This is a genomic window from Streptomyces sp. NPDC059743, from assembly GCF_042732975.1.
In the GTDB taxonomy this organism is placed as follows: domain Bacteria; phylum Actinomycetota; class Actinomycetes; order Streptomycetales; family Streptomycetaceae; genus Streptomyces.
In genome coordinates this window covers 1-56980 of record NZ_JBHWGS010000017.1, presented here as the reverse complement: position 1 = coordinate 56980, position 56980 = coordinate 1, and the positions used below count along the sequence as shown (strand labels likewise).

Annotated in this window: 51 protein-coding genes and 1 pseudogene (1 of these 52 cut by a window edge); 19 read left to right on the top strand and 33 right to left on the bottom strand. The window is 69.9% G+C overall.

Going from position 1 to position 56980, the window contains the following annotated elements:
• The 9 genes from ACFV6H_RS28060 to ACFV6H_RS28020 form a co-directional block, all read right to left on the bottom strand.
• Positions 1-667, bottom strand: the 5' portion of a protein-coding gene (locus ACFV6H_RS28060; RefSeq protein ID WP_385547387.1) for an SDR family oxidoreductase. 1313 nt of this gene lie to the left of the window's left edge; only the first 667 of its 1980 coding nucleotides appear in the window; the start codon lies at positions 665-667; its stop codon lies off the left edge, out of view.
• Between the two features lie 3 nt (positions 668-670).
• Positions 671-1618, bottom strand: a complete 948-nt coding sequence (locus tag ACFV6H_RS28055; protein ID WP_385547384.1) for an aromatase/cyclase — start codon at positions 1616-1618, stop codon at positions 671-673.
• Between the two features lie 40 nt (positions 1619-1658).
• Positions 1659-2444: a 3-oxoacyl-ACP reductase FabG gene (gene fabG, locus ACFV6H_RS28050; protein ID WP_385547382.1), complete on the bottom strand. Its 786-nt coding sequence runs from the start codon at positions 2442-2444 to the stop codon at positions 1659-1661.
• An 87-nt stretch (positions 2445-2531) separates the two neighbouring features.
• Complete coding sequence (locus tag ACFV6H_RS28045; RefSeq protein ID WP_385547379.1) at positions 2532-2789, bottom strand: acyl carrier protein; 258 nt, start codon at positions 2787-2789, stop codon at positions 2532-2534.
• A 17-nt stretch (positions 2790-2806) separates the two neighbouring features.
• Entirely contained in the window at positions 2807-4027 is a 1221-nt protein-coding gene (locus ACFV6H_RS28040; protein WP_385547376.1) for a ketosynthase chain-length factor, read from the bottom strand.
• Positions 4024-5301: a beta-ketoacyl-[acyl-carrier-protein] synthase family protein gene (locus ACFV6H_RS28035; protein WP_385547373.1), complete on the bottom strand. Its 1278-nt coding sequence runs from the start codon at positions 5299-5301 to the stop codon at positions 4024-4026. The genes ACFV6H_RS28040 and ACFV6H_RS28035 overlap by 4 nt, the downstream gene beginning before the upstream one ends.
• On the bottom strand, positions 5298-5624 hold the full coding sequence (locus ACFV6H_RS28030) for a TcmI family type II polyketide cyclase (protein ID WP_385547370.1): 327 nt from the start codon (positions 5622-5624) through the stop codon (positions 5298-5300). Before ACFV6H_RS28030 ends, ACFV6H_RS28035 begins: the two co-directional genes overlap by 4 nt.
• A gap of 68 nt (positions 5625-5692) precedes the next feature.
• Positions 5693-7159, bottom strand: coding sequence for an FAD-dependent monooxygenase (locus ACFV6H_RS28025; RefSeq protein WP_385547367.1), 1467 nt, complete (start codon positions 7157-7159; stop codon positions 5693-5695).
• A 319-nt stretch (positions 7160-7478) separates the two neighbouring features.
• Positions 7479-8318: a helix-turn-helix transcriptional regulator gene (locus tag ACFV6H_RS28020; protein ID WP_385547364.1), complete on the bottom strand. Its 840-nt coding sequence runs from the start codon at positions 8316-8318 to the stop codon at positions 7479-7481.
• Positions 8319-8422: 104 nt separating this feature from the next.
• Here ACFV6H_RS28020 and ACFV6H_RS28015 point away from each other — a divergent pair, with 104 nt between their 5' ends.
• Both ACFV6H_RS28015 and ACFV6H_RS28010 read left to right on the top strand, forming a co-directional pair.
• Complete coding sequence (locus tag ACFV6H_RS28015; RefSeq protein WP_385547361.1) at positions 8423-9130, top strand: SDR family oxidoreductase; 708 nt, start codon at positions 8423-8425, stop codon at positions 9128-9130.
• 568 nt (positions 9131-9698) lie between these two features.
• On the top strand, positions 9699-10508 hold the full coding sequence (locus ACFV6H_RS28010; protein ID WP_385547358.1) for a response regulator transcription factor: 810 nt from the start codon (positions 9699-9701) through the stop codon (positions 10506-10508).
• A 131-nt stretch (positions 10509-10639) separates the two neighbouring features.
• On the opposite strand, the gene ACFV6H_RS28005 is transcribed toward ACFV6H_RS28010, so the two are convergent.
• Positions 10640-11278, bottom strand: a complete 639-nt coding sequence (locus ACFV6H_RS28005) for a winged helix-turn-helix transcriptional regulator (RefSeq protein ID WP_385547355.1) — start codon at positions 11276-11278, stop codon at positions 10640-10642.
• A gap of 77 nt (positions 11279-11355) precedes the next feature.
• Between ACFV6H_RS28005 and ACFV6H_RS28000 the strand changes: the two genes are divergently transcribed.
• Genes ACFV6H_RS28000 through ACFV6H_RS27985 form a run of 4 tightly spaced genes read left to right on the top strand, consistent with a single transcriptional unit; the run spans position 11356 to position 13762 of the window.
• Positions 11356-12084 carry an MFS transporter gene (locus tag ACFV6H_RS28000; protein ID WP_385547352.1) on the top strand — a complete coding sequence of 243 codons (729 nt, stop codon included), beginning with the start codon at positions 11356-11358 and terminating at the stop codon, positions 12082-12084.
• Positions 11988-12926: an MFS transporter gene (locus ACFV6H_RS27995; protein WP_385547720.1), complete on the top strand. Its 939-nt coding sequence runs from the start codon at positions 11988-11990 to the stop codon at positions 12924-12926. Before ACFV6H_RS28000 ends, ACFV6H_RS27995 begins: the two co-directional genes overlap by 97 nt.
• Before the next feature lie 24 nt (positions 12927-12950).
• Positions 12951-13238 carry a 2-dehydropantoate 2-reductase N-terminal domain-containing protein gene (locus tag ACFV6H_RS27990; protein ID WP_385547349.1) on the top strand — a complete coding sequence of 96 codons (288 nt, stop codon included), beginning with the start codon at positions 12951-12953 and terminating at the stop codon, positions 13236-13238.
• A complete protein-coding gene (locus ACFV6H_RS27985) occupies positions 13235-13762 on the top strand; it encodes a GNAT family N-acetyltransferase (RefSeq protein WP_385547346.1) in 528 nt (175 codons plus the stop codon). Before ACFV6H_RS27990 ends, ACFV6H_RS27985 begins: the two co-directional genes overlap by 4 nt.
• Before the next feature lie 331 nt (positions 13763-14093).
• Here the strand turns inward: ACFV6H_RS27985 and ACFV6H_RS27980 are convergent, their stop codons facing one another.
• The 4 genes from ACFV6H_RS27980 to ACFV6H_RS27965 are packed head-to-tail and all read right to left on the bottom strand — an operon-like array spanning position 14094 to position 17989.
• Entirely contained in the window at positions 14094-14525 is a 432-nt protein-coding gene (locus ACFV6H_RS27980) for a hypothetical protein (protein ID WP_385547343.1), read from the bottom strand.
• Complete coding sequence (locus ACFV6H_RS27975; RefSeq protein ID WP_385547340.1) at positions 14522-15472, bottom strand: carbohydrate ABC transporter permease; 951 nt, start codon at positions 15470-15472, stop codon at positions 14522-14524. The genes ACFV6H_RS27980 and ACFV6H_RS27975 overlap by 4 nt, the downstream gene beginning before the upstream one ends.
• Before the next feature lie 22 nt (positions 15473-15494).
• Positions 15495-16805 carry an ABC transporter substrate-binding protein gene (locus ACFV6H_RS27970; RefSeq protein ID WP_385547337.1) on the bottom strand — a complete coding sequence of 437 codons (1311 nt, stop codon included), beginning with the start codon at positions 16803-16805 and terminating at the stop codon, positions 15495-15497.
• A gap of 8 nt (positions 16806-16813) precedes the next feature.
• On the bottom strand, positions 16814-17989 hold the full coding sequence (locus tag ACFV6H_RS27965) for an ROK family transcriptional regulator (protein ID WP_093589043.1): 1176 nt from the start codon (positions 17987-17989) through the stop codon (positions 16814-16816).
• A 178-nt stretch (positions 17990-18167) separates the two neighbouring features.
• Between ACFV6H_RS27965 and ACFV6H_RS27960 the strand changes: the two genes are divergently transcribed.
• Entirely contained in the window at positions 18168-20303 is a 2136-nt protein-coding gene (locus ACFV6H_RS27960) for an alpha-galactosidase (protein ID WP_385547333.1), read from the top strand.
• Between the two features lie 48 nt (positions 20304-20351).
• On the opposite strand, the gene ACFV6H_RS27955 is transcribed toward ACFV6H_RS27960, so the two are convergent.
• The 5 genes and pseudogenes from ACFV6H_RS27955 to ACFV6H_RS27935 form a co-directional block, all read right to left on the bottom strand.
• A complete protein-coding gene (locus ACFV6H_RS27955; protein ID WP_093589039.1) occupies positions 20352-20729 on the bottom strand; it encodes a toxin Doc in 378 nt (125 codons plus the stop codon).
• Positions 20729-20971, bottom strand: a complete 243-nt coding sequence (locus ACFV6H_RS27950; protein ID WP_385547330.1) for a hypothetical protein — start codon at positions 20969-20971, stop codon at positions 20729-20731. Before ACFV6H_RS27950 ends, ACFV6H_RS27955 begins: the two co-directional genes overlap by 1 nt.
• 13 nt (positions 20972-20984) lie before the next feature.
• The gene (locus tag ACFV6H_RS27945; protein ID WP_385547327.1) at positions 20985-22067 is read right to left on the bottom strand and encodes an MFS transporter; all 1083 of its coding nucleotides are present in this window, start codon (positions 22065-22067) and stop codon (positions 20985-20987) included.
• A gap of 165 nt (positions 22068-22232) precedes the next feature.
• Positions 22233-22448, bottom strand: a pseudogene (locus ACFV6H_RS27940) (MFS transporter); the annotation flags it as partial.
• Between the two features lie 131 nt (positions 22449-22579).
• On the bottom strand, positions 22580-22759 hold the full coding sequence (locus tag ACFV6H_RS27935; protein ID WP_385547324.1) for a hypothetical protein: 180 nt from the start codon (positions 22757-22759) through the stop codon (positions 22580-22582).
• A gap of 124 nt (positions 22760-22883) precedes the next feature.
• Here ACFV6H_RS27935 and ACFV6H_RS27930 point away from each other — a divergent pair, with 124 nt between their 5' ends.
• Positions 22884-24245: a M20/M25/M40 family metallo-hydrolase gene (locus ACFV6H_RS27930; protein WP_385547717.1), complete on the top strand. Its 1362-nt coding sequence runs from the start codon at positions 22884-22886 to the stop codon at positions 24243-24245.
• Here the strand turns inward: ACFV6H_RS27930 and ACFV6H_RS27925 are convergent.
• Positions 24181-25512 carry an amidohydrolase gene (locus ACFV6H_RS27925; protein WP_385547321.1) on the bottom strand — a complete coding sequence of 444 codons (1332 nt, stop codon included), beginning with the start codon at positions 25510-25512 and terminating at the stop codon, positions 24181-24183. The genes ACFV6H_RS27930 and ACFV6H_RS27925 overlap by 65 nt on opposite strands.
• A 158-nt stretch (positions 25513-25670) precedes the next feature.
• Here ACFV6H_RS27925 and ACFV6H_RS27920 point away from each other — a divergent pair, with 158 nt between their 5' ends.
• On the top strand, positions 25671-25847 hold the full coding sequence (locus ACFV6H_RS27920) for a thiazolylpeptide-type bacteriocin (RefSeq protein ID WP_046505532.1): 177 nt from the start codon (positions 25671-25673) through the stop codon (positions 25845-25847).
• Between the two features lie 158 nt (positions 25848-26005).
• On the opposite strand, the gene ACFV6H_RS27915 is transcribed toward ACFV6H_RS27920, so the two are convergent.
• From ACFV6H_RS27915 to ACFV6H_RS27855, 13 genes are all read right to left on the bottom strand, one after another.
• The gene (locus ACFV6H_RS27915; RefSeq protein WP_385547317.1) at positions 26006-27994 is read right to left on the bottom strand and encodes a TOMM precursor leader peptide-binding protein; all 1989 of its coding nucleotides are present in this window, start codon (positions 27992-27994) and stop codon (positions 26006-26008) included.
• The gene (locus tag ACFV6H_RS27910) at positions 27991-28746 is read right to left on the bottom strand and encodes an ABC transporter permease (RefSeq protein ID WP_093589033.1); all 756 of its coding nucleotides are present in this window, start codon (positions 28744-28746) and stop codon (positions 27991-27993) included. The genes ACFV6H_RS27915 and ACFV6H_RS27910 overlap by 4 nt, the downstream gene beginning before the upstream one ends.
• A complete protein-coding gene (locus tag ACFV6H_RS27905) occupies positions 28743-29774 on the bottom strand; it encodes an ABC transporter ATP-binding protein (protein WP_385547714.1) in 1032 nt (343 codons plus the stop codon). The genes ACFV6H_RS27910 and ACFV6H_RS27905 overlap by 4 nt, the downstream gene beginning before the upstream one ends.
• A 47-nt stretch (positions 29775-29821) precedes the next feature.
• Complete coding sequence (locus tag ACFV6H_RS27900) at positions 29822-30970, bottom strand: peptidase M50 (RefSeq protein WP_385547313.1); 1149 nt, start codon at positions 30968-30970, stop codon at positions 29822-29824.
• Positions 30967-32061, bottom strand: a complete 1095-nt coding sequence (locus ACFV6H_RS27895; RefSeq protein WP_385547310.1) for a lantibiotic dehydratase C-terminal domain-containing protein — start codon at positions 32059-32061, stop codon at positions 30967-30969. Before ACFV6H_RS27895 ends, ACFV6H_RS27900 begins: the two co-directional genes overlap by 4 nt.
• Positions 32049-34835 carry a lantibiotic dehydratase gene (locus ACFV6H_RS27890; protein WP_385547711.1) on the bottom strand — a complete coding sequence of 929 codons (2787 nt, stop codon included), beginning with the start codon at positions 34833-34835 and terminating at the stop codon, positions 32049-32051. The genes ACFV6H_RS27895 and ACFV6H_RS27890 overlap by 13 nt, the downstream gene beginning before the upstream one ends.
• Positions 34836-34990: 155 nt before the next feature.
• Positions 34991-36676 (bottom strand): SagB family peptide dehydrogenase, encoded by a 1686-nt coding sequence (locus tag ACFV6H_RS27885; protein WP_385547307.1) that lies wholly within the window; start codon positions 36674-36676, stop codon positions 34991-34993.
• 36 nt (positions 36677-36712) lie between these two features.
• Positions 36713-38812: a TOMM precursor leader peptide-binding protein gene (locus ACFV6H_RS27880; protein ID WP_385547304.1), complete on the bottom strand. Its 2100-nt coding sequence runs from the start codon at positions 38810-38812 to the stop codon at positions 36713-36715.
• On the bottom strand, positions 38802-41087 hold the full coding sequence (locus ACFV6H_RS27875) for a TOMM precursor leader peptide-binding protein (RefSeq protein WP_385547301.1): 2286 nt from the start codon (positions 41085-41087) through the stop codon (positions 38802-38804). Before ACFV6H_RS27875 ends, ACFV6H_RS27880 begins: the two co-directional genes overlap by 11 nt.
• A 68-nt stretch (positions 41088-41155) precedes the next feature.
• On the bottom strand, positions 41156-42979 hold the full coding sequence (locus ACFV6H_RS27870) for a BTAD domain-containing putative transcriptional regulator (RefSeq protein ID WP_385547299.1): 1824 nt from the start codon (positions 42977-42979) through the stop codon (positions 41156-41158).
• A 595-nt stretch (positions 42980-43574) separates the two neighbouring features.
• Positions 43575-44369 (bottom strand): DeoR/GlpR family DNA-binding transcription regulator, encoded by a 795-nt coding sequence (locus ACFV6H_RS27865; RefSeq protein WP_385547296.1) that lies wholly within the window; start codon positions 44367-44369, stop codon positions 43575-43577.
• Positions 44370-44404: 35 nt separating this feature from the next.
• Positions 44405-45454, bottom strand: a complete 1050-nt coding sequence (pdxA, locus tag ACFV6H_RS27860) for a 4-hydroxythreonine-4-phosphate dehydrogenase PdxA (RefSeq protein WP_385547294.1) — start codon at positions 45452-45454, stop codon at positions 44405-44407.
• Complete coding sequence (locus ACFV6H_RS27855; RefSeq protein WP_385547291.1) at positions 45451-46848, bottom strand: four-carbon acid sugar kinase family protein; 1398 nt, start codon at positions 46846-46848, stop codon at positions 45451-45453. Before ACFV6H_RS27855 ends, pdxA begins: the two co-directional genes overlap by 4 nt.
• Positions 46849-47141: 293 nt before the next feature.
• Here ACFV6H_RS27855 and ACFV6H_RS27850 point away from each other — a divergent pair, with 293 nt between their 5' ends.
• From ACFV6H_RS27850 to ACFV6H_RS27805, 10 genes are all read left to right on the top strand, one after another.
• Entirely contained in the window at positions 47142-48740 is a 1599-nt protein-coding gene (locus ACFV6H_RS27850) for an ABC transporter substrate-binding protein (protein ID WP_385547288.1), read from the top strand.
• A gap of 3 nt (positions 48741-48743) precedes the next feature.
• Positions 48744-49673, top strand: coding sequence for an ABC transporter permease (locus ACFV6H_RS27845; RefSeq protein ID WP_384984872.1), 930 nt, complete (start codon positions 48744-48746; stop codon positions 49671-49673).
• Positions 49674-49676: 3 nt separating this feature from the next.
• On the top strand, positions 49677-50648 hold the full coding sequence (locus ACFV6H_RS27840; protein WP_384984875.1) for an ABC transporter permease: 972 nt from the start codon (positions 49677-49679) through the stop codon (positions 50646-50648).
• Between the two features lie 3 nt (positions 50649-50651).
• Positions 50652-51506: an ABC transporter ATP-binding protein gene (locus ACFV6H_RS27835; protein WP_384984878.1), complete on the top strand. Its 855-nt coding sequence runs from the start codon at positions 50652-50654 to the stop codon at positions 51504-51506.
• A gap of 59 nt (positions 51507-51565) precedes the next feature.
• Entirely contained in the window at positions 51566-52402 is an 837-nt protein-coding gene (locus tag ACFV6H_RS27830; RefSeq protein WP_385547283.1) for an ATP-binding cassette domain-containing protein, read from the top strand.
• A complete protein-coding gene (locus ACFV6H_RS27825; RefSeq protein ID WP_385547280.1) occupies positions 52399-53379 on the top strand; it encodes an aldo/keto reductase in 981 nt (326 codons plus the stop codon). Before ACFV6H_RS27830 ends, ACFV6H_RS27825 begins: the two co-directional genes overlap by 4 nt.
• Before the next feature lie 102 nt (positions 53380-53481).
• The gene (locus ACFV6H_RS27820) at positions 53482-54279 is read left to right on the top strand and encodes an HpcH/HpaI aldolase/citrate lyase family protein (protein ID WP_385547277.1); all 798 of its coding nucleotides are present in this window, start codon (positions 53482-53484) and stop codon (positions 54277-54279) included.
• Positions 54276-55511 (top strand): exo-alpha-sialidase, encoded by a 1236-nt coding sequence (locus ACFV6H_RS27815; protein ID WP_385547274.1) that lies wholly within the window; start codon positions 54276-54278, stop codon positions 55509-55511. Before ACFV6H_RS27820 ends, ACFV6H_RS27815 begins: the two co-directional genes overlap by 4 nt.
• Before the next feature lie 119 nt (positions 55512-55630).
• Positions 55631-56086 carry a lamin tail domain-containing protein gene (locus tag ACFV6H_RS27810; RefSeq protein ID WP_384984892.1) on the top strand — a complete coding sequence of 152 codons (456 nt, stop codon included), beginning with the start codon at positions 55631-55633 and terminating at the stop codon, positions 56084-56086.
• An 83-nt stretch (positions 56087-56169) separates the two neighbouring features.
• Positions 56170-56859 (top strand): NADPH-dependent F420 reductase, encoded by a 690-nt coding sequence (locus ACFV6H_RS27805; RefSeq protein WP_385547271.1) that lies wholly within the window; start codon positions 56170-56172, stop codon positions 56857-56859.
• Positions 56860-56980: the final 121 nt, after the last annotated feature.

Genomic DNA, 56980 nt, shown 5'->3' with positions numbered 1-56980 from the left:
CGTTGACGTGCACCATGACGCGGGTGTTCCCGTCGGCCCAGCGGAACGCGGTGGCGAGCCCGTTCGGCAGTCGCTCGAACCGCCGGTCAGGTATGTCGATACCCGCCACGTCCGCCCGGAGCATCTCCAGGGTGGCGTCCTCGCCGGCGAAGTCGAAGCCCGCGAGCTGCCGTACGGTGCTCAGTTCGCCGTCACAGCCCACCAGGTGCAGGGCGGTGTGGCGGTACGGTTTGCCGCCGAACGGCATCACGGTGACCTCCACCCGCTCCGCCCCTTCGGCGAGTCCCGTCACCACGTGCCCACGCCGTATCTCCGCCCCCAGCTCCACGGCCCGGGCGTACAGGACGGCTTCGATCCGGGCCTGCAGACACTTCCACTGGCCGGCGTACGGATGTCCCGGTTCGGCGGCGGCCAGGTCGAGCGGCAGACCGCCGAAATGGCCGGGGCCGCCGCTCGGCAGCGTGCCCAGTCGGTCGAGCACCCCCCGGTCGGCCAGGATCTCCATGGTCCGGGCGTGCAGGGTGGATGCCCGTGACTCGGTTGTCGGTTCGGCGAGTTGTTCCAGGACGGTCACGCGGGCGCCGCCGGAGCACAGCTCACCGGCGAGCAGCAGTCCGACGGGTCCCGCGCCGACGACGATGACGTCCGTGTCGAGTACGCCCGCCATGGTTCAGCTCCGCGCTTCCGCGTACTCCTTGGCATACGTGAGCGTGGCCCTGCTGTTGGTGCCCAGTGCCTGGCGGATGAATGCCCGGGCCTCGGCCAGGCCAGCGTCGGGACCGAGGATCTCGGTGATGTTCTCGGTCCTGATGACCACGGTGTGCTGAGAGGTCGCGGTAGTGACGCCGTCGGCGTCCTCCGCCAGATCCCAGCGGCCCGTGTGCAGCTCCATCAGGGCGGGCAGCGTGGTCTGCTTGTACGCGATCCTGTGGTGCGGGAAGCACACGCGTACGGACTCCGTGGTGTGCGAGGAGCCGTCCTTGGTGAGCGTGTCCATCCGCAGGACCTGGAGACCCGCGGTGTCCTCGGTCAGCTGGACCTGTGTCACATGCGGCAGCCGCTCGGACCAGAGCTGCGCCTCGTTGAGGAAGTCGTAGACGTCCTTCGACGAGCCGTCGATCCGGACGGTGTCCTCGAAGGAGAGCGTCCGCTCGTCCGCCTCGGCCGCGAGCTCGACGTTCGCCCGCAGTGAGGGGAGTTCGGCCCGGCTGTTGGTGTCGACGGCCTTCTCGATCCAGGCCAGTGCCTCCGGGTCGTCGTCGACGGACCGGAAGCTGTGCAGCAACCGTACGCGGGTTTCCTTCGCACCGAGCGGTTCGAGGAGCCACGTACCGCTCATCTCGGCGACCGGCGGGGTGAAGACCTCCTGCCGGAAGAAGATGCACAAGCCCTCGGGATCGAGCTCACGCACCGAACTCCAGCTCTTCACCTCGTCGTTGGCGGTGGCGAAGATACGGATGCGCTCGTTGTGCTCGTTCCGCTCCAGATACTCCACATAGACCGACGGAGGGAACAACCGGGGCCAGTTCTCGACCTCGGCGAGGAGGCGGTACACGTCCTGGGCGGCTGCCTGCACGGTGATCTCGTGCTCCACCTCACGGGGTGCCTGCGGGGTCATGCTCATCTCCTTGACTCGCTTCAGCGGAACCTTCGGGGGGTCAGAAGTTGCCGAGACCGCCGCAGACGTTGAGTGCCTGGGAGGTGATGGAGGCGGCGGTGTCGGAGGCGAGATAGCCGACCAGGCCGGCGACCTCCTCGGGAGTGGAGTAGCGGCCCAGCGGAATCTTCGACTGGAACCGGTCGAGGATCTGCTCCTCGGTGGTGTCGTAGGCGTCCGCGTACCCCTGGCGCACACGCTGCGCCATCGGGGTCTCCACGTACCCCGGGCAGACGGCGTTGACGGTGATGCCGGTCGGTGCCAGTTCGTTGCCGAGTGCCTTGGTGAAGCCGACGACGCCGTGCTTCGACGCGGAGTACGGGGCTCCGAGGACCACCCCCTGCTTGCCCGCGGTCGAGGCGATGTTGATGATGCGTCCGCGCTTCTTGTCCCGCATGCCGCCCGTGGTGAGCACCTCCCTGGTCAGCATGAAGACACTGGTCAGGTTGGTGCTGATCACGTCGAGCCACAGCTCGTCGGTGATGTCCGCCGTCACTCCGCCACCGCTGCGTCCCGCGTTGTTGACCAGGACGTCGATGGTCCCGAAGCGGGCGACGGCGGCGCGGACGACGTTTCCGATGTCCTCGGCGGAGCGCACGTCGGCAGCGGTCCCGTCGACCTGGAGTCCCTCGGCCTGGAGCTCCTTGACCGTGCGGGCCACGGAATCCTCGGTGCGAGCGCAGAGAAAGACCTGATGACCCTGTTGCGCCAGGAGCCTGCTGGCGGCCAGGCCGATGCCACTGGTTCCGCCGGTCACGAGGGCGACCTTGCGGCCGTCTTGCGTCATGTCGATTCTCCCTGGGGGTGAGGTGGCGCCTGTGGCGAGCGTGAACGTGCGGAGCAGTGGGACACCGGCGTGGCGCGGAGGCGCATGTCAGCCCGCGCGGGCGGCCGAGAGGTGGGCGTCGACCACCGCGGTCAGCGCGCCGGGCGTGCGGCAGGAGGCCACCTGCTCCTCATCGAGAGTGATGCCGTACTCGCGCTCGATCCGTGCGTAGGTCTCCAGCATCGCGAGGGAGTCGTAGCCCAGCAGCTCGAACTCGGCGTCGGGGGTGATGTCCTCGGCGTCACCCGCTCCTTCACGCAGGATCCGGGCAAGGTCGTCGATGGTGAACGGGCCTGACGTGGTCATGCGTGTCTCCTCGTGGTTTACGGCTGTACGGCGCGGACGACCATGGCGGAGTTGAAGCCTCCGTAACCGCGCGCGATGACCAGCGCGGTCCGGAGTTCGGCTTCGCGCGGTTCGTCTGTGACCAGATCGATGTCGTATCGCTCGGAGAGCGTGGTGAATACGGTCGGCGGGATCACCCCGTCCCGGATGCTCAGCAGTGCGGCGGCCACGTCCAGCGGCGCGGCGCCGGAGTACAGCCGGCCCGTCATCGTCTTGGGAGCGGTGACCGGGACACCGCGCGGCCCGAAGACCTTGGTGATGACCTCGGCCTCGATCCGGTCGAGTTCGGGCACCGCGGCGGCGTCCGCGAAGACGACGTCGATGTCGTCGGAGGCCATCCCCGCGTCGGCGAGGGCGCGTTCGACGGCCTTGCGCAGACCGGACTCGCGCCGGGAATCCGGATGCGGGTCGATGGTGCTGCCATGGCCAGCGATCTCGCCGTAGACCCGCCTCGCCCCACGGCCGTGGGCGTGGGCGGCGTCCTCCAGGACAAGAAGCGCCCCGCCCTCACCGGAGACGTGTCCGCCGGCCGCGGAATCGAAGGGAAGGTAGGCGCGTCCGGGGTCGTCCTCGGTGGTGAGCCGGTCGCTGGCGAGCTGGGCGACCCATCCCCACGGACAGATGGAGGCGTCTATCGCGCCCGAGAGCACCAACTGGGTGCCCTTGCGGATCTGACGGCGGGCCTGGGCGAGGGCGTCGAGCCCGCCCGCCTGGTCGGCGACGAGGACGCTGCTGGGGCCGCGCATGCCGTTGCGGATGGAGATCTGGCCACTGTTGACCGCGTAGAACCAGGCGAAGGACTGATACGCGCTGACGTACTGACTGCCCTTGCTCCACAACGCCCGCAGTTCGTTCTGTCCGAACTCGAAGCCGCCGGAGGAGCTGGCCGTGATCACACCCATGTCGTAGTCGGGCAGCTCGCCGGGTACCACACCCGCGTTCTCCAGGGCCCAGTCGGCGGCCACCAGAGCGATCCGAGTCATGCGGTCGGTCTGCGGCAGCAGCCGGGACGGCAGATGGTCCTCGACGACAAACCCGTCGATCTCGCCGGCCAGCCGCGCCGGATAGGAGGCGGGGTCGAAACGGGACACGGTGGCGATGCCGCTGCGGCCCGCCAGCGTGGCCGACCAGTACTCGTCCAGCCCCAGCCCGTTGGGCGCGGCGACGCCCAGTCCGGTCACCCAGGTGGTCCGGCTCACCGGATCCTCCTTCCGGCGTCGGCGAGCACCACCGCGCTCTGGAATCCGCCGAACCCACTGCCCACCGACAGGACCGCGTCCGTCTGCCACTCGCGCGCGGTGAGGGGGGTGTAGTCCAGGTCGCATTCGGGATCCGGGTGGTGCAGATTGGCCGTGGGCGGCACCACGTTGTTCTGCATGGCCAGTACGGAGGCGGCGATCTCGATGGAGCCGATGGCTCCGAGCGAGTGCCCGACCATCGACTTGATGGAGCTCACCGGTGTCCGGTAGGCGTGGTCGCCCAGGCTGCGTTTGAAGGCCTCCGTCTCGTGACGGTCGTTCTGCTTGGTGCCGGAGCCGTGGGCGTTGATGTAGTCGATGTCCTGCGGGTTGAGCCGTGCCTCGTCCAGCGCGACCCGGATCGCCTCCGCCATCTCGCGGCCGTCGGGCCGCAGTCCGGTCATGTGGAAGGCGTTGGACCGGGTCGCGTAGCCGGCCACCTCGGCGTAGATGTGCGCGCCGCGGGCGCGGGCCCGCTCCAGCTCCTCCAGTACGAAGACCGCGGAGCCCTCCCCGAGGACAAACCCGCTGCGACTCGCGTCGAAGGGCCGTGAGGCGGTCTCCGCCTCGTCGTTGCGCGGGGTGGTCGCCTTGATCGCGTCGAAGCACGCCACTGTGATCGGCGAGATCGGGGCATCCGTGGCACCCGCGATCATCACGTCCACGGAACCTTCCCTGATCACCTCGGCCGCGTGGCCGATGGCGTCCAGGCCCGAGGTGCAGCCCGTGGAGACGACGGTGCTCGGTCCCTCCGCGCCCACGGCCCACGCGACCTCGGTCGCGAAGGAGCTGGGGACCAGATAGTTGTAGAGATGGGGTACGGCGTACTCGTGGTCGACCAGCTCCAGCCGGCCGCCGTCGCTGACCGTGCGGTACTCCTGATCCAGGCCCATCGTCGCGCCGACCGCGCTGCCGATGGTCACCCCCATGCGGTCCGGGTCGCCACCGCCGAACTCCAGGCCGCTGTCGGCGACGGCCTCGCGCGCCGTGACCACCGCGAACTGAGCCGCGCGGTCCATGCGCCGGATCTCCTGAGGGCCGAGCCCCTGGAATTCGGCGTCGAAGTCCGCCTCGGCCGCTATCTGCGAACGGAACGGCGACGGGTCGAAGAACGAGATACGGCGGGTGGCGGTCCGCCCGTCGGCGAGGAGCTGCCAGAAGTTCTTCACGCCGATGCCGCCAGGAGCGGTGACCCCGACGCCGGTGATCACGACCCGGCGCGCGCCCCCGCTCACCGGGCGCTCCACTGGTAGAAGCGCTGGGCCATCGCGTCGGCGGGCGAGCGCCAGGTGGCCGGGTCGTACGCCTCGATGAACGGCTTGAGGTCCTCGCTGATGCCGATGAACCGGGGGTCGTTCCTGGCCTCGGCGATCCGCTCCCCGCCGTCCTCGGAGTCGAAGTCCTGGAGGTGGAAGTAGAGCCCCCTGTACGAGAAGAGCTGCCGGCGCCTCGTGCCCATCAGGTGAGGCATGTCCGTCCGGTCGAACTCGGTGAAACGGCGTCCCACTTCGGCTGCCGAGTCGAGGTCCATCCGGGCCACGATCAACGTGCTGTGCATCGTTTCCTCTCTCAGGTGCTCGGTGGGCGGAAGGCGGCGCCGGCTCGCGGCGCCGTGGTGCGTCGAGTTCATCGCGCGCGCCCGAACCAGCGGTTCAGAGCCATGGGCAGATCGTGATGACTGTCGGGGGCGGCCCACGCGACGTGGCCATCGGGGCGCAGCAGTATCGCTCCGGTGCCCTCGACCGGGCTGCCGGCTGGCACGGGCGCCGCACGGGCGGTCACGATGTCGATCCGGTCTTCCCAGGCCTGCGCCCGGCGACGGAGATGCGCGTTGTCCTCCAGGTCCAGCAGGACACCGCGGCCGGTGCGCAACAGCGCGGTGCTGGTGGTGGCTCGGACGCCGGTCAGCCGCAGGTGCGGCATGCGCATGCCCAACAGGGGGTGGCTGCCGCCGCCGACGTCGTAGCGGATGTCCAGCCCACCGGCCTTGGCCGCGAGATGGCGGGCGACATCCTCGTACCGCACCAGTTCCGACAGCAGGCCCCGCAGCGGCCGGACCTCCTCACCTCCGAGGATGAGGAGGCTCTGCGCCCGGGTGTTGAGCAACAACTGCCGGCCCACGTGATGCCGCTCGCTGTGGTAGGTGTCCAGCAAAGGGACCGGCGCGGTGCCGCGCAGGACCGCGGCAAGCTTCCACCCGAGGTTCACCGAGTCCTGGATGCTGGTGTTCATGCCCTGACCGCCGGCCGGCAGATGGACGTGGGCCGAGTCGCCCGCCAGGATGATCCGGCCCCGGCGGTACTCGGTCACCTGGCGGGCGGCGTCGCCGAACGCGCTGACCCAGACGGGCTCCGCACGGGATATGTCGATGCCGGTGAGCCGCTTCCAGGCATCCGCCACTTCGGTGAAGGGCGGCGGTTCGGTACGGCGCTGCGGAGGAGCCCCGTGTTCGCCGACGATGATGCGGTGAACACCTCCGCCGAGGTTCGCGGTCATCACCATGCCGCCGGAGACCCGCTCGGCGACCGTGCGCGGGTCCAGTTCCACCCCGCGGATGTCGGCGAGGAACAGTTCGGTGGTGGCCTCGGTGCCGGGAAAGTCGAACCCGGCGTCCTTGCGCACGCCGCTGCGGCCACCGTCGCAACCGACCAGGTAGCGCGCGCGCAGCACCCGCTCGCCCGACGTGGAGCGGACGCGGACCTCGACGCTGTCGCCGAGGTCCTCGAGGGAGAGGAACTCCCAGCCGCGCCGGATGTCCGCGCCCAGCTCGCGCGCCCAGCCCTCCAGGACCGTCTCGGTCACGGACTGCGGCACGGTTCTCGCGGCCCGGTGGGTGGCGCCGAGCACGCTCAGGTCCAGCGGGATACCGCCGAAGTGTCCGTGGTCGCTCGTCTCGATCTCTCCGAACCTGGGCAGCAGGCCACGCTGGTCGAAGACCTCCATGGTGCGCGTGGTGAATCCGATGCCCCGTGATTCCCCGGTGCGCCGAGGGAGGCGGTCGAGAACGATGACATCAATCCCTGCCAGCCTCAGTTCGCCGGCAAGCATGAGTCCCGAAGGGCCCGCTCCTACGACAATGACCGAAGCATCCATACAACTCTCCCGAAAGGCGGTACAGTTAATGAATTTCACGGCGTCACGCCGGTGAGGAAGTTACCGAAAGACAATGAATATCCTCGTCGCTGCGCCACGCCTTCTCAAGCAAACAATTCAAGGACCTGCGCAAGGAAGTGTCAGGGGACCGTCAACTCCACAAGGGGAAGCCAGCATCCCTCCACGCCTTCACCCGTGGTGGCCGCGGGAGAGGTCGGCGGGTTCGTGGGCACCGTCGACAGCGACCACGCACGCGTGCGCGCCGGCGGCCGCGTGGACGCCGGCGTAATAACGCGAGGTCAGACGCGCGAGGAACGGATCAGCAGATCGCCGCGGACCGCAGGCGTTTCAGCTTGGCCGCGGTGTCACCGTCGGGTGTGGCGGTGTGAGTGACGATGCGAATGTCGCTGTCCGGCACCATCAGGACATGGCAATCCATCAACAGCGCCCCCACGACCGGATGATGGAAGGTCTTTCTGTTCATGGTGTGCACGGCGACGACGTACGAATCCCAGAGGTCCGCGAAGCGCGTGCTGGCAGCGCACAGATCGGCGACCAGGGAATGCAGTTCGGTGTCGTCGGGATAACGAATACTCGCGGCCCGCAGATCGGAAACCATCGCGGCTTCCAGGTTCGCCCGCTGATCATCTGTCTGGGTGACCATGCCGGCGTTGTCGGTGAAATGGAGCCAGGCGACATTCCGGTCGCGTCCGCGCAGTGACGACGGGTCCCCGCTCAGCGCGGCCCAGGTCCGGTTCCACGCGACGAGGGTCCACGACACGTCGTAGGCACCGGCGGCCACGCCGTCCATCTGGTCGAGGAGGGCCTTCATGCTCGACGTCAGCGCGGATCCGCGCCGTTCCATGGGAGCGGGATGTCCCGCGAGGAGGAAGAGATGCTCGCGCTCCGCGTCCGACAGCTGGAGCGCACGAGCCAGCCCGAAGAGGATGGGAGCGGAGGGCGAGACGGATCTCCCCTGTTCGAGGCGGGTGATGTAGTCCACCGACACGCCCGCGAGCAGGGCGAGTTCCTCGCGGCGCAGGCCGACCGCCCGCCGGCGTTCGCTCGCGTGGCGGGGGGCGGCCAGGCCCGCGTCCGCCGGCGCCAGGCGGTCACGCCAGCTTCGTAGAGCGACCCCCAAGCTGCCCGAACCCTTCATCTCAGCAGTATGGGCGGAATCTGTCATGCGCGCATCCAGGTATTGCCGTTCCTAGGAAGCGGGGGATACTACCTGAGCCGCCCGTGACCCGTGAGGCTGGCCTCATGAAGACCGCACTGATCACAGGCGCGAACAAGGGACTTGGCAGAGAGACGGCCAGACGCCTGATCACGGCTGGACACACGGTCTACATCGGTGCCCGGGACGAGCGGCGCTGCGAGGAGGCGGCGACAAGCCTGGGAGGCCGGCCCGTGCTGATCGACGTCACGGACGACGATTCGGTGTGGGCCGCGGCGGAACGCATCCGCGAGGAGGTCGGCCACCTCGACGTTCTGGTCAACAACGCTGGCGTGCTGGGACCGGGCAACGACGCCCGTGGGACCACGGCCGCGGACCTCCGCATCGCGTACGAGACCAATGTGTTCGGGGTCGTGCGTGTCACCCGTGCCTTCCTGCCTCTGCTGGAGGAGAGTGCCGCTCCGGTCGTCGTCAATGTGAGCAGCGGCCTGGGCTCGTCGACCATGGCCGGCGACCCGGACCGGTTCGCCTCGATCCTCCCCGCCTACTACCCCGCTCTGGCGTACAACTCCTCCAAGGCGGCGCTGAACTCACTCACCGTCCAATACGCGCGAGCCAACCCGAAGATGAGGATCAACTCGGTCGATCCCGGCCACACCGCCACCGATCTCAACGGCCACAGCGGTACGCAGACCGTCGCCGAAGGCGCCGACATCATCGTCCGTCTGGCCATGGTCGGTCCTGACGGCCCCTCCGGGGGCTTCTACGGCAGCAAAGGGCCGATTCCCTGGTGAACGTCGTGCGGTAACAGCGAATTCCGGCCAACTGCGTGGGGGGCTCGCTCAACATGCCGAGAGGAGACTAGGGCCCGTACCCCTCCGCCGACGGAGGCATGATGTGACTCTTGCAACAATACTGTTGCCTTATCGTCTGCACCGACAAATGATGAGCGTGGCGTGATTCAGGGTCGCGCGACAGGCTGACCACCCGTCACTCGTCCGTCATTGTCGTCATCCGAACAAAAGAACAGATCAGTTGCGCACCAACCGGGGGCATCATGCTTGGAGCCAACAGCAATCGGGGCAACCCGCAGAGAGACGCCGCGAGCAGCCGTTGCGCCGACCGCCCTCTGACTCCGCAGAGCGATGACGGTCCGTTGACGGCGACATCCGGCAGGGAATTCGGATGATCTCCGTTTCCACCCGTCCGTAGCACGAGGGACGCGGCACCCGCACAGGTGCGTCAGGCTTCACAGCCCGTTTCGGCCATTTCTCCACCTCTTGGCACACCACATCACTGACCGAAACATTCGTGTGTTCTTTGCGGTCTCCACCGTTGTGGTGCGTGGCCTGTTGAGGACACATGCACCTCAAGGTGACCGCCTGCCCCATTGGCCTCCTGCACGACGCGACCACACTGGAAGGCGCTATGCAACTGCTTATAGTGGCAGGCCAGGATACCACCACTCAGACGCTCGGATCCCGGCTGGAACGGCACGGGCACGAGGTCGTCACGGTAACCACCGGCGCGGCAGCGCTGGAAGTCTACGCGTCCTCGGAGTTGGTACTCCTGGACCTTGAACTCCCCGACGTCGACGGGCTCGAAGTGTGCCGTCGTATCCGTAACACGAGCGACACTCCCATCATTGCGTTAACCGATCGCGGTGCGGATCTGGACCGCGTACTCGGACTACAGGCCGGTTCTGACGACTGTTTGGAAAAGCCGTACGCGTTCCGCGAACTCTTGGCGCGGATAGAAGCGGTCACGCGTCGGGCCTGGCGGCCCAAGCCCGTCCCACCCACCCCGACAGGGCTGCTCACCGTGGGCGACGTCTGTATCGACGGCGCCTCCCGCGAAGTCCGGCTGCGGGGGAAGCCGGTCAGGCTGACCCGCAAGGAATTCGATCTTCTGCACTTCCTTGCCCGGCATTCTGAAAGCGTTGTCACGCGGCGCCGGCTGATGACCGAGATCTGGGGGGACGCCTCGGTCCACGCCCTCAGCTCCCGGGCGAGCCGCACAATAGACACTCATGTCAGCTCGCTGCGCGGCAAACTCGGACACAGCGACTGGATCGTCACGGTACGGGGAGTGGGCTTTCGCTTCTGCCAGAGAACGGAGGGCGGCGACGCTTCCCTGAGGCCCGGCTCCGCATCCGGTCGCGCCCGTCCCTGAAGCCGGGCGGCCCCACCCGGTCGCCGCACTCCGCCTCCTCGCCGACGAGCACATGGGCCCGGGCGTGGTTGTCATGGCCGAGCGACCCGACCGACTCTCAGCCGCGTGTACGGCACCGGGCCTGCGCCGGGTCAGTCCTGCCCGACCGGGCGCAGGCGGGTGAGCAGGTCGCGGTGGCCGGTGGCGGACAGGCCCAGTTGGGTGGCGAGGCCGAGGTCGATCTTGCCGGTCAGCAGGCCGAGGACCGCGCGGGGCGGTCCTTCCAGGGTGAGGTCGGGGTCGGTGGCGCGGCCGAGGCGGGCGTGGACGCGGCCGTCACGTAGTTCTATGACGGCGAGTTCGCCGTCCGCGACGAGTTGGATGACCGCGGGCGGCCCGTCGGGGTCCGCGTCGGTGGTGAACCACGCGGGGGCATAGGCCAGCCACTGCGCCTGGAACGCGTCGTCGGCCCGCTCGTCGGTCATGAACCGCAGCCCCCACAGCCCGATCTCCCTGAGGACCGGCTGAAGTGCCAGACCCGTCTCGCTGAGGTCGTACAGGGCGGTGGCGACGGGCGGCGGCGCGTCCTCGCGTGTGATCAGCCCGGCCGCCTCGAGTTCCTTCAGACGCGTCGACAACAGGTTCGTCGCGATACCCGGCAGGCCGTTCTTGACGTCCGTGAACCGGCTCGGGCCCCGCAGCAGCAGTTCCCGGACGATCAGCAGCGTCCAGCGATCCCCGATGACATCGAGACCCCGGGCTATCGAGCAGTACTGACCATAACTCCGCATGCACAAAGCGTACGCCAGGACGGCAGAACCTAAAGTTGGTGATCTAAAAAATAAACCGTCCACTGTAGTTTTGACGCATGCCTCGTACGCCGTCCAAACCGCTCGTGCTCGTCGCGCTCCTCCTCGCCGCGTTCGTGATCAACCTCGACACGACCCTGGTCAACGTGGCGCTGCCGACCCTCACGCGCGAGCTGGGTGCCACCGACTCGCAGCTGCAATGGGTCGTGGACGCCTACAACCTCGTGTTCGCCGCCCTGCTGCTGACGTCGGGGAGCCTGTCGGACCGCTTCGGCCGCAGGGGCATGCTCATGGCCGGTCTGCTGGTGTTCGGGGTGGCCAGCTTCGTCGGCGGATACTCCACCTCCCCGGAGGAGCTGATCGCGGCCCGCGCGGTGATGGGACTGGGCGCCGCGATGACCTTCCCGGCCACCCTCGCGCTGCTCACCGACGTCTTCACGACCCGCAAGGAACGGGCGCTGTCCATCGGCCTGTGGGGCGCCACCGCGGGCGTCGCCATCACGCTCGGGCCGATCGTGGGCGGCTTCCTCCTGGAGCGCTACAGCTGGGGAAGCATCTTCTACACCCTCGGCCCGGTGTCCCTGGCCGTCATCATCCCGTCATCATCCTGGTGGCGCTGTACGTCCCCAGGTCGAGGAGCCAGGTCGCGCACCGCCTGGACTACGTGGGCCTCGTCCTGTCCGCCGGCTTCATGGGGCTGCTCGTCTACACCATCATCGAGGCCCCGAACCGCGGCTGGACCTCCACGGCCACCCTCGCCGGCTTCGCCGGGTCCGTGGCGCTCCTGATCGTGTTCATCCTGGGCGAGCGCCATGTCACGCAGCCCATGCTCGATGTGCGGCTTTTCAAGGACATGCGGTTCAGCGCCGCCAGCGTCTCGGTCACGATCTCGTTCTTCACCCTGTTCGGGTTCATCTTCCTCATCACCCAGTACTTCCAGTTCATCCGCTCCTACAGCCCCCTGTCCACCGGCGTCCACCTGCTGCCCGTCGCGGCCGCCGTCGCCATCGGATCGACCTTCGGAACGCGGCTGGCGGTCCGCGTCGGCACCAAAGTGATCGTCACGACCGGGCTCGCCCTCCAGGCCGCCTTCTACTTCTGGGTCGTCAGTGACATCTCCCCGACCCTCAGCTACGGGATCATCGCCGCCCAGATGGTCGTCTTCGGCCTGGGCATGGGCCTGACCTCCGCGCCCGCCACCGAATCGATCATGGACGCCGTCGCGGGAGACCAGGCCGGCGTCGGCTCCGCCGTCAACGACTCCACCCGCCTCCTCGGCGGCGCCGTCATCGGGAGCGTCTACGCCACCCAGTACGACTCACGGCTCAACACCACCCTCCCCGCGTCACTGCCCTCCGGACTCACCGACGTGGCCCACCAGTCCGTCGGAGCCGCGTTCGGCGTCTCCAGCCAGCTCGCCGCCCACGGCCAGAGCGCCCTGGGCGAAGACGTACGCCAGGCCGCCACCACAGCCTTCGACCACGGCCTGACCATCGGATGCCTCGTCGCCGTCGCCGGCGCACTCCTCGCCGGAGTCTTCCTGCCCGCCCACCCCCCACAGCATCAGGGGGAGTTCCCCGGCCGACCCGACGCCGACGCGCGTCCCGGCGGATCAGGAACAACCATGTAGGCGTGACCAGCTAAGGAGAGAACCATGAAAACATTGGTGGTCGGTGCCGGCGCCGTCGGTGGCTTTGTCGGAGCCCGGCTGCTCCAGGCCGGGCGGGAGGCGGACTTCCTGGTACGCCCCCGCCGGGCCGGACAGCTCCAGGAGCGGGGCCTGCGCATCCTCGACGGCGACCGGTCGGAGGTCGTCGGGGCGACACCGGTGACCGCCGACACCCTGACGGAGCCGTACGACCTGGTGACCACCCTTGCACCAGACATGGGCGTCGCCCGAGAGTGGGGAGACCGCTACCGATCCGAATGGAGCCGACTGTGAGCGCCGCCGAGCTGGACCTCCGCCACTTCACGCACGAGGACCTGCCGCAGATCCGACAGACCATCATCGAGGTGCACGACGAGGCACAAGGCGACGACTGGGAGGCCGAGTTCAAGAAGAAGTTCCCCTGGTTCGTCGACCACTGGGGCGGCAACCCGGAGTACTCCTGCGTGATCGCCTACCACGGTGAGGAGGCAGTGGGATTCGCGTGCGGGGCTCCTGCGGCCCCCCACCGCGAGTGGTGGCGCGAGCACCTCGATCCCGTGCCGGAGAAGACCCGGACGTTCTCCTACCCCGAACTGGCCGTCAGCACGAAGTGGCGCAAGCAGGATGTAATGGAACTCCTGTCCCGCACCCTCCTGGAGTGCCAGAAAGAGGACCTCGCCGTCCTCCTGGTGGACGTCGAACACCCCCGTGTCCAGGCCCGGTACGAGTCCTGGGGTTTCCAGAAGATCGGGGAGCGTCGTCCCTTCCCGGGCTCTCCGGTCTACGCCGTGATGCTTGCAGAGCTACCCCTGAGCTGACCTGCCCAGATACGCAAGCTCGCTCCCCCTTCCTTCCAAATCACACGAGAAGGATTCGCGACCCTTCCGCAGATCAATGGTCACGATGCGAGCAGCCAGACCGCGCGCCTCGCAGTCCCCGTCAGAGGTCCAGCTGGCGATCATGGGAGTCCTGGGGACAACGAGGGGCCCGGCCGGCCGCAAGCAGCGCTTCCGCAGGCACTGGGCCCCGGCAACAGCACGGGAGATAAGCGACATACCGACGCCTGCGGGCCCGGGGACGGCAGTCGGCCGAGCGCCTGCGGGCGAACCTCTGATGCTCCGTGCAGTTCCAGGGGGATGGCCGGCTATGTCACGCAGGTCGTCCTCGAACAGCTCCCCGTGGCTCCGAATGTGAAAATGATGCCCCGTCAGTAAAGTCAGCATAGCGTGTGACGAAGAAGGCGACCGCGGCGGAGAAGAGAAGCGTGCCGAGGACCGCCGGAACCGTGATGAGAACGGAGTTCCAGAAGAAGTGCGGCATCCCGGACTGGTTCCAGGCGTCCGAGAAGTTCTCGAAGCTCAGCGCGCGCGGCCAGGAGAGATAACCGTTCCTGCTGGTGTCCTCGTACGGCCGCAGCGAGGTGTAGACGGCCCAGAGCAGCGGCACCAGCCAGAGCAGGGCGATCCCGCCGAGGAGCAGATGCCGGCCGGTCTGGCGCTTGGGGCGGGAAGGACCGTCGTCCGACGGTGGCGTACGGCGGGTCCGTGAGCCGGCGGCCGGCGGTGTGGCGGTCGCGGTCACTGGTCCTCCTTGCGGAAGTTCTGGAAGAGGAAGGTCCCGATGGCGGCCAGCGAGACGAGCAGCAGGACGACCGCGAGGGCCGAGCCGTAACCGATATGGCTGGACTCGCCGATGATGTTGTCGGTGATCAGCAGGGAGAGCAGCTCCATACCGGGCTTGCTGCCGATTCCTCCGCCGAGTACATAGACGATGTCGAAGGCCCGCAGCGACTCCATGACGGTGACGACCAGGATGATGATGTTGACGGGCTTGAGTGCGGGAAAGACGACACGCAGAAAGGTCTGTCGTTCATTGGCACCGTCGAGCGCGGCGGCTTCCTTGAGCGCGGGATCGAAGCCCTTCAGCCCGGCCAGATAGAGGATCATGATGTAGCCGGTGTGCCGCCAGGCGGAGGCGACGAGCACGGCCCAGAGATTGAGGTCCGGGTCGCCCAGCCAGTCGATGTGATGACCGGGCGCCACCCCGTTGAGGACGCCGTTGAGCAGTCCGTTGTCCGGGTTGTAGATGATCTCCCAGATGAAGCCGACCACGGCCAGCGAGAGCACCATGGGCAGAAAGATCGCGGTCTGGTAGATCCGGGTGAAGCGGATCTTCCGGTCGAGCTGGTAGGCCAGGAAGATACCGAACGGAGTCGGCAGCAGGGCTGTGAAGAGCAGCCAGACGACATTGTGCTGGACCGCCGGCCAGAACGGCGGGTAATTGGTGAGGATCTCCTGGTAGTTGCCCAGCCCGGTCCAGTGGATGTCGGACAGGGCGATGCCGTCCCAGCTCGTGAAGGAGAGTCCGAGGGAGGCGAGGGCCGGCAGCCAGACGAAGACCAGCAGGGCGACGAGCGGAATCCCGATGATGACCGTGAGGAAGAGACGGTCACCGGTGCCGAGCCGGCGCGGACGGGGCCCGGACCGGTCGCGCGACGGGGAGGGCGGCGCTGGGCGCACGGAGGACATGTGGAACCTTCCCGGGTCCTGGTCAGGCCGTGAAGAAGCGCGAGCGCTGGGACTCGATCTTCTTCAGCATGGCCGAGCCGTCGTCGGGGTGGCCCAGCCACTGGGTCAGTCCCGGCAGTACGACGGTGGAGATGAAGCCCGGATCGCTGTCGCGGTCGCCGAACTGGGTGATGTGCTTGGCAGAGGCGATGAGTTGGGCGGACTTCTGCTGGAGCGCGTTGTACGAGCCGGTGTCGGCCCGGGAGTTGACGGCGACATTGCTCGGATCGACGCCCATGTAGAGATTCTCGGCCTCGGCGCTGCCGAGGAACTCCAGCAGCCGGCCCGCACCGTCCGGATTCTTCGGCCGGCGGCTGAGCATGAAGCCGTCGGTCGGTGCCTCGACGGTGTCCTGGCCGAAGGACGGGTCGATCTCCGGGAAGGCGAAGAAGTCGATGTCCTCGCGGAGCTTGTCGTCGGTGATCTGCTGGCCCAGGAAGAGTCCGATGACGGCCATGCCGGACTTCTTGTCGAGCAGGGACTGTGCGGCGTCCTGCCAGGAGCGGCCACCGGCGCCCTGCTGGTAGTACGGGCTCAGCTCACGCCAGAGGTCGAGCGCTCTGACGGTGCGCCGGTCGGTCCAGGAGACCTCGCCGCGCATCAGCGACATATGGAAGTCGTAGCCGTTGGCGCGGAGGTTCAGATAATCGAAGGCGCCGAGGATGGACCAGCTGTCGCCGCCGCCGTAGCCGGACGCGATGGGCGAGAGACCGTCCTTCTTCATCCGCTTGGCGAGCGCGGTGAACTCGCTCCAGGTGCGCGGCGTCTCGTATCCGCGTTCCTGGAACACGCTCTTGCGGTAGAAGACGGCCCATGGGTAGTTGTAGAGCGGGACGAAGTAGTACTTCCCGTCCAGCCCCCGGGAGAGCTGCTTGGCGGCGTCGCTGAAGCCGGAGCCTATCTTCTCCCACACGTCGTCGACGGGATGGGCGAGGCCCTTCTTGGCGAAGTACTGCATGCGGTAGCCGGCGAACCAGGTGAAGACATCGTCCGGAGTGCCCTGGAGATAGGTGGAGATGCTCTTCTGGAAGGTGTCGTGGTCGACGGTGTTCGTCTTGACCGTGAGGCCGCTGTCCTTGGTGAAGGCGCTGGTGACGGCCGCGTAGGCGGACTTGGGCGTGGCGTCGGCCCCGTTGGAGCCGAAGGTCACCGTCTTCGGATCGGACGAGGGCCCGCCGCCGCAGGCGGTCAGTACGGGCGCGGCAAGCGCCGCGGCACCGATTCCGAGGGCGCCGCGGACCACACCGCGGCGGCCGGGCCCACTGGCGGGCGAGAGGGTGCGGCTCAGCGTCATCGCTACTCCTATTGCGTGTCTGTTCCGATGAAGGACTGGATGGCGGTGGCCGCGGCCCCGCGCGCCCACTCCTCGAAGGGCAGCGGACGTGTCATCACGTCGCACTGCGCGGCGGTTCCGAAGGCGGACGCGGTGAACGCGTCACGGATGTGCTCGGCGAAGAGGTCGTACGCGGCCAGGCCCTCGCCGGAGATGATGACCCGTCGTGGTCCGAGTACATTGACGACGGCCCCGATGGCCCGGCCGATGGCCTCACCGGCCCGCGCGTAGACCTCTCTGGCGCCGGGATCGCCGCGGTGGGCGAGGTCGAGGGCCTGTTCCGAGCCGGTGACCGGCAGACCGGTCACCTCCCTGACCGCCCGGATGATGGCCGAATCGCCGGCGATCGCCTCCACACAGCCGGTGTTGCCGCAGTGGCACGGCGGACCCAGCGGATCGATGGAGAGATGGCCGATCTCACCGGCGACCCCGTGCGCGCCGGAGACCACCCGGCCATGCACCACGAGCCCGCAGCCGATGCCCGCGCCCACGGTCACCAGCGCGAAGTCGGAGATGCCGGCTCCGGCCCCGAACCACTGCTCGGCGACGGTCAGCGCGCGTACGTCGTTGTCGACGGTGACCGGCAGGCCCGTCACCGCTCCGGCCAGTTCCGCGAGCGGCACGTCCCGCCACTCCAGGAACGGCGAGTAGCGCACCACACCGGCTGCCCGGTCCACATCACCGGAGACCGCGAGGCCGAGACCGCGTACCTCCACGCCGAATCCGTCGGCCTCGGTGAGGAGTTCCTGGACGAGTCCGGCGATCGAGGCGAGTACGGCGCCCGGATCGCGGGCGGTCAGCGGCAGATGCCGGGCCACCCGGATACGGCAGCAGAGGTCCGCGAGGACCGCGATGATCTCGTCACCGGTCACCTTGACGCCGATGAACAGGGCCCTGCCGCCGTCCACCCGCAGTGGGTTGGCGGGACGTCCGAGGGCAGGCCGTGCCTCCTCGTCCACGCCCTCGACCAGATAGCCGGCCTCCATCAGCGGACGTACCGCCTTGGTGACCGCGGCCGAGGAGAGGGCGGTACGCCGGGCTATCTCGATCCGGGTGAGCGGGCCGTGGGACAGCACGGTGGTGAAGACGAGGGAGGCGGCCGGCGTCGGTACCGGAACCGCCTCGGTGCGAGAGGTCGAGCGCATGGCCGAAACGTAGGTGGGTTCTTTTCCGCTGTCAATGAAAGAAGCAAGCTCCTTTCGAAGTGCCAACTGGAAGGATCCAGATCATGCAATTACGAGACCACTCTTGGGTATTGACAGGTGATCGAAGGGAGAGTTGGCTGCGGACTGCTCTCGTGGCGCTACCCGAACGTGAGGATCCATGCCTGTGATCTCCTTCGCCCCGGACACCGGGGTCTGGCTGCTCTCCACTCCGCGCACCTCGTACGCGCTGCGGATCGACGCGTCGGGAGCGCCCTGTCATCTCGCGTGGGGACCGCGGCTGACGCTTGAGGAGGCAGGCGAACTGGCCCTTCCTCCGGCGCCTGCGGCCAGCAGTTTCGAGGGACGGCCGCCTGTCGGCGAGGAGTTGCCCGTCGACGGCGGAGCCCGGTTCGGCCCGCCGTCGCTCCAGGTGCGGTTCGCCGACGGCACGCGTGCCTTCGAGTGGCTGCCGACCGGGCACCGTACCGAAGAGCCGGCCTCCGGATCGGCCTCGGGATCGGCCGAACTGGCCCTGGAGTTCAGGGATCGGCACTATCCCCTGGAGGTCACGCTCCACTACCGCGTCCATGACGACAGCGATGTGATCGAACGCTGGACCGTGCTGCGCAACACCGGCGACAGCCCGGTGTCGCTGCCGCGCGCCGACTCCGCCGCGTGGAGTCTTCCGGCCAGAGAGGACTACTGGCTGAGCCATGTCACGGGCCAGTGGTCCGCCGAGACCCAACTACGCAGGGAGCGGCTGCCGTTCGGCGAGACCGTGCTCACCAGCAGACGTGGGATCACCAGCCATCACGCCAATCCCTGGGTGATGGTGGACGCCGGTGACGCGACCGAGGAGCGCGGGCAGGTGTGGAGCGCGGCCCTGGCCTGGAGCGGCAGTTGGCGTATCACCGCACAGCGCACGCCCGACGGACGGGCCGGGTTCACCGGCGGCGCGGGCCAGGACGGTACGGTCCTGCCGCTCGGCCCCGGTGCGGAGTTCACCACTCCGGTGCACGCCGGTCTCTACACCGACGGCGGCTTCGGTGCGACGAGCCGGGCCTGGCACGCGTACACCCTGGCCCATGTGCTGCCGTATCCCGACGAGATCCGGCCGGTGCTCTACAACTCGTGGGAGGCGACCGGATTCGATGTCTACGAGGCCGGTCAGCGGGCGCTCGCGGCCCGTGCGGCGGCGCTCGGCGTGGAGCTGTACGTCATGGACGACGGCTGGTTCGGCGCGCGGCGCAGCGAGCGGGCCGGGCTCGGCGACTGGACTCCGTCCGCCGACCGCTTCCCGGCCGGGCTCACACCTCTGGTGAAGGAGGTGCACCGGCTCGGGATGCGGTTCGGGCTGTGGGTGGAGCCCGAGATGGTCAATCCGGACAGCGATCTCTACCGTGCGCATCCGGAGTGGGTACTGCACTTCCCGCACCGCGACCGCACCGAGCTGCGCAGTCAGCTCGTTCTCAACTTCGCCCGCCGCGATGTCGCGGACTGGGCGTACGGCTGGCTGACCGAGCTGGTCGGCGCCCATGACATCGACTTCCTGAAGTGGGACATGAACCGCGCCTTCAGTGAGGCGGGCTGGCCGGATCAGGCGGACGGCGCCGACCATGTGGGGACGGCATATGTGCGCAACCTCTATGGAGTGCTCGACCGCCTGCGCGCCGACCATCCCGGGCTGCGGATCGAGTCGTGCAGCGGTGGCGGCGGCCGGGTGGATCTGGGCATTCTGTCCCGTACCGACCAGGCGTGGACCTCGGACAACACGGACGCCGCGGACCGTGTCCTGATCCAGCACGGCTACGGACAGCTCTATCCGGCGCGGACCATGGCGGCATGGGTGACCGATGTGCCGAACCAGCTCACCGGCCGCTCGGTGCCTCTGCGCTTCCGCTTCCATGTGGCGATGGCCGGAGTGCTGGGCGTCGGCGGTGATCTCAACCGCTGGTCGGACGGTGAGCTGGCGGAGGGCGCGGAGCTGGTGGCGCAGTACAAACGCGTACGCCATCTCGTACAGCACGGCACACTGCACCGGCCGCGCGGTCCCGTGGACGACGGGCCGGCCGCGGTGCAGTACACCGCGCGGGACGCGAGCGAGGCGCTGCTGCTGGTCTGGCGGCGCGCTCCTCGCCATGGCGCGCCGAGCCTCCCGCTCCGGCTGGCCGGTCTGGATCCCGCCGCACGCTACCGCGACGCCCGTACCGGTGCCGTACACTCCGCGGCGGTCCTGACCGGCTACGGCTACGAGCCCGACCTGCCGCCGGGCGACTGGTCGAGCACGGCGGTGCATCTGATCCGGCTGCCGTGACGGCTCCCGCGGGGTCCGACGCGCCAGGCCGGGCGCGTCGCCCTCGCGTCAGATGCGCCAGCCGCGGATGTGCTCCGCCGCCTGGTACACATTCACCTTGCCCGACTGGACGGCGCGCACCAGTTCGACGAGCGCGCCGTACGGCGGATCGATTCCCTCACCGGACGCGTGCATATACGCGGCGACGACCTGGCACGCGTACAGGCTGTTGCGATACGGCAGCGGCTCCAGCCGGACCAGTGTGTGGAAGAGGGCCGCCGCACGCCAGGCCACATCGGGTTCGCTGGTGGCCGGACGCGGAATACGGGTCTTGTGCCGTGCGACGGCGGCGACCAGGGCCGAGTAGTCGGCGACGGAGACATCCTCGGGGACGGCCTGTTCCTGTACGTCCAGGAGCCAGGCCACATCGATATGGAGCACGGGCATCAGGCGGCGTCCACCTGCCGGTTTTCGTGCCCGGAGGGCGGGATCTCATTGGCGAAGGCCTCGTCGAACTCGGACCTGTGCCGCTCGCCCCAGGTGACCGCGTAACGGACGAACTGGATCCGCTGCTGCTCACGCAGAGGCAGATCATGGACGTACTGCTTGAGCGACTTGCCCTCGGCTGCCGCCGAGGCGCGCACCGCCTCCAGCTCGTCCTCGGTGAAGCTGATGTTGAGAGATGGCATGGACCTACGGTACCTAACCGGTACCGTTCAGGGAAGTGCCCAGGTCACACCGGTCCGCGCCGGTCGGCGGCGCGACGGGGAGATCGCGACGGCCGCGTACGGGCGAGGCGAGCAGGATGAGCCCGGCCAGCGGCACGCCCGCGGTCAGGAGCCAGATGGCCGGGCGGACGCCGAGTGTGGTGCCGAGCACTCCGCCGAGCAGCGCGCCCAGCGGCAGCGCGCCGTAGCTGAGGAAGTACGAGCTGGCCGAGAGCCGGCCGAGCAGTTCGGGCGGGCAGTAGCGCTGCTGGAAGCCCGACTTGATGACGTTCTCCGCGACGACCGCGGCGGAGACGCAGAAGCCGCCGACGGCGTAGAACAGCAGACCCGGGCCCGCGAAGGTCAGAGGAATGAGCAAGGCGAGCATGGGCTGCCACAGGCCGAAGACGAGCAGGGCGCGCGCCGTGCCGATCCGGTCGGCGACCTTCCTGGATATGAGCGCTCCGATGATGCCGCCGGCGTTGGAGACGGCGATAAGGGCGCCGACGACACCCGAGGCGAGCTGGATGTCCTTGACCAGGAAGACCACCACGATGGACTGGTAGCCCATGAGAGCGACATTCGAGGCGGCGCTGTACAGCGTCAGCGCGCGGAACCAGGGATCGCGGGCGACGAGCACCAGCCCTTGGCCCACCTCCCGCGCCAGCGCGCCGGGAGTACGGGGCTCCTTGGCGGCGGGCCGTTCGCGGTGACGGATCCCGAGGAGACAGATGAGGCTGACGGCGAAGGTCGCGGCATTGGTGAGCAACCCGTTGACGGCGCCCACGAGTTGGACGACAAGACCGCCGCCGCCCTGTCCGGCGATCATCGCGGCGGACGCGCTGCCGTGCAGGGCGGCGTTGCCCTCCTGGAGGTCCTCGGGATCGAGGATGGAGGGCAGGAAGACGGTGTAGGCGGTCTGGAAGAAGACGGCGGCGACTCCGGCGAGAAGGGAGACCGCGAGAAGCCAGCCGAAGGTGAGCAGACCGGCCCTGTGGGTGAGCGGGATGCTGAGGAAGAGGCCGAGCGAGACGGCGGCGGACGCCAGCATGATCGGACGGCGCGGCAGCCGGTCCACCCAGGGTCTTTCGTTTGGATCTGGCTGGATCAGGGAGCGGGGTCTGGTGCCGTGGATCGCAAGGCGGAGGAGGGAGCCCACGCGGAGCGTAGGCGACTGACGACAACGCGGCGAGGCGCGGTGCCAGGGCACGCGAGCCCAGCAAGATCCAAACGAGAGGCCCTAGGCGCCCACCGGCAGTCCGACGACCAGCCAGGGCAGCCAGGTCGCGGCGCTCAGCAGACTGACCGCGAAGGTGCTCGCGTCCATGAGGGAGACGGCGGCGAGCGGCATCACGACAGCGGTGACGGCCGCGCCGAACTTGCCCGCGACCTCGCCGCCCCACAGCAGCCGGAAGTCACGGTGACGACGCAGCAGTCCACCGGGCCTCGCACCGCTCACAGAGGATTCGGCCGCGCTCACGGAGCATCGGAATCGGCATCGGCACGGCGAGAAGGCATGAGGGCCACTGTAGATCGCGGAGAATTCCCTGCCCAGCCAATAGAACCTGTCCGACCGGGAGGTCGCGCAGGTCAGAGCCCGGCGAGGACGGCCTCCAGATCGTCCAGGCCCAGGGAGCCCTGGGACAGCGCGGCCATGTGGAGCGCGCGGTGTCGGACATGCGGATCATCCTCACGCCCGACGGGCCGCCCTGCCCGGCCGTTGTCGGCAGACGCCGCAAAAATGCCGTGCCCGCCGCCGGTGCCATCCACCGCCGGCACGGTTCACTTGTGGTGAGCCGCGCCGAACTCTCCTTGACGCGCGGGCCGTTCACAAGGAGTGTGTGTGTCCGTCGAAGCCGCCCACCGTGCGATCGCAGCCTCAGTCTCCTCCCTGATGCCCCGGGCCCGCACCGAACTGGCCGAACTGGTCGCATTCCGCTCGGTGGCCGATCCGGCGCGGCTCCTCAGGAGCGAGTGCGAGGCCGCCGCCCAGTGGCTGGCCGGAACTCTGCGCGCCGAAGGCTTCCAGGACGTGGCGCTGCTGGACACCTCGGACGGCACCCGGTCGGTGTACGGCTCGCTGCCCGGACCGCCCGCGAGCCCGACCGTACTCCTCTACGCGCACTACGACGTCCGGCCGCCACTGGACGAATCCGCCTGGCACACACCGCCCTTCGCCCTGACCGTACGGAAGAACGGCCGGTGGTACGGGCGCGGCGCGGCGGACTGCAAGGGCGGCATCGTCATGCATCTGCTCGCGCTGCGCGCGCTACGGGCCGGTGGCGGGCTGCCGGTGAATGTCAAACTGATCGTGGAGGGCGCGCAGGAGCAGGGCACGGGCGGTCTGGAGCGGTACGCGCGGGCGCATCCGGAGCTGCTCGCCGCCGACACCGTGGTCTTCGGCGACGCCGGCAATGTACGGGCCGGGCTGCCGACCGTGACCGCCTCGCTGCGCGGGACGGTGCTGGCGCGTGTCACCGTGGAGTCCTCACGGCGCGGACCGTCGGCGGACATTCACTCCGGGCCAGGACCATTCGGCAACGGCGGGACAGACCCCATGGACACACCCGACGCCACGGCCGCGCTGATCCGTACGCTCGCCTCTCTGCACGACAGCGAGGGCAACACCGTTGTCGACGGCCTCGACGGAGCCGGAAGCTGGCGCGGTGTGCCGTATCCGCGCAAGCGGTTCCGTGGCGACGCCAAAGTGCTCTACGGCGTGGACCTGCCGGGTTCGGGGACCGTCGCCGACCAGCTCTGGGCCCGGCCTTCGGCGACCATCATCGGACTCGACTGTCCACGGGCGGGCAGCGCGGAGGACGCGCGGGCGCTGGTCAGTCTCCGGACCTCGCCGGGAACGGACACCGGCAGGGCCGCCGAACTGCTCGTCGCCCATCTGGAGTCGCACGCGCCCTGGGGCGCGCGGGTGCGGGTGGAGATCGTCGGACAGGAGCGGCCGTTCAGCGCCGACACCACGACACCGGCCTACCGGGCGATGGCGGAGGCCATGCGGCTGGTGTACGGGCAGGAGATGCGGGTGGCGGGCCTCGGTGGTTCGATCCCGCTCCGCGACGCCCTGGCGGATCTCTCTCCTCGGGCCGAGATCCTGCTGATCGGGCTCGGCGAGCCGGAGGCGCGGGTCCACACGGTGAACGAGAGTCTGGACCCGCGTGAGCTGGAACGGATGTCGGTCACCGAGGCGCTGTTCCTGTGGCGGCTGCGGCACCGGTCTCCGCACGGCTCCTGTCGGTCCTGAGCCATACCAGGGCCGCCGCCGTCATCGCGGTGATACCGGTGGGCAGGGCGGTGCGGACGTCCGGGGCGAACTCCGGCGAGTGGTTCGGCGGCAGAGCCACGAGCTTCTCCTCGGCCGTGCCGGGCGTCCTGGCCCAGGTCTTCGGGCCGACCGTCCCGAGCATCCAGTAGGACAGCGCGATCCCTGTCATCCCGTGCACGGACGCTCCCGCGTCCCCGTAGAGCGGAAAGTCCTCCGTGGCCATGGCCGGTGGCCAGACCGCCACGCGCTCGGGCCCGTACAGCTCCACATGGGCCCGGCGCACGGCCGCCGTGGCCGCCGGATCGGGATGAGTGACGGGCGACCGGGAGACGACCGTGATCTCCGGCTCCCGGGGACAGCCGGACGCGGCGCACTCGGCCCGGATGATCCGTTCCACCGAGCCGGTCATCCGGTCGAGCGCGCGCTCGGACAGGGCCCGCACGGTGATACCGAGGCTCGCCCGTTCAGGGACCAGATTGCCGGCGGTGCCCGAGTGGAACGACCCGACGTTCAGGGCCACTTGCTCGGTCGGCGCGGACTCCCGGGACACCGCGCCCTGGAGCCGCAGCACGGCGGCGGCGCCGGTGAGCACCGGATCGACCGCGAGGTGCGGAGTGCCCGCGTGTCCGGCACGGCCGTGGATGACGGCCTCGAAGCCGGCACTCCCCGCCAGCATCGGACCGTAACCATGGGCAACCATTCCGCCGAGCAGTGGCGCCGTGTGCTGGGCGAGTACGGTGTCGGGCCGCCCGAAGCGCTCGTACAGCCCGTCCTCCAGCATGGCCCGCGCTCCCGCGAGCGTCTCCTCGGCCGGCTGGCCGACGACCACGACCGTGCCGCGCCAGTTCTCCCGGGCGCGGGCCAGCAGGGACGCGGCGCCCGCGACCGCGGCCAGATGCAGATCGTGTCCGCAGGCGTGGGTGACCGGGCCCTCGCTCGCGTAGGGCAGACCGGTGCGCTCCGTCATGGGCAGGGCGTCGAGTTCGGCGCGGATCATGACGCGCGGTCCGTCCCCGTTGCGCAGGACTCCGACGACGCCATGGCCGCCGATGCCCTCCGTCACCTCGTAGCCCGCCTCCCGCAGCCACTCCCCCAGCGCGGCGGCGGTCCGCCGTTCCTCGCCGGAGAGTTCGGGATGGCGGTGCAGATCCAGATAGAGGGCGACCGCCGGGCGCAGGACCTCGGTCAGCCCGTCCAGGACGGGAATGTTCTCTCCGGAGTACGCGGCAGGGCTCACCCGGTCCATGGTGCGGCACGGGCCGGGCCCGCCACGTACAGACCGCTGACACAAGTGGTCAGTGGAAGACGTGCCGTTGTGGAAGTGACGTCCGCTGGAATACGGGTGGCACAGATCGGGTCACCGGGGAGCCCTCCGGAGACCGGGCCTACCTCTAAGGAGTCACCATGGCTGACAAGAGCACCCTCGCTTCCCTCGCCGACGAGATCATGGAGCTCGAGTCGGAGACCTTCGAGATCTCCGACTACTCGGACGCCAGCGAGGTCGTCCTCGCGGGCTCCACGAGCTGCAGCTCGACGTCGACCTGCTCCTCCACCACCAGCACCACCTCCTGCAGCGCCTGATCCCACGCGCTCAGCACAGAAGCGGGCGGCACCTGCGAGATCTCTCGCCGGTACCGCCCGCTTCCGTATGCGGTGTGCGTGTGCGTGTGCGGTGTACGTGTGCGACGCGCCGGGCGCCGTATGTCCATGTACGGTGCCCGGCACGGGAGCTACGGACGTCACGGGAACGGGTGCGGCACCATCCGGATCTCCGCCTCCGTCAGCTCACCGGTGCGCAGTCCGCCTCGCCGCGCGGCCGTCCGCAGCCGTGGCATCAGCGGAGCGCGCTGACGCGACCAGCCGAAGTCGATCGGCAGCAGTCCCGGGACGATCGTGGCGACGGTACGCAGTCCGATGCGGTGCTGCTCGGGCGTGGTCTGGTCGACGACGATCACATCGTGTCCGGCCCGTACGAGTTCGTCCCGGCAGTGGATCACATCGTCCCGCAGATCGCCGGTACGCGGCCGGTCCCGCTCCTCCCACGTACGGTAGACATCGGCCGTCGCTCTGACGGCGGACGGCTCCAGATAGCTGCGGACATGTTCGGCCATCCTGGGCAGACCGTAGAGCTGGGCGTGGTCCTTGAGATGCAGGACCTTCCCGAAGTCCTCGGCCATGGCGTCCAGTTCGGAGCGGCGCTCCTCGACCTGGCGCGGCAGATGCGGGATATAGGTGAGGACCTCGGACAGGGCTCCCTCCAGGGCCGCCGCCGGATCGAGGCTCGCGCCCGCGCCGAAGGAGAAGGTGCCGGGCCCGCCGTCACGTCGTACGGCCAGACCGGTGACGACCGGTACGGCGAGATCGATCCGGTTGTCGAACGCGTGGACGTCATAGCCCTGGAGAGCCGCTCGGTCGATCATCGTACGGACCGTGGGATCGCCGACGGAGTCCAGATCGATCTCGGTGAGCGGCGTATTGCCGTACCAGGCGACCAAGAAGGCGTCGCGCTCGATGAGTTCGAGCAGTCCGCCCAGCACCGCCTCCTCCAGACAGCCGCCGATCGCGCAGCCGTTGGAGCATTCGAAGACGAAGTTGTCGGAGGCGAGACCGGCGCTGTAGTGGACGAGGCGGGCCGGTACGAGCAGAGGGCGCTCGTCGCGCAGCGAGTAGCCCCAGACCCAGGGAATGGGCCGGTCGGGATCGAACGGACTGACCATCGGGTCGTCGCGGTAGGTCTCGGGCGAGTAGAAGCCGCACTCGGCCGGATCGAGGGCGGGCAGGCCGTCTCCGCCGAGAGCGCTGTAGGCGGCGGTGAGCAGGGTGGTGCCGGTGCGCCGGTGAGTTCCGGCGTACCGTTCCAGGCCCTCCAAGAAGGCGAGATCACGGCTGGCGTCGAAGCCGTTGGCCTGGCCGCTCCAGGTCACATCCGTCAGACCGGCGTATCCGCGCATGAAGACGCTGCCCGCGACCGGAGCGGTGGTGGGCGAGGTGACATTGATCCAGGTACCGGCGCCGAGCACACCGGAGACCGGATTGGCGAGCGCCGTGACCGGCATCGGATACGAGGAGGCGCGGCGCAGCCGGTAGACATCGGGCGCGGGCTTGGGCCGGCTGACGAGTCCCAGCCGCGCCTCGTCCCGGCTGTCGGCACCGCGCGGGCCGCAGTGCGGGCAGAGTGGATCGGCGAGCAGCGGATACGTCCGCACCTCAAGCGTGGTGAGATCGAGCTGTGAGACCTGCGGCAGCCGGCCGTCGGCGGCCGGCCGCTCCGGCGGGAGTGCCGGAAGTGCCGGGCGCATGGAGTCCGGGAGGACGACGGCGCGGTAGAGGGCGTCCACGGCGTCGATCGCGTACGGCGTGAGGCGCGGCCAGTGGCCGGCGGCGCGGGTACGGGCGCCGGTCTCCAGGGCGTCCCGCTCGGTACGGGTACGCAGCCGCTGCCATCGCATGGCCAGGCACTGTCCGCAGGCGGAGGCGTCGCCGTCACCGCCCCAGGGGCCCACCAGCACCGTGCGCGCGGTGAGATGGACGGTGGCTCCGGGACGTACGGCGGCGAAGGGATCGCCGTCGCGGTGGCCGAGAACATCTCCGGCGCCGAGAGGCACCACCGCGGGACCGGTGGCCGGCGCGAGCCGTTCGGCGAGCGAGCGCTGGAGATGGTCCCGGGCCGACTCCAGCGGTATGCCGTCCGTCGTGGCCGCGGAGGCCGTCGTCGTGGATGCCGTCATGCCTTGTTGCTCCAGCGGAATGTCTTCAGCGCGAGGGCGCCGAAGACGACGGTGAAGACGAGCAGCCCACCGCAGCCGATCGCGATGTCGTCGAGTCCGCCGCGGCCGGAGAGCGCCGCGGACACCGCGTCGTTGAGATAGCGCAGCGGCAGCACCCGGGAGACCGCCTGGAGCCAGGACGGCATCATGTCGAGCGGGAGGAACGAGCCGGAGAGGAAGGCCATCGGCACCATCAGGAAGTTGGCGATGGCGGCGACCGCCTCCGGAGTGTCCGCGTACGAGCCGATCACCACGCCGATGGTGAGGAACGCGGTGATCCCGAGGACCAGTACGGGCAGGGCCAGCGGCCAGCGGGCGTCCAGCTCCAGTCCGAACAGCGGCAGCATCGCCACCGCGACGAACACCACGGCCTGTACGGCGCCCACGGCGAGCGCGAGTACATAGCGCGAGGCCAGGACGGCGGGCAGCCGGGTGGGCGTCATCCGGATCAGCCGCAGCAGATCGTCGCGGCGCCACTGCATCAGGGTGAAGGCCACGCCGAAGACGGCGGCGTTGGCCACACCCCAGGACATGACGCCCGGCGCGATGTAGGAGATATAGGGACGGCCGGTCTCCTCCACTTCCTGGCCCCGGAAGATCAGTCCGAAGACGACCAGGAAGAGGAGAGGGAAGGCGAAGGTGAAGAAGAGAGTGGCCTTGTCCCGGACCTGTGCCCGGAAGCCGGCTCCTGTCAGTGCCGCGTACGCGCTCATCCCTGCCGCTCCGTGTTCTCGGCGCCGTTGGTGCCGTCCGTGCCGTTCATGCCGTCCGCGCTGTTGGTGTCATTGGTGCCGGTGTTGGTGCCGGTGCTGCCGGTGGTGCTGTTCGTGCCGGTGAGTTCGAGGTAGACGTCCTCCAGCGTGGCCGTACGGGTCTGGACGCCGTCCAGACCGGTGAGCGCGTCGACCGCCTGGAGCACCTTGCCGGACACGGCGGTCTCCAGGACGAGCGAACCGCCCTGCACGGAGACCCGGTCCACACCGGGAATGGCCGCCGCGTCCCGCTCGGTCATCCGCTCGGCGGGAATCAGCAGTCTGGTCGGTGCGCCGGCCGCGGTGACGAGATGGTGCGGGGAGTCCAGGGCGACGACGGAGCCGTCCACGAGGATCGCCACCCGGTCGCAGAGCGCCTCTGCCTCGTCGAGATGGTGTGTGGTGTAGACGATGGTGCGGCCCTCGCTCTTGAGCTCGCGCAGCACCTTCCACAGATCGCGGCGGGCCTGCGGATCCAGCGCGGCGGTGGGCTCGTCCAGGAAGATCAGCTCGGGCCCGTGGACCAGCGCGGAGGCGATGGCGAGCCGCTGGCGCTGGCCGCCGGAGAGGTTCTCGACCATCACATCGCGCTGTTCGGTCAGCCCGACCGAGTCGAGCGTTCGGTCGGCGTCCTCGCGCCCGGCACCGTACAGGGCGGCGACGGTACGGAGGTGTTCGCGCGCCGTCTGGCGTACGAAGAAGGCGGAGGACTGCGTCTGCACACCGAGCCTCGGCAGCAGCGCCACATTCCGCGGCCAGGGCGATCGGCCGAGCACCGTGACGGTCCCGGAGTCCGCCTCGCGCAGGCCCTCCATGATCTCGACGAGGGTGGTCTTCCCCGCGCCGTTGGGTCCGAGGAGTCCGAAGAACTCCCCGCGGTTCACCTGGAGTGACACACCGTCGACGGCCTGGCGGTCGCCGTATCGCTTGCGTATCGCGTCGACGACGATCGCCGCGTCGGTGGCTGCCTCGTCCGGCACGGACGCCATGGTCCTGGCCTCGCTCATGTGGTTCTGCGCCCCTCGGGGATTGTTGGTCAGTGAACTAGGTGGAAGTAGAGGCCTGTTGTCAGGGCCGCCAGCAGCAGTACGACGAGCAGGGCCGATCCCACCGCGTAGCGGAGGTAGACGGTACGGGCGCGGCGCGGATAGCGGGCCGCGGCCTCGCGGTCGCCGAGGCGCAGCCGCAGATACCGTCCGCTCTCCGGTGCGAGGTGGGAGACGCGCAGAGCGTGACCGAGCATCGTGTAGCCGTCAAGTGGCGGCAGCGGCAGCAGATTGACGAGGGCCTGGGCGCTGCCGAGCAGCAGCAGACCGGACAGTACACGGCGGGTCGGATCCCCGGCGGGCAGCGCGGCCCACCAGACCAGGAACGGCAGCAGGAAGAGCAGATTGGCGAAGGCCCCCGCGCCCGCCACCGCGAACTGATGCCAACGGGTCCGCAGATAGCGGTAGTTGTCCACCGTGCAGTACATGACGGCCATCGGCAGCCGCCAGCGCAGTCCGATCTCGCTGACGGTGCCTCCGTAATGCCGGGCGGCGACTCCGTGCGCGAGTTCATGGAGCGCGGTGCTGAGCCAGAGCAGGGTGAAGACCGCGATCAGCGCGACCGGCTGGTGGAACAGCCACCAGGTGTCGTCGGCCAGTTCGGGCAGCGCCGCGGCGAGCAGGACCTCCATCGCCGCCATGAGCCCGGTCAGCGGAACCAGGACCGGAGCGCGCAGCACGGGACGCAGCAGCCGATGGAGCCGGCCCGTGGTGGCGTTCGCGTCGGCGACCAGCCGCATGGTGCCGCGCAGCAGAGTGCCGTTGAACGGTCCGCTGCTCGCCCGGTCCGCCGGAACCGCTGCCGACGGCCGAGGTGCTCCGGCCAGCAGGCCACGGGCGCCGAGCAGGGCGAGGAGCTGCTTCCAGTGCGGCTCGGCGAGGCGTTTGCCGAAGGACTCCGCGTACTCCTCCCCGATCTCCTCCAGGCTGCGGACTCCGTCGAGCCGGGAGATCAGGAAGTACTCCTTCACTCCCACCTCGAAGGCGGCGCCTCCTTCCGGGTCCTTGATCAGATGCACGGTGGCCGGACCGTGCAGGAGGGCAGGGCTGAGCAGGATGTCCGGGCGCAGCGCCGGGCGATGGGCGAGGAGTCCGGCGGAGTCCGCCGGCCGGGCCGGGTTGGCGGATGAACCGCTCATGGGATCGCCGCCGGAGTGGGAGTGCCGGTGACGCCCTCGCCCAGGACCCGGCCCAGCACATGCGACAGATACGCCTCGTCCCGGATCGTCACATGCAGCCGGTTGTTGGTCATATGCATATACGGGGAGAGCAGCAGAGGCAGCGCCACGGCGGGATCGGTGACCGACTCGTCGCGCGTACCGTCCCAGGAGCGGAACACCAGCTCGCCGCGGACGGTCAACTCCTCGGCGCGGGCGCGGAGTTCAAGACAGTGCTCGGCCCAGCCGCGCAGAAAGGCGGGCAGCCGGCCCAGCTCGCCGGTACGGACGGCCTGCCGGATTCCCTCGAAGCGGCGGCCGAGGCCGGGAGCCATCTCCGTGTAATTCTTGTCGTACTCCTTCGAGCCGATGAAACCGGTGCCTGGAAACGCCTTGTGCCAGAACTCGTAATAGCGGTCGAGATATTCGCCGAGTTCCTCGCGTTCGGGCAGGAAACAGCCGGCCATGACCATCATGAGCTGGGCCGAGGTGCCGAGCAGCACGGTCCGCAGATGCAGATTCATGGTGCGGAAGGCGTCCATGACCAGATCGCTGGAGTGCGCGAAGTGCCATTCCGCCAGCTCGATACCGGCCGGGCCGCCGTACTTGCCGTACTCGGGCTCGTAGGGCTCGTACGAGTAGGAGTTGTTGGGCCGCAGATTCATCCTGCCGTCCGCGTCCATGAAGGCGCCGCGGTCGCCCTCCGGGAACTCGATCTCGAAGAGCGTGTTGTAGAACTCGTTGAGGAAGCCCGAGTCCACCTCGTAAAGGGCGGGCCTGGCGCGAAGGAAGGCGCCGATGGCCTCCTCGGCTCGGCGGCGCACCTCGGCGGTGGCCGTCGCGTCGACGGGCTTGAGCCGCAGCCGGACGTGCGGCCCTTCCAGCCAGTAGTTGATGAAGAAGTGGCCGGCCAGCAGTCCGTCGGCGGTCAGGTCCGCCACCAGCGGGCGGACACAGTTCACCAGCAGGGGCTGCGGGTTGGCCGCGTAGAAGATATGGATGGCCTGCCAGTCGCCCGCGGCGGCCTGGGCTGTGGCGGGGGCTGGTGCGGGTGCGGGAGTCAGCTCTGACATGTCGGGGCGCCCTCTGTGCGTCGGGTCGAGGTGAAGGTCTCCACGGCCAGCTCGGCGACATGGCTGCCGCGCGCGGACCGGACATGCAGTCCGTCCTCGGAAGGGAGCATCTCCCGCAGCACGACCCGGTCGTCCGGGTGCGTCGGGAGCGCTTCGAGGGCGGTGAGGGAGAGACAGCTCCGGAAGTCCACATACTGGGGCTTGGCGCCCGCGCCGCCCCGAGGTCCGGCCGAGACGGTGGCGAAGACCTGGTCGGGCAGCCGGTGCGCGCGCCGCCAGCGCTGCCAGTCGAGGAACCAGTCCTGGTCGTCGGTGCCGGGCCGGCGCTGCGGCAGCGCACCGGCCGTGGTGGTCCAGCTCCGCCGGCTCAGGACGACATCGCCGTGCAGCACCCGAGGGCGCGCGGTGACACCGTCCTCGGACTGGCCCTCCGGAACACCGGCCCATACATCGAGAGGAGCCATCGAGGTCGGTGACAAGAGCAGCAGGGTGCGCGGGATCTCGGGCAGGGCGAGCGGCACCAGATAGCCGAGATAGACCGGGACGACCTCACGGCCGAGCCGGGCCGAGCGCAGCACCAGCCGGTCGGTGTCCTCGTCGTGCTCGACGGAGAGGTCGTCCAGATGGATACGGCGGTCCTCGGGGACGGTGCTCGACTCACCGGGACAGACGATCTCGTAGTCGGTGAGCGGGCTGTGCAGATTGAGATTGCTGGTGACCGCGCCACCGGTGATCTCGGCGAGCACCGCTCCGTCGGGAGTGAGAGCGGCGGCGGCGGCGCGCAGCTCCTGCGAGAAGGCGTCGTCCTCCTCGCCGGACGCGCCCGGTGTGTCGTAGACATGGGTGAACCGGCTGAACGGGAAGGAGAGTCCGCCGTAGGAGCGGTTGAGTACGATCAGCGGTTCGCCGTTCTCGCGGGCGAGCTGGAGATGGTGCGACTGAGGTACGAAGTCGCCCGCGACCGGAGCGAGTTCGGCCGCCACCGGGGCCAGGTCCGCCTCTCCGAGCCGGATCTCGGCCGTGTGAGCCGTCTCAGCCGCGTCGCCGCGCGCCTCCCACGTCTCCCAGGCCTGTCGCATCCGGCCGATGAACGCCCGGCGTGCCGCGTCGATGGAGCGGATCCCGGACAGGCTCAGCCAGTTCTCCTCCGGTACGTATTCTCCGCGGTCGTCGAACGGCCGCCGCTTGCCCGCGAAGGAGAGGTACTGGTCGAAGAAGTCCTCGTGGAAGTCATGGACGAGTCCGAGCAGATCGTCGCACCGTCCGCCGCGCCCGTACCGCGCCAGGAAGAACCCCTTGAAGGTGACGCGCTGAGGCAGTGTCAGATCGAAGGCGGGCAGGATCCGTTCGACGGAGCGCAACGCGCCGCCTGCCGGTCCGGTCCACGCGCCCAGACCGCAGCTGATCGCGCGGCCGGCGCTGACATCCTCGTACAGCAGCGTCTGCGGCAGAGTGGCCTCGGCCTCGCCGTCGGTCAACAGGGCCTGAGCGGCGCGCAGTCCGGCGCGCAACTCGCGCAGCAGCTCCGCCCGTTCGGCGCGGCCGGCCGAAGGGAAGCGGTCGATGGTGGAGACGGGCCCTTCGAGGGCGGCGGCGAGTTCATCGGCCCAGGGACGGTCGAGTCCGCCGAGCGCGTCACGGAAGGCACGCAGCGGATCCGGGCTGTGGACATCGGTGTCCAGGCAGGGCACCCGCACCATACCGAGCTGGAGCAGCGCCGCCACATAGGTCTCGCACATCTCGGGCTCGGCGTCGTGCTCGGTACGGAGCCACTCCACCAGATCGCGGTAGCGCAGCTCACGGCCGGTGCCGGTGCCGGTCTCGCCGTCGGTGCCGGTGCCAGCCTCTGTGTCTGTGTCGAAGAGGGCGAGCAGCCGGTCCAAAGTGCCGCTGCGGCGCAGGAAGAACAGCCGGTCCTTGACCGCGTCGAAGGTGACCGCGGCGGAGTCGTCGCCCGTCGTGACCCATTGGCGTACATACCGGATCCGGTCGTCGTCGCGCTCCCAGCCGGAGGCCAGCCGTACGGGCAGATCACCGCGCCGGGCCGGATCGGCGAGGATCAGTTCGGCCAGCCGTCCCAGCACGACGACATTGAGCCGCACATGGCTCGACCACTCCTCGTCCACGCGGAGGGCGGCATCGGCGCCGCCTTCCTCGAAGAGGCCGGTGGCGACACCGGTGAAGGTGCTGAACGGGCTGGTCTTGCAGGCCGTCCGGTACAGATAGGACAGCACCGAACGTTCGATCTTCCGCATCCGCTTGTCGTGCGGCGCGCCGGACGCGGCCTTGGCGACATAGGCGTCGAGCTGCGCCTCCAAGGTCGGCGAGGCGAGCAGGAGTCCGCAGCGGAGCCGGTCCTCGGTGAGCAGACCGCGCAGCGCGGCGCGGGTCCGGTCGAGATCGGCGGCGAGCAGCGGTGCTCCCTCGGTACGCAGCTTCTCCAGATGCAGGCGGTCCTTGAGCCACTCGGCGGTCAGTTCGGCGGCGCGCGCGTCGAGTGCGGCGACCAGGGCCACGGCGGTCTCGGGCGCGGCCGACAGCCGGTTGTTGAAGATCTGGCGGCGCAGTGCGAGCAGTTCACGGCGCTGTGCGCCGCCCTCACCTTCCGGGGAGACATCGGTGGTCCGTATCACCTCGTGCAGCAGATCGCTGAGTTCGGCGCCACGGGTCCGCAGCCGGTCCTCGGCCGCGAGGACATCGTCGGACCAACGGCTGCTGTCCTCGCAGCGCAGCGCGTGCACGGACTCGACGGGAAGTCCGGCGACGCGCAGCATGAAGCGCCGGCCGGGCCGCCAGTCGGTCTCCACGGCCTCCGAAGCCACCGAGGCCGTGCTCAGACGCGTACTTGTCGTCGTGCTTGGTGTTGTGCCTGTTGTTGTGCTGGTACTGGTACTGGTGCCCGGTGTCATGGCAGTTCTCCCGTCCCGGGTCAGGCGATCTCGTAGCGGAAGTCGGCGGGCCGCGCCCGCTCGTTGCCGAGCAGCATGATGAGCAGCGGATCCTCGCCCGTGCGGTCGAGCCCGAGCTCCTCGATGTAGGAGATGTTGTCGAAGCCGAGCGCGACGCCCGCGCCGAGGCCGAGGGCCGACGCCGCGGTGTAGAAGGTCTGGGCGACGGCTCCGATCGTGCCGTTGACCAGCCGGTAGCCACGGTCGCCCACGGCGTCGAGCACGGCGGTGGTACGGACGGTGGGCACGAGCACGGCGCCCGCCTGCTCCAGGTTGTAGTTGGAGAGGAAGTAGTTGCGCTGGAGGAAGGGACCGGGCGGGCCCGGCACCACCAGACGCAGCTCATGGGCGGCGGGATCGTAGGCGTACGCACCAGGCTCGACGCCCTCGACATGGTTGACGAAGGCATACAGCGTGACGAGCCCCGGAGTGGCCGGCAGATCCCGTACGGAGCCGTCGGCCACGGCGGGCTCGGCGGGCCGTTCGGCGTCGCAGCCGAGCGAGGCGGCGGCGCAGGCAGCGAGCGTCGCGGCCAACTGCCCGGCGGTGACGGGCGTACTGGCGTCGAAGCGGCCGAAGCTGCTCCTGCGCGTGCGCAGGGCGGTACGGACACTCACGGACGGCAGTCCGGGCGCGGGCAGGGCCACGGTCACGCCGGTACCGGCGGGCGTGGCGGTGGTCGCCGGAGCCAGCGCGCCCGGTGCGGGACGCTCGGTGGCGGCTTCCGTGGTCGCCGTGTGGATCCGCTGGAGCGTCTCGAAGCGCAGGACCGTACGCGAGCGCTCGGAGTCGGTGTGCCGGACGGCCGGCGGCGCGGACAGCGCGGGAGCCGTGGGCCTGGCGCCCGCCCAGCTCAGCGGGACGACGGCGAAGACGCCCTCCTCCTGGTTGTCCACGCCGAGCAAGTGGCTCAGCCTCTGCTCGTCGAACCACAGGAGTGGTTCGACCTTCAGACCACGTGCCCGGGCCCAGATGCGCCAGGTCTGGAGGATCGCGCCGAGGTCCATGCTGACGGCGTGGAAGGAGAAGCTGTTGTACTTGAAGGCGTTCTGCCAGTACTTGATGCCCAGGACCAGGAACTGGTCATGGGCCGTACCGACCGGACCGGCCGCTCCCTCGCCGAGTGCCGCGCGTACCTCACCGGTGACATCTCCGGCGACCAGCCGCTGCATGGCGTGGTGCGGAGCCGAGTAGTAGTGGATGCCGGGCGCCTGCGGTCCGCCGGGGCCGGAGATCCAGTAGACACTGACCGGATAGAGACCGCCGCCGGAGGCGGTGCCGCGCGACCAGTTGGCCTGGGCGTAGTGCGGCAGGGCCGCCAGATCCGTATTGGTCTGGACACCGAGCCGACGTCCGGTGAGCCCGTAGGAGTCCCGCAGCATCCCGGACAGCGTGTCCAGCGTGAACGGCCGGTCGGCGACCGGCTGACCGGCTGGGATGTCGCCTGTGGGCAGGTCCCCGGCCGGGATGTCGCCCGCGGGCAGACAGCCGGCCGCGACGGTCGCCTCGGCCGGGAAGTCCGTGTCCGGCAGCGGGAATGTCCCGACTCCGGGGTAGTACTTCGCCTTACGGGGCCGGTCCGCCCAGTCGGGGACGAAATCGGCGGGCTCCATCGGGATCCGGCCGCGCTGCATGATCGCTGCCGCGTACTCATGGGCGTAGCCCACGGGACGCTCCTTTCTGCTGGACGCTGAACGGTCGGTTCACGGGAAGGGATGGGGCGCCGGGTTGAAGTCCTGCGGCGTCAGGTCGCGGTCGCGCAGTCCCGCCTCGCGCAGGGCGGTGCGCAGCCGGGGCATGGTGCGGGCGCGCTGCCGGGACCAGCCGAAGTCGATCGGCAGGAGTCCGGGGACGAGCACACTGACGGTGTGCAGTCCCAGCGCCCGCTGCTCGGGCATGGTCTGGTCCACGACCACCACGTCGAAGCCGGCCGCGGTCACCGCGTCGACGCAGCGGCGCAGATCCTCACAGAGGTCCGTGGAGGCCGAGGCGCCGGACGGATCGGGCCAGCGCAGATCGGCGACGGCGCGCGGGACTTCCGGCGCGCCAGGGCGCTGCGCGCCGTGCCCGGCCAGGAGGAAGTCCGCGTACCGGCCCATCTCCGGTACGCCGTAGACCAGCGGATGGTCGTGCAGGGCCGTCACCCGGTCGAAGTCCTCGGCCATGGCGCGCAGCCGCGGCTCGTCGCGCTCGGTGCGGCCCTGGAGATTGACCGCGTCGGTGGCGATCTCGCAGAGCGCCGAGTCGAGCGCGGACTCGGGATCGAGCCCGGCGCCCGCGCCGAAGCACATCCGGCCGGGGCCGCCGTCGAAGCGTTCCGCGACGGCGGTGACCACCGGGACCGGGAAGCTGATCCGGGTGTCGAAGAACCGGGCCCGGTAGCCGTACATCGCCAGCCGGTCGACCATGTGCCTGGTCGAGGCGCGGGTGCTGGTGGCCGGGTCGATCTCGGGCAGCGGCTGCTGTCCGTACCAGGTCAGGAGGAAGGCGTCGCGCTCGATGACCTCCATCAGACCGAAGTAGATCGCCTCTTCCAGACATCCGCCGGAGGCACAGCCGTTGGAGCTCTCCTGGACGAATCTGTTCTCCAGGCCGGGCGCGTGATAGTACGTCAGCACCTCGGGCACCAGTCGCGGCTTGTCGTCACGCAGGGAGTGGCCCCAGACCCAGGGAATCTCACGGTCGGACGCGAACGGCCGGACCCGTGGATTGTCCCGGTAGAACTCCGGTGCGTACAGGCCGACTTCACGAGGATCGACGGCATCGGCGCCGAACTCGTCCAGCGTTCCCACGACACTGGTGATCCGGGAGCGCGCCCGCATTCCGGCGTACCGCTCCATGCCTTCGAGCACGCCGATCCGGTTGCTGTGGCCGAACGAGTCCGCGTGGCCGCCCCAGAAAGTCTCGCGCAGATACTCGCCGGAGCGCATCGAGAAGCAGCCGATGGTCGCCGAGGTGGAGGTGGAGGAGACGTCATGGACCACGGAGGGACCGAGCGCGCCGCACACCGGATTGGCGAACGCGGCCACATCGATGGCGTACGACTCGATGGGACGCACCCGGAAGGTGCCCGCGCGGTGTTTGGGCGCGGGCCGCAGGGTGATCCGGGCGTCCTCGGCGGTGTCGGTACGAGGTGTGGCGCAGCGCGGGCACTCCGGATCCGGGACCAGCGGATAGTGCCGGACCGTGAGAGTCCGCAGGTCCACGAGCCGGATCTCGGGGAACGGCCCATCGGACACCGGTGGTTGGTCCCGCAGGGCGGTGAGGAGCGCGGCGACGGCGTCCGCCGTGAACGGAGTGGCGTAGGGCCACTCGCCCGCCGCTCTGGTCCCGCCGCCCAGTTCCAGGGCGTCGCGGAGCGCGACCGACCGTACGGCCTGCCAGCGGCGGGCCAGACAGCGCGAGCAGGGCCCGCTGGAGGCGCCGTGGCTGGTGCCGTCGCCAGTGCCGTCGCCGGTGCTGGCGCTGCCCGGCAGCGGTCCGACGATGGCATGCCCGCCGTACAGCTGCACGGGAACGGCCGGCTCCGTGGAAACCGGGCGAGCGGCCTCCTGGCCACTCGTCCGCGTGACCGTCCGGACGGTGTCGCCGGCGCCCTCGGTGTCCTCTGCGTCCTCGGTGTCCTCTGCGTCCTCGGTGTCCCCGACGGTGAACGCGTCTCCGATGCCGAGCGCGCTGATCGCCGCCTCGGGTCCGCCGAGCCGGTCCAGAGCGCGTCCCAGCAGGTCCGCCAGGCGCAGGCCCGCGCGATCGGCCGGATCGGCGAGACCGGCCGGGCGCGTGGCGAGTGTGCTAGGCGCCACGGGATTCCTCCGTCGTGAGCAGCACCCGGGCCGTCCGGATCCCGGCGGCGGCCAGATCGGCGGAGCCGGTCGGCACCACCAGGGCGTCGCGGCCGGCCGCCCGGAGCCGGTCGAGCACCTCGGACCAGGAGATGGCGTCCCGGTCCGCGGCGGCGGGCAGGCCGTCGGCGTCGGTGGCGTCGAGAGTCACCGCGTCGAGGTCGCGCAGCAGCGGATCGCCGGTGTCGAACAGCGCCGCCGAGTCGTCGCGGCCGAGCTGTACGGTGCCGAGCAGATCGCATACGGCTGCGACGGCGGCGCTCCGCCAGCCGGTCTCGCTGCCGATGGCCCAGCCGCCCGCTCCCCGGGCGAGCAGGACATGCACTCCGGAGCGCTCGCTCTCGCCCAGGTCGAGCAGTTCCAGTTCGACATCGAGGACGGCAGCGGACCTGATGAGGAAGGTGAGTTCGGCGTCGGCGTCCGGGCCTTCGCCGAGCGTCTTGAGCGGTATCCGGCTCACCGGTCCGCCGCGCAGCGCCCGGGTGAGCGCGTCATGGGCGAGGGCGGAGAGCAGTCCGTCGGCCGCGGCGTCCGCAGCCGAGGCTCCGGCGCCGGTTCCGGCGCGAGTCGGCTCGAACAGCCGGTCGGCGTTGTGGAGGCCAAAGGTCCGCACGGCCGCTGCGGGTACGAGGAGTTGCTCCTCGGTCAGCAGCGAGGTGGCGAGAGTCCACGCGCTCACCGGCTCATCGGTGGCCGCGGTCGCGCCCGCGGTCGTCAGCGCCACGGGCTCCACGGCGCGTATCTCCGCGCGTACCGCCGCAAGCCGGTCACCGGTCAGTACGCCCGCCGTGGGCACGACATGCTCGGCGTAGACCTCGGCAGCCGCGTTCAGCGCCCGCAGCCGGGCTCCTGCGACATGGTGGACGTCGAAGGCGGCGACCCGGCGCGCGGCGCCGTGGCCGGTGCCGAACTCGACGACGGTGGCCTTGAGCGGAATCTGGGTGAGCGGCTCGTCGGCGAACCGGCTGAAGACACCGGCCCGTGGCCGGACCAGCACCGAGCGGCGGTTCAACTCCTCCACCAGGGCGTCGGCGTCCCGGGCCGTGGCGAGCGTCGGCATCGGCAGCGTGTCGCTCCCGGCCGTGGTGAGATCAACGGCAGCTGTCGCATCAACGGCCGCTGTCGATACGGCACTTCCCTCGGCCCGACCGTCAGCGCCTCCGTCGGCGCCGGCGCAGAAGGGACAACGCGGGTGCGGCAACAGCGGTTCGGCGGACACATCGAGCGACTTCATGTCCTGCACGATCAGTTGGCCCGCAGTCTCGGCCGGCAGCGCGCCGGTGGTGATCCGGAAGATCTCGTAGCCGAGCAGATTGCCGATCATGGCCGCCAGCGGACGGCTCGGAAGGTCACCGGCCGGTATGGTACCGGGCAGCGCCAGCGCGCTCCAGATGTCGGCGGCGGCAGCGGCCTCGTCGTGGGAGCCGATACGCAGCGCGGCACACGCCCAGCAGCTCGTGGCCCCGGCCGTCATCAGCGGTCCCACCACCGAGTGATGGCCGTAGGACCAGGCCGGCAGCAGCGTACGGCCCTCGGGAACGCCCGCGCGCAGCAGCGGGAACAGCCGCCCGGGCGCCTCCGGTCCGCCGGTCACCACGACGATGTCGTACGCGTCGAGGTCCGGCCAGCCCAGAGGCCGTCCGGGATCGTCCGCGCCGAGGTCGAGAAGGCTCACCGGGCAGCCGTCGTCCGCCGCTTCCCGTGCCTCGCTCTCGATGATCTCCCTGGCCTCGCCGGCGAGTCCGGGCCGTACACCGATGGTGGCGCAGCCGTTGCGGATCAGGCTGAGCACACACCAGCGGGCGACGAGATCGTCGCCGAGGACGGCCACCCGTGCGGTGGCGAACCGCCGGAATCTGACCTCGGCATCGTCCGAGTAGTGGTCGACATAGGCGATCTGCGGGGCATAACGCCGGGCCACATCGGGCGGTGTGTCCACCACCTCGGTCCCGGCCGGCGGCACCGCGCGGGCGAAGTCCCGTTCGTACAGGCTCTTCACCAGCTCGCCGACCATGGCGCGCTGCTGGTCGCCGAGGCCCTGGCAGATGTCGGCGACCGAGTGCTCGCCGGTGAGATGCGGGACGATCAGTGTGGCGAAGCGGTAGGCGGACCGGGCGGTGAGCTGGAACCCGCCGTCGGCGTTGTGGAACAGCACTCCGTCCGCCGTCTCTGTGAACAGGACGTCCCGGCGGATACGCGGACGGGTCGTGGCGACGGCTTCATAGGTTGAGCCCATGTGGATGACACCCCTGGATACGTGGCGTGGTCAAGGTGGCCGGATCGTGCGAGTTCGGGCATGGCCCGTCAGTGGGGCGCTGTGGCCGTCTGGTTCCGGTTCCATTCGCGCGCCTGCCGACGCGCGTAGATTTTCAGCAGTTGATGGATGCGGTAAGGGCCGGGAGGCCCTTCTTCGAGCAGTCCGGCGTCGGCGAGACGCTCCAGCGCCTCCTCCGCCTCCGCGGAGTCGCCGAGCACTCCTGAGGAGAGCAACAGCCCCTCCTGATCGCCGAGTTGGCGGAAGGCCTGCTGCCAGCGCGGCTCCAGCCGGTGCAGGGCCCGGCCGAACACATGCGGTACGGACATCCTCGGGTCGTCGGCGAGGGAGAGCCTGGCCGGCAGATCCTCGGCCAGCCAGGCCACACAGTCCTCGATGCGCAGCCCGGGACGGGTGAGCAGCCGGGCGGCGGCGATCCGCAGACTGAGCGGGAAGTGACCGCAGACACGGGCCAGTTCGCGGGCGGCGGCGGGCTCGGCACGTACCCGGTCCGGGCCGAGGGCGGCGGCCAGCAGCTCCTGGGACTCCTCGGGATCCAGTGTGGAGAGCCGGTGGACCGTGCCGCCGTGGGTGGCCACGAGTCCGGCCAGTCCGCGTCTGCTGGTGACGACCGCCGCGCCGCCGGCCGCGGCCGGGAGCAGCGGACGTACCTGGTCGGCGGTGGTGACATCGTCCAGGACGATCAGTGTCCGTCCGGCGGCGGTGCCGGGCGCCGGGAGGTCCGCCATCGCCTCGGCCGGAGTGACGGACGATCCGTCGGAACGGGTCATGGTGAGGACGAACACGCCGCCCGGGAAGCTGTCCTGGCAGTCATGGGCGCTCTGGAGCGCCAGCGCCGTCTTGCCGATTCCCGGGGCTCCGGAGAGAACCACGACGGTGGCGGAGGTTCCGGAGGTGAGGCTCGCGTTGATCGCCGCCCGCTCGGCGGCCCGGCCGGTGAAGGACGGCACGGGCGGTACGGGCAGCGGGACCGGCGCGGAAGGTGTTACGGGAGCGGGAGCCGGGCCGGGAGCCGGCGCGGGAGCCGCGGCGAGCGCCGGCCGCGCTGTGCCCGCCGTGAGGGCCACCGCCGTACGGCCGGGGAGCGGCACCGTCCGGTCGACGGACAGGGGGCCGAGGTCGTCGCCGCGGAGTATGGCCAGTTCGAGCCGCTGGAGTCCCGGGCCGGGATCGATGCCCAGCTCTTCCTTCATCCTGCCCTTCACGGAGCGGTACTCGGTGAGGGCCTCCGACTGCCGGCCGGTGCGGTAGAGCGCTTCGATGAGCTGTTCGGAGAAACGCTCGCGCCCGGGATGTCTGCGCGCCGCCTCCCATACGTCGACCAGTACCTGGCGACATCGGCCCAGCGCGAGTTCGATGTCACAGGCCCGTTCGAGCGCGCGCAGCCGCTCCTCGGTCAGGCCGGGCACCTCGTCGCGGTGGAGCATCGGGGACGGCACATTCGCCAGCAGCGGGCCCTGCCAGAGGACGAGCGCCTCCTTGAGCCGGTACAGCTCGCTCTCCGCGTCGCCCAGACCGTCCGCCGCCCGTACCAGGGTGCGGAAGCGCACCAGATCGAGTGTGTCGGCGTCGGCGTTCATCCGGTAGCCACCGGGCACGGCCTCGATGGCGCTGCCCGTGACACCGTATTTGGTGAAAAGCCGGCGCAGCCGGAGGACACAGCTCTGGAGTGCGGCCCTGGCGGTGGCCGGCTGGTCCTCGTCCCACAGGGCGCGCAGCAGATAACCGGTCGAAACAACGGATCCGGGATGAATGAGCAGAGCTGCCAGCAGGCTGGCCGGTTTGGACGGTTTGAGGACAACAGCGTCCTGGCCCTCGGCAATGCTCAAAGGACCCAAAAGCTGGAAACGCACGCGACTCCCGCCCCCCGAATCAGCACTCGGGTCCGCGGCGCGCGATAGTGCCGGAGATTGGGCACATCACATCGCCGGGACATCGCCGACATCGCAGGACAGAGATTTTTCGCAATTTTCTTTGGTACAGACCTCTATCAGGCCCCACTATTTCCATCTCCCCCGTAACGGCGCGATACACCCGGCCGCCTGCCCATTTGCGCCATGTCGATCTTCACCGTCGCACAGAAGGCAGCCGAAAGTCTTTAACTGTGCTTTACCAATAGATGAATGAAGTGTCGAGCTGACACCTGTCGGGTTTCAACAATACGGGCGCCAAGAACTTGTTGGGCATCCTAGTAAGTCGATCAGGGAAAGTCGACCCTTGCCGGGATTCGCATTCTCGGGCTGCTGGCCAATAAGCGGAAAGGCGCTTGAATGAGTGTGAATGGACCGGCACGTGACGGGCTGCGCCGCTCGCACCGCTCTGCCCGAAGTTGACCGGAACCGTAGCCGGAAGCCGAAAAGGTCCCGCGGAGAGCGCTCCCTCCACAGGACCTTTCGAACCGCCACGGTACGGACGTACCGCTACGGACGGCCGTACCACTACCGGCCTTTACTCGTCCGCAGGGTGGTGCTCCGTCTTCGCCAGAACGACCGTGACACCGCGCGAGCGCAGCGCCTCCACGGTCACCGGATCCGCGCCGTCGTCGGTCACCAGCGTCCACTCCGGTCTGAGCGGCGTCCAGGCGTGGAAGGGACGGCGGCCCAGCTTCGCCGCGTGCGCCAGGACGTACACCCGGTCGGCGCGGCGCGCCATCAGCTCCTTGAGACGTGTCTGCCGCAGATCGGCCTCGCAGATACCGTGTTCGGGCGAGACACCGTCCGTACCGAGGAAGAGCCGGTCGAACGTCAGCCGCTCCAGGGCCGCTTCGGTCAGCGGTCCCACGAAGCCCTGGCTGAGCGGGCGCAGCGTACCGCCCAGACACTCGACCTGGACCGTCTCGACATCGGCCAGCTCCTGAAGGGCCGTCAGACCCGTGGTCGCCACGGTCACATCCTTCGCCGTGCGCAGTTCATGCGCGAGCGCGCCGACGGTCGAGCCCGCGTCCAGCAGCAGCGATTCGCCCGGCCGTACCTCCGCCGCCGCCCAGCGCGCGATGGCCCGCTTGGCCTCGAACGCCTCGCCCGTACGCTGCCGCAGCGAGGCCTCGGGATGGGCGGCCAGCGCCATCGCACCGCCGTAAGTGCGGGCGAGCCGGCCGTCGGTGGTCAGTTTCGCGAGATCGCGGCGGATGGTGGACGCCGTGACACCGAGGAGCTGGGAGAGTTCCTCGACGCTGGCGAGCCCGGTCGTGGTGGCGAGATGGACGATACGGTCGCGCCGGGCGTTCGATCCGATCGCTGACATCAGTCTTCTGTCCTCTGGTGCGGGCGAACCGGCGGTCAACGGGCCGGAGTGGTCGACATCTCGGCGGCCTGGCGCAGCGCTTCGACCATGCTACCGGCCTCGGCCCTGCCGGTACCCGCGATGTCGAAGGCGGTGCCGTGGTCGACGGAGGTACGGATGACGGGCAGGCCGACGGTGAGATTGACGCCCGCCTCGATGCCCATGACCTTGACGGGACCGTGGCCCTGGTCGTGGTACATGGCCACGATCAGGTCGTAGTCACCGCGCGAGGCGAGGAAGAACGCGGTGTCGGCGGGCAGCGGTCCGACGGCGTCGATACCGTCGGCGCGCAGGATCTCCACCGCCGGGACGATCTTCTCCTCCTCCTCGCCGTAGCCGAACAGGCCGTTCTCGCCCGCGTGCGGATTGATTCCGCAGACGCCGATGACCGGGTTCGGGACACCGGCGCGCACCATCGCCTCGTGGCCGCGGCGCACGGTCCGTTCGACCAGCCCGGGTTCGATCTTGTTCACGGCGTCGATCAGACCGATGTGCGTGGTGACATGGATGACCTTCACCTGGGGCGTGGACAGCATCATCGACACTTCCTCGACTCCCGTGAGGCTGGCGAGGAGTTCGGTGTGTCCGGGATAGGGATGGCCGCCCGCGTGCAGGGCCTCCTTGTTGAGCGGCGCGGTGCAGATGCCCTGCACCTCGCCGCGCAGGGCGAGTTCGGCGGCGACCCGTACGTACTGGTACGCCGCGTCGCCCGCGACGGCGGACAGCCGGCCCCAGGGCAGATCGGCGGGGAGCAGCCCGAGGTCGATGACATGGATACGGCCGGGTGCGGGCGTGGCCTCCGCCGGGCTGTCGACGGAGACGATCTCGCAGGTGATGCCGAGGATCGCGGCGGCCTGGCGCAGCCGCTCCGCGTCGCCGATGACGACGGGACGGCAGCGGCGGACGGTGTCGGCGTGGAGCAGCGCCGGGACGATCACCTCGGGGCCGATGCCGGCGCCGTCGCCCATGGTGACCGCGATGATCGGGAGCGGCCGGCCGGTGGTGTCGGTCTGCTCCGCGGGGGCGGTCGTCGGGGCTGCGTTCACAGGACTTCTCCTTGCGGTACGGATGGGACGGGTACGGATGCGGATACCGGCGCCGGTACGGGCACGGGTGCGACCGGCGGGCCGGATGGTACGGCCGGTGCGAACGGGTGGTGCGGCCGGAGCGCCCGTGCGATCCGCAGCAGTGAGCCGGTGTCGCCGTAACTGCCGGGCCGGGTGACGACCGACCGGCCGTCGGGTGTGCGGCTGTGCACGGCTCCATGGTGGATCTGTCCCACGGGCAGAAGCTGGCTGACACCGAGCGCGTCCAGAACGCGCCGCGCGGTCTCGCCTCCGGTGAGGACCAGATCGGCGGGATACGGCACGGTGGCGACGCTGCGCGCGAGGCCGGCCACCACATGGCGGGCCGAACCGGGCCGGATTCCCTCGGAGTTGTCGACGCTCACCACGGTGAGGGCGTCCTCGGGTCCGACGGCGAGCGGGACGGGCGCGCCGGAACGTGTGAGGAACTCCACCGGCAGCGCGAGATGGCGTGCTCCGGCGGCGGTCAGTTGCGCGATCTGCGCAACGGCGCCGGGCTCGGCGGTGCCCACGACGACAAGCAGCGGGCGGGCCACCTCGGACGCGCGCGCGGGCACGGGCCCGGCGCCGGATGACGGTCCGTGCGCCACTTCTGACGGAAGCTCAGAGGGCTCAGGGGACTCAAGGAACTCACCCGACGACTTCGGCGGTCCGTCCGCTCCGGCGAGTGCGCGCCCGAGGGCGGCGGCGAATCCGCCGGTTCCCATGAGCCGGGCACCGGGACCGAGTCGGAGCGCCGCGGCGGCGATCGCGTCCAGATCGCCGTCCGCCTCGGAGTCGCAGACCGGAGTGAGCCCCGCCGCCATGAGGGCGCGAAGCTGTGCGGTGAGGTCGCCGAGGGACGAGCGTACGGCGGCGAGCGGAACGACGGCCGTCGGTATACCGCCGAGCGCCTCGGCCACCGAACGCGGTACGGGCCGCGTCTCCGCGCGCCAGGCGTCCGTCTCGTGCAGCGGCCGTCCGTGCAGGTGGACGATGCCGTCGCGGACGGTACGCCCGGCCACCGGCAGCGCGGGCGCGAACACGAGTCCGTCGGCGCCCTCCGCGTAGGCGGCGGTCTCGGCGGCGAGATTGCCGCGCAGCAGGGAGTCCGTCTTCTTGATCAGTACGGTGCCGGCCGCGGCCGTCCGTACCGCCTCACGGACGATCCGCGCGGCCTCGCCCGCGTCCCGCTGCCGGGTGTCGAGATCGACGATCAGTACCCGGCCGGCGTCCGGAGGCGGTACGGCGCCGGGCCCGAGGACGATCCAGGCGGGCAGACGCAGCGCCGCCGCCGTCTCGGCCGCGCCGGACAGATCGTCCGCGAGGGCGAGCACCGGGCAGGGCGCGCGTCCGTTGCGGGGCGTGAGGAACACGGATACCTCCTCCGGGCGGCCCGGGGCGGGCTGCCTCGGTGCCTGATGATGGCACACGCTGCGCGAAATGCGCGAGACCTCTTGCGCGAAATGCGCAACCGTGCCACCTTGTGCGGCGCGACACCTGTTGGTCCCGGACAGACCGGACACGTTCCGGCCGACCGGACATGTTCCGACCGAACCGGTCATATTCCGGCCGGACCGGACGTGTGCCGGCCGGACCGATCCTCTCCGGCCGGACCGGTACACCCGCAGCCGAGCCGGTCGCCTCCCAGAACCCGAGAAGGTCGACGATGACCCCTACTCCTCAGAGCGCTCCGCCGGACGCTCCGCCGCGTGAGCCACTCAGCCGCCGGACCCTGCTGCGCTGGGGCGCCGTCGGCGGCGCGGGCCTGGCCGTCGGCCCGCTGGCCGCCTGCGCCGGACCGACCGGGGCTCCCGGCCCCGGCACCCTCACCCTGGGACTGAACCGCTCCCTGGTGAGCCTCGACAACAAGCTCAACCAGTTCGACGCCGCGGTCACCGTGCAGCGCGCGGTACGGCAGGCACTCACCCGTATCGGTCCCGGTATGAAACCGCGGCTCGTCCTCGCCGACCGGTTCGAGATGGCCGAGCCCACGGCCTGGACGGTGCGGCTGCGCGAGGGCCTGCGCTACTCCGACGGCAGTCCCGTCACCGTCGAGGACGTCGCCACGGCCCTGCGGATGTACGGACAGGTCAACGGTTCCTTTCTGCTCGGTCTCTTCCCGGAACTGCCCACCGTGGAGAAAACGGGCGCCCGGACCTTTCTGCTGCACACCGAGAAGCCCGTACCGGTGCTGGACCGGCTGATGGCCAACATCCACATCACACCGGCCGCCGCCAACAAGCCCGAGGAGCTGCAGAGCGGTCTGGGCTCGGGCCCGTACCGCGTGCTGCGCGCGAACTCCGGCGCCGGTGAGTACACGCTCGGCCGCAATCCCCGGTACTGGGGACCGCGTCCGCGGATCGACACCGTGCGCGTGCGGTTCGTACCGGAGGAGTCCAGCCGGGTCGTCGCGCTGCGCAGCGGCGAGGTCGATGTGGTCGACACCCTGACACCCGACTCCGCCGAACAGCTCACCGGGCTGCCGGGCGTCCAGGTCGAGGAGACCTCGGGCGTCCGTATGTGCCAGCTCTTCTACAACTTCCGCAAGCCGCAGGGACATCCGCTGGCCGATCCCCGCGTGCGGCGCGCGCTGACCTATGCGATCGACGGCGAGGCCCTGGTCAACGATGTACTGAACGGCTCGGCCGAGGAGGCCGGCGGTGTGGTGCCGCTCGCCCTCGAAGGCGCCGTACGGACCGGCTCGTACACCTACGATCCGGCCAAGGCGCGCCGGCTCCTGACCTCCCTGGGCGCCACGGACCTCCGGATCAAGGTGATCTGGGAGACCGGCGAGTTCGCCGCCGACACCTCCGTCATGGAGGCCGTGCTCGACATGCTGAAGGCCGTCGGCGTACGCGCCACGCTCCAGCAGTTCGAGCCCGGCGGCGACATCCTCACCTGGCGCCAGGGCCGGGCCGGCGACTGGGACGTCATCGGCAACGGTTACGGCAGCCCGACCGGCCAGGCCCTCACCACGCTCCAGGGCATGTACGGAGGGACGGCCGCGAAGGAACGCACCCGCGACGCCTTCATGGGCTATGTCGTACCGCGGGTGGAACAGCAGCTCAGGGCCGCCGCCACCGAGGTGGACGACACCGAGCGCGCCAGAAAGCTGGCCGTGGTGCAGCACGCCATCTGGGAGACCTGGCCCAGCCTCTGGGCCTTTGCCTCCAAGACGCTGCTCGCCCGCAGAAGCCGGGTGCAGGGACTGTCCCTGCTGCCGATCAACTCCTACGACCTGTCCGCCGTGCGGCTGGAGGGCTGAGCCGTGCCGAAGTATCTCGCCCGCCGGCTCGGCCAGAGCCTGCTCACCGTCTTCCTCACCCTGACCACCGTCTTCCTACTGGTACGGCTCGCTCCCGGCGATCCCGCCGCCGCGTACGCGGGTCCCACCGCCACGACCGCCGATCTCGCGGAGATCCGCAAGCAGTTCGGACTGGATCAGCCACTTCTCACGCAGTACGGCATCTTCCTGCGCGATCTGCTCACCGGGAATCTCGGCACCAGCTACTCCTTCCACTCCCCGGCCCTCGATGTGGTCCTGGACCGGATGCCGTACACCATCACCCTGGCCGTCTCCGCGATCACGGTCACAGCCGTCGTCGCCGTACCGCTCGGCGTATGGATGGCGCGCCGCGCCGACTCCAAGCGGGAGCTCGGCGCCAATGTGCTCACCATCGCCGGGCAGTCCATGCCGGACTTCTGGACCGGTGTGATGCTGCTGACCGTCTTCGCCGTGCTGCTGCCGGTGCTGCCGGCCTCCGGCTTCACCTCCTGGAGCGGGCTGGTCCTGCCGACGGTCACCGTCGCCGTGCTGCAACTGGCGCTGATCTCCCGGCTGGTACGGCGTGAGATGACCACCGCGCTGAGTTCGCCGTACATCACCGTGGCCCGCTCCCGTGGCTTCTCCGAGCGCGCGCTGACCTGGCGGTACGCGCTCGCCAACTCGGGAGTGCCGCTGATCACCGCCATCGGCACCCGGTTCGCCGCCCTGCTCAACGGAGTGGTCGTGGTCGAGGTCGTCTTCGGCTGGCCCGGCGTCGGCTCACTCGTCGTCCGCGCCCTGGAGACCCGGGACTATCCGCTCATCCAGGCCACCGTGCTGGTCACCGCGACCCTCGCGATCCTCGTCCAACTCCTTGTCGACCTGGCCTACCCGCTGCTCGATCCGCGGGTACGTCTCGGAAAGGCGGCCTGAGCCATGACCACCGCCCTGCGTACCGCCGCCTCCTCGGGCGACTCCTCCGGTGCCTCCTCTTCCGGCGGCAGGCCGAGCGCGGTCACCGCGCGCGATCTCGCCCGTGCCACCGCGATCCGGCAGCGGCGCGGCGCCCGTCTCAAGCTGTGGGCGGGAACCGTCTGTACCGCCCTTGTCGTCCTGCCGGTCGCCCTGGCGACCGTACTGCCGCTGCCCGGCGCCGACGCACAGGATCTCTCGAAGCGCCGGCTGCCGCCGCTCAGCGACGGGCATCTGCTCGGCACGGACCAGCTCGGCCGCGATCTGCTCTCCCGTGTTCTGCACGGCGGCCAGGTGTCCCTGACCGTCGGCATTCTCGCGGTGCTCGTCTCCGGAGTGATCGGGATCGCGGCGGGCGCGGCGGCCGGATTCTTCGGCGGCTGGGTCGACACCGTCGTCTCACGGCTGCTGGAGGCCCAGCTCGCGCTGCCTCTGCTGATGATGCTGCTGCTCGTGGTCGCCCTGTTCGGGCCCTCCGTCACCGTCATCACCTGTGTGATCGCGGTCGCCCAGTGGCCGGAGGTGGCACGGCTCACCCGCTCTCTCGTCCTGGTGGAGCGCGAGAAACCGTATGTCGCCGCCGCCCGCGTCCTCGGACTGCGCGGCTGGTCGGTCCTCGGCCGCCATGTCATTCCCAATGTCGTCCGCCCGGCGAGCCTGGTCGTCCTGCTGCTGCTCGCCCAGGCGGTGCTGCTGGAGAGCGCGCTGAGCTTCCTCGGCGCGGGCCCGCAGCGGCCGTTCGCCACCTGGGGCCGGATCATCTCCGACGGCCAGGACTACATCACCACCTCGTGGTGGCTGGTCACCGTGCCGGGACTGGTCATCGCCCTGCTGGTGGTCGGCGTCAATCTGATCGGCGACGGTCTGCGCGACCGTACGCGTACGACGAAACCGCCGCGCGGAGCGCGCGCACCCCGTGTCCGGAAGGGAGCCTGAGCCATGACCACGGATGTTCCGCTGCTGGACGTCGAGGACCTCCAGATCGAACTCATCACCGCGCACGGAGTGGTCCGCGCCGTCGACGGCGTGAGCTTCACGGTGGGCGCGGGCGAGACCGTGACGCTCATCGGCGAATCGGGATCCGGCAAGTCCACCACCGCCATGGGTGTGCTGCGGCTGCTGCCGGAAGGGCTCGCGGTGCTGTCGGGCTCCGTACGGATCGCGGGCCGGGACATCGTCGCCGATCCGCGCGCCGCCCGTGAACTGCGCGGGCGGATCGTGTCGCTGATCCCGCAGGATCCGATGACGGCGCTCAGCCCGGTGCACACCATCGGCCGTCAGCTCGGCGACGCGCTGCGGCTGCGGCATCCCGGACTGTCGCGCGCCGAGGCCAGGGAGAAGGGTACGGATCTGCTGGCCCAGGTCCGTATCCCCCGGCCGGAGACCCGCTGGAAGGCGTATCCGCACCAGTTCTCGGGCGGGATGCTGCAACGCATCCTCATCGCCGCCGCGCTCGCCGCCGGGCCACGGCTGCTGATCGCCGACGAGCCGACGTCCGCGCTGGACGCCACCGTGCAGGCCGGTGTTCTCGATCTGCTGATGGAGCTACAGGAACAGGAGGGCATCGGGATGCTCATGATCACCCATGATCTGGGGGTGGCCCGGGTCGTCTCCGACCGTATCCATGTGATGAAGGAGGGCCGTTTCGTGGAGTCGGGCCCCGCGGAACGGATCGTGGAGCGGCCGGCCGAGCCGTACACCCGTGCGCTGCTGGCCGCCGTGCCGAGGCTCGGTGCCTGGGACGAGGACGAGACCGCCCTGACCATGACCGCACCGCGAGGAGCGGCGGGATGACCGGCGGCGCGGAGAACACTCCGCGGAACGATGCGACGGCCGCCCCGGCGCATGACTCGGTGGCTGAGCCACCGTTTCTGAGCGTCGAGGATCTGGTGGTCGAGTACCCCACCGCCCAGGGCCCGTTCCGGGCCGTCGACCGGGTGAGTTTCCAGCTTCCGCGCGGCGGTTCGCTCGCCGTCGTGGGCGAGTCGGGATGCGGCAAGTCCACGCTCGCCCGTGCCCTCGTACGGCTGCTGAAGCCCACCTCGGGCCGGATCGTCCTCGACGGCACGGATATCGCCACACTGCCCGAGCGACGGCTGCGCCCGCTGCGGCGGCGGGTCCAGATGGTCTTCCAGGACCCGTACGGTTCACTGGACCCGCATCTGACCGCCCAGCAGATCGTGGCCGAGCCACTGCGCCTCTCGGGCGTCGGTGACCGGGCGGAACGCGCGCGGCGCGCGGCGGAGCTGCTCGACCGGGTCGGGCTGCCGTCGTCGGCCCTGCACCGCCGGCCGCCCGAGTTCTCCGGCGGGCAGCGCCAGCGGATCGGTATCGCCCGTGCGCTGGCGTCCCGTCCCGATGTGCTGGTGTGCGACGAGGCGACCTCCGCCCTCGATGTCTCCGTACAGGCCCAGGTGCTGGATCTGCTGCGGGAGCTCCAGGCCGAGACGGGTATCGCCTATCTGGTCATCGCCCACAACCTCGGGGTGGTCAGGGAGATCAGCACCGATGTGGTGGTGATGCACGCCGGCCGGGTCGTCGAGACCGGGCCGACCGCCGCCGTACTGGCCGCACCGGCCGAGCCGTACACGCGGGCGCTGCGCCGCGCGGCTCTCGATCCCACCGCGATCCGCGGCGTGAAGCCACGGCATCTGCTCACCACCGCCGCACCGGAAGGCGCTCGCCCGTGATCACCGGCATCGATCTGCCGTCCCTGCCCGTCCCGCTGTCGCGCCTCGTCCTCGGCACCATGACGTTCGGCGACACCGTCGACCGGGCGGGCGCCGCCGCCATGGTGGACACGGCGCTGGACGCGGGCATCACCGGTATCGACACGGCGAACGGTTACGCGGGCGGTGAGAGCGAGCGCATCCTCGCGGAGCTGCTGCCTGGCCGCCGCGACCGGATCGTACTGGCCACCAAGGCCGGTATCCCGCATCCGGACCAGGGCGGACACGCTCCGCTGTCGGCGGCCGGGATGCGGGCCGCGCTGGAGGGCAGCCTGAAGCGGCTCGGCACCGACCATGTCGATCTCTTCTATCTGCACCAGCCTGACCGTGCCACTCCGCTCGCCGAAACTCTCTCCGCCGTCGCCGCGTTCCTGGCCGAGGGCAAGATCCTCGCCCTCGGTGTCTCCAACCACGCCGCCTGGCAGATCGCCGAACTCGTCCGCGTCGCCGGGGAGACGGACGCGCCCAGGCCCGTCCTCGCCCAGCAGCTCCACAATCTGCTGGCCCGCCGGCTGGAGGAGGAGTACGTCGAGTACGCGGCCGTCACCGGACTGCGCACCATGGTCTACAACCCGCTCGGCGGCGGTCTTCTGACGGGCCGTCACACCTTTGAACAGACTCCGGGATCGGGCCGGTTCGGCGATTCGCGGCTGGCCGCGATGTACCGAGAGCGGTACTGGGACGAGCGGCTGTTCGCCGCGGTCGGCGAGCTCACCGCAATCGCGCGCGAGGCGGGCATCCCTCTCACGGATCTGGCGCTGCGCTGGCTGCTCGGCCTGCCCTCGACGGACGCGCTGCTCCTCGGCGGTTCGCGGACCGAGCATCTCCGGGCCAATATCGCCGCCGCCCAGGCCGGTCCGCTGCCGGCCGAGGTGACCACGGCGTGCGACGAGGTCGGCGCACGGCTGCGCGGCCCGATGCCCGCGTACAACCGCTGAGTCCTCGTCCGCCGTCTCCGTCCCTGTCACGATGACACCGGCTGCCCCGGCCACACCGTGATACCGAGTGATATTTCCTCCACCGCTCCGAAGGAGCCCTTCATGACCCGAGACCAGTCCGGCACGCCCGCCGCCTTCGCCACCGCGCTGCGCGCCCGGGAACGGCTCATCGGCTACTGGTCCGTCCTCGACTCGCCGGTCTCCACCGAGCGGATCGCGCGTCTCGGCTACGACTATGTGGCCCTGGACGCCCAGCACGGTCTGATCGCGTACACCGGGGTGCTCGCGTCCCTCACCGCCATCGACACCAAGGGGAGCACCGCCGTCGGACTGGTGCGGGTCGAGGCCAATGACGCGGGGCCGATCGGCCGCGCGCTCGACGCGGGAGCGGCCGGTGTGATCGTGCCGCTCGTCGACACGGCGCAGGACGCTGCCGACGCGGTGGCGGCCGTCCGCTATCCGCCGCTCGGGCACCGCTCGTACGGCCCGATGCGCTCGGCCCTGCGGATCGGTCCCGACCCGGCGCAGGCGCACGCGCAGACGGTCGTACTGGCGATGATCGAGACGGCGGACGGTCTGGCCAATGTGGCGGAGATCTGTGCCACCGAGGGCCTCGACGGTATCTATGTCGGCCCGTCCGATCTGCGTCTGGGCATCGGCGGAGCCACCACGAGCGATCCCGCGGTCGGAGAGCGGTTCGAGGCGGCGCTGGTGACGATCCGGGAGGCGGCGGCCGACGCCGGTATCGCGGCGGGCATCCACACTCCGGACGGCTCGATCGCCGCCAGGCGGCTGGCGGAGGGCTTCACCTTCGCCACCGTCTCCAGCGATCTGGTCCATCTGGAGCAGGCCGCGGGCCGTCATCTCGCCACCGCACGCGGTGCCGGTGAGGCCCAGTGAGTACGGCTCCTTCCGACACCGGATCCGGGCTACGGGCCGCCGACGGTGTGCTGCGCCCGCACGCTTCGCAGCCGGGCCGCGCCGAGGCGCATCTGACCGCGCCCGCCGTGCAGAACCACGCCGCGAATCTGACGGTCCTGCCCGGTGGCGATCTGGGCTGTGTCTGGTTCGGCGGTACGCAGGAGGGCGTGGCGGACATCTCCGTCTGGTTCTCCCGGCTGGCCCCGGGCTCCGGCACCTGGTCCGCGCCGGTCCGGCTCTCGGACGACGCCGCCTGCTCCGAGCAGAATCCCGTCCTGTTCCCTGCCCCGTCCGGCGAGCTGTGGCTGCTGCACACCGCGCAGCGCGCCGGTCACCAGGACACGGCCGAGGTACGGCTGCGGGTGAGCGAGGACAACGGCGTGAGCTGGGGCCCTTCCCGTGTGCTGTTCCCGGCGACCGCCTCGGGCGGTGTCTATGTCCGGCAGCCGGTGGCGGTCCTGCCGTCGGGACGGCTGCTGCTGCCCGTGTTCCGCTGTGTGACGGTGCCGGGAAAGCGGTGGTCGGGCGGCGAGGACACCAGCGCGGTGATGGTCAGCGACGACGAAGGGCGGAGCTGGCGGGAGCGTCCGGTGCCCGGCTCCACAGGTCTGGTCCATATGAACATCCGTCCGCTGCCCGACGGTTCGCTGCTCGCACTCTTCCGCAGCCGCCGCGCGGACTCCGTATACCGCTGTACGTCGGACGACGGAGGCGAGACCTGGACGGTGCCGGAGCCGCTGGATCTGCCCAACAACAACTCGTCCCTCCAGTGTGTCTCCCTGGCCGACGGCCGTCTCGCCCTGGTGCACAACCACAGCAGCGCCGCCGATGCCACCGAGCGCCGTGTGTCGCTGTACGACGAGATCGACGACGAGGGCCTCGACAGCGGCAACGAGACGAGCCACCCGGCCCCGGACAGCGGACCGGCCCTGGACGGCGGCGCGTTCTGGGGTGCCCCGCGCGCGCCGCTCACGCTCTCGGTGTCGTCGGACGGCGGTCTGAGCTGGCCGGTCCGCCATGATCTGGAGACCGGCGACGGCTACTGCCTCACCAACAACTCCCGCGACGGCCTCAACCGTGAACTGTCGTACCCGTCCGTGGCCCTGTCCGGGGACGGCACGCTGCACATCGCCTTCACCCACCACCGACGCACCATCAAGTATCTGCGTCTGAGCCCCACTTGGGCCGACCGGGAGCTGTCCGAGGCGTGAGCGTACTTCTGATGTGATTTCCCGGAAAGCATTATTTCAAGGGCACGCGCTGCGTAATGTCGGGTTCCTCGCGCCCGCCCTGTTGTGCGGCGCCTTCCCCGAACAGGATGTATACCGTCATGCCCCGTGCCCGCACAGCCGGCGCTGCCGCCGCTCTCGCGGCGGCAGCCGCCACCCTGATGATGTTTCCCGGACAGGCGCAGGCCGCCGGATCCGTGCACATCACCAAGATCTGGTACGACTCCCCCGGCTCGGACAAGCGGACCAATGCCAGCCTGAACGGCGAGTGGGTCCAGATCAAGAACACCACCGCCAAGTCGGTGAGCCTCAAGGGCTGGAAGCTCACCGACGCCTCCCGGCACGCGTACACATTCAAGACGTTCACGCTCAAGGCCGGGAAGACCGTCACCGTGAAGACGGGCAAGGGCACCAACACCGGTGCGACGGTTTTCCAGCAGCGCGCCGCCTACGTCTGGAACAACGACAAGGACAAGGCCACCCTGACCCGGTCCTCGGGAGCGGTGCACGACACCTGCTCGTACAACTCCACGCGCGCCGACTACAAGAACTGCTGACCGTCCGGTCCGGAAACTACTCCGAAAGCGGCCGGGACACCGCGGCGGGGAATACCGTCGCGGTGTCCTCCGCTGGCACCCGTATGAGCACTCTTGGACTGATCGGCAGTGGACACATCGGTGGCACCCTGGCGCGGCTGGCGGTCGCCGCGGATCTCGACGTGGTCCTCAGCAACTCCCGGGGCCCGGAGACCCTGGCCGGCCTGGTGGCCGAGCTGGGCCCGCGGGCGCGGGCCGCGACACCCTCCGAGGCGGCAGAGGCTGGCGACTGGGTCGTGGTCACCGTCCCGCTGAAGCACTACCGCCAGGTGCCGGTGGCACCGCTGGCGGGAAAGGTGGTCCTCGACACGAACAACTACTATCCCGAGCGCGACGGGCGGTTCCCTGAGCTGGACGCGGAGAAGACCACCGTCAGCGGTCTGCTCCAGGAGCACCTTCCGGAGTCGAAGGTCGTCAAGGCGTTCAACAACATCTTCTTCAAGCATCTCGCCTCGCTGGCACGGCCCACGGGCGCGTCCGACCGCACGGCCCTGCCGATCGCGGGTGACGACGAGGAGGCGAAGGCCTCCGCCGCACGGCTGCTCGACCTCCTCGGCTATGACATCGTGGACGTGGGCCCGCTCACGGAGAGCTGGCGCTTCGAGCGCGACACTCCGGTCTACGGCTTGCCGTACGGACAGAATCTGCGGGAACACGGCGACGACCTCGACGTCCCGGCGGCGAGCGCGGACGCGGAGACGATCCGCACGGCCCTGGCCGCGGCCAAGCGCTAGTGCCGCGACCGGCAATGTTTGCCCGCCGAGGAGCGGCGTCCGGTGCGTGTGATCGCAAGGCGGCCGGAAGCCCTTGTAGCGGAGCTACCTGGGGTTTTGGCCAACGCGGCGAGCGCGCGTG

What these genes read in the sequence shown, in the direction of transcription:
- ACFV6H_RS28055 (WP_385547384.1), bottom strand. Translation starts at nt 1,618, where the DNA reads ATGACCCCGCAGGCACCCCGTGAGGTGGAGCACGAGATCACCGTGCAG.
- fabG (WP_385547382.1), bottom strand. Translation starts at nt 2,444, where the DNA reads ATGACGCAAGACGGCCGCAAGGTCGCCCTCGTGACCGGCGGAACCAGT.
- ACFV6H_RS28045 (WP_385547379.1), bottom strand. Translation starts at nt 2,789, where the DNA reads ATGACCACGTCAGGCCCGTTCACCATCGACGACCTTGCCCGGATCCTG.
- ACFV6H_RS28030 (WP_385547370.1), bottom strand. Translation starts at nt 5,624, where the DNA reads ATGCACAGCACGTTGATCGTGGCCCGGATGGACCTCGACTCGGCAGCC.
- ACFV6H_RS28025 (WP_385547367.1), bottom strand. Translation starts at nt 7,159, where the DNA reads ATGGATGCTTCGGTCATTGTCGTAGGAGCGGGCCCTTCGGGACTCATG.
- ACFV6H_RS28020 (WP_385547364.1), bottom strand. Translation starts at nt 8,318, where the DNA reads ATGAAGGGTTCGGGCAGCTTGGGGGTCGCTCTACGAAGCTGGCGTGAC.
- ACFV6H_RS28015 (WP_385547361.1), top strand. Translation starts at nt 8,423, where the DNA reads ATGAAGACCGCACTGATCACAGGCGCGAACAAGGGACTTGGCAGAGAG.
- ACFV6H_RS28010 (WP_385547358.1), top strand. Translation starts at nt 9,699, where the DNA reads ATGCACCTCAAGGTGACCGCCTGCCCCATTGGCCTCCTGCACGACGCG.
- ACFV6H_RS28005 (WP_385547355.1), bottom strand. Translation starts at nt 11,278, where the DNA reads ATGCGGAGTTATGGTCAGTACTGCTCGATAGCCCGGGGTCTCGATGTC.
- ACFV6H_RS28000 (WP_385547352.1), top strand. Translation starts at nt 11,356, where the DNA reads ATGCCTCGTACGCCGTCCAAACCGCTCGTGCTCGTCGCGCTCCTCCTC.
- ACFV6H_RS27995 (WP_385547720.1), top strand. Translation starts at nt 11,988, where the DNA reads ATGGGGCTGCTCGTCTACACCATCATCGAGGCCCCGAACCGCGGCTGG.
- ACFV6H_RS27990 (WP_385547349.1), top strand. Translation starts at nt 12,951, where the DNA reads ATGAAAACATTGGTGGTCGGTGCCGGCGCCGTCGGTGGCTTTGTCGGA.
- ACFV6H_RS27975 (WP_385547340.1), bottom strand. Translation starts at nt 15,472, where the DNA reads ATGTCCTCCGTGCGCCCAGCGCCGCCCTCCCCGTCGCGCGACCGGTCC.
- ACFV6H_RS27970 (WP_385547337.1), bottom strand. Translation starts at nt 16,805, where the DNA reads ATGACGCTGAGCCGCACCCTCTCGCCCGCCAGTGGGCCCGGCCGCCGC.
- ACFV6H_RS27965 (WP_093589043.1), bottom strand. Translation starts at nt 17,989, where the DNA reads ATGCGCTCGACCTCTCGCACCGAGGCGGTTCCGGTACCGACGCCGGCC.
- ACFV6H_RS27960 (WP_385547333.1), top strand. Translation starts at nt 18,168, where the DNA reads ATGCCTGTGATCTCCTTCGCCCCGGACACCGGGGTCTGGCTGCTCTCC.
- ACFV6H_RS27955 (WP_093589039.1), bottom strand. Translation starts at nt 20,729, where the DNA reads ATGCCCGTGCTCCATATCGATGTGGCCTGGCTCCTGGACGTACAGGAA.
- ACFV6H_RS27950 (WP_385547330.1), bottom strand. Translation starts at nt 20,971, where the DNA reads ATGCCATCTCTCAACATCAGCTTCACCGAGGACGAGCTGGAGGCGGTG.
- ACFV6H_RS27930 (WP_385547717.1), top strand. Translation starts at nt 22,884, where the DNA reads ATGCCCCGGGCCCGCACCGAACTGGCCGAACTGGTCGCATTCCGCTCG.
- ACFV6H_RS27925 (WP_385547321.1), bottom strand. Translation starts at nt 25,512, where the DNA reads ATGGACCGGGTGAGCCCTGCCGCGTACTCCGGAGAGAACATTCCCGTC.
- ACFV6H_RS27920 (WP_046505532.1), top strand. Translation starts at nt 25,671, where the DNA reads ATGGCTGACAAGAGCACCCTCGCTTCCCTCGCCGACGAGATCATGGAG.
- ACFV6H_RS27915 (WP_385547317.1), bottom strand. Translation starts at nt 27,994, where the DNA reads ATGACGGCATCCACGACGACGGCCTCCGCGGCCACGACGGACGGCATA.
- ACFV6H_RS27910 (WP_093589033.1), bottom strand. Translation starts at nt 28,746, where the DNA reads ATGAGCGCGTACGCGGCACTGACAGGAGCCGGCTTCCGGGCACAGGTC.
- ACFV6H_RS27905 (WP_385547714.1), bottom strand. Translation starts at nt 29,774, where the DNA reads ATGGCGTCCGTGCCGGACGAGGCAGCCACCGACGCGGCGATCGTCGTC.
- ACFV6H_RS27900 (WP_385547313.1), bottom strand. Translation starts at nt 30,970, where the DNA reads ATGAGCGGTTCATCCGCCAACCCGGCCCGGCCGGCGGACTCCGCCGGA.
- ACFV6H_RS27895 (WP_385547310.1), bottom strand. Translation starts at nt 32,061, where the DNA reads ATGTCAGAGCTGACTCCCGCACCCGCACCAGCCCCCGCCACAGCCCAG.
- ACFV6H_RS27890 (WP_385547711.1), bottom strand. Translation starts at nt 34,835, where the DNA reads ATGCTGCGCGTCGCCGGACTTCCCGTCGAGTCCGTGCACGCGCTGCGC.
- ACFV6H_RS27875 (WP_385547301.1), bottom strand. Translation starts at nt 41,087, where the DNA reads ATGGGCTCAACCTATGAAGCCGTCGCCACGACCCGTCCGCGTATCCGC.
- ACFV6H_RS27865 (WP_385547296.1), bottom strand. Translation starts at nt 44,369, where the DNA reads ATGTCAGCGATCGGATCGAACGCCCGGCGCGACCGTATCGTCCATCTC.
- ACFV6H_RS27850 (WP_385547288.1), top strand. Translation starts at nt 47,142, where the DNA reads ATGACCCCTACTCCTCAGAGCGCTCCGCCGGACGCTCCGCCGCGTGAG.
- ACFV6H_RS27840 (WP_384984875.1), top strand. Translation starts at nt 49,677, where the DNA reads ATGACCACCGCCCTGCGTACCGCCGCCTCCTCGGGCGACTCCTCCGGT.
- ACFV6H_RS27835 (WP_384984878.1), top strand. Translation starts at nt 50,652, where the DNA reads ATGACCACGGATGTTCCGCTGCTGGACGTCGAGGACCTCCAGATCGAA.
- ACFV6H_RS27820 (WP_385547277.1), top strand. Translation starts at nt 53,482, where the DNA reads ATGACCCGAGACCAGTCCGGCACGCCCGCCGCCTTCGCCACCGCGCTG.
- ACFV6H_RS27810 (WP_384984892.1), top strand. Translation starts at nt 55,631, where the DNA reads ATGCCCCGTGCCCGCACAGCCGGCGCTGCCGCCGCTCTCGCGGCGGCA.
- ACFV6H_RS27805 (WP_385547271.1), top strand. Translation starts at nt 56,170, where the DNA reads ATGAGCACTCTTGGACTGATCGGCAGTGGACACATCGGTGGCACCCTG.